We start from the raw sequence: 57,671 nt of genomic DNA on the forward strand, positions 1-57,671 counted from the left end.
CATATCAGCAACAGCTGATAAAGGAACTCTAGTGCCATCAGCCAGTAGTATTTTGGTGTCAGACAGTTGTGATGGACTTTGTTGGCTTTGAGTTAGATAACCAATACGAACTTCAACTTCATCATTATCTCTTTGGTAGGATTGAATTTCGGTGCTAGAAAAGTAACCTAGGACCTGATTGGATAATTCTTTCGTATTGAGTCCCATTGCACGGCCTTGTTCATTAAGCGTGAGGCTAATTTGTGGGTCTTTTGGGGTTTTATTTTCTTCCACACCACTAACCGCTGGTAATGTTTTTAATTCGCTTAACATCGCTTGAGTTGCCGCAGATAAGAGGGTTTGATCATTGCCTCTTAACTCGACTCTAAGTGCATCTACGGTTTCTCTGGAACTACGAATACGAAGGTTTTGTACTCCTTCTGGTTGGCCAATTTGTCTTTGCCAAGCTTGCGAGAACGCCTTGGCGGAATAAGGTGCATTTACCGCGAGTTCAACTCTCAGTGCTCCTGCTTGATCACTATTAGAAGACACTTGTAAGTTTGCAATACCACTCTCTTGTACGTCACTTTTTTGGGTGAGCTTTTTGTCTGTTGCGTAGGCTTGTTTTTCTAATTGCAGCAAAACCGCATTGGTTTGACCATAGCTAGCATCGTTAAACATAGTAACATTGGCACGAATGGTATCCCCAGGAATCTGCGGAAAAAAGCTCATTCTAATAGCGCCCGTAAATGGCATAGAAACGACTAAAATAAAGACGCTGATAAAAAGTATTAAAACGGCATAGCGATACTGCAGCGCGAGTACAATCGCGGGTTGATAAATCCGTTTTGAAAACCAATTGAGACCAAAGTCTGCTGTATTTTGCACCGTACGCCAAATAACGATAAGGGGGTTGTTGCTGTTTTTTCTCTGGGTATTTAAGTGAGCTAAATGTGCTGGTAAAATCAGCTTTGATTCAATGATAGATAAGACTAAGCAAATGGCGATAACCAGACCAAACTGTGCATAAATTTGCCCTAGTCGACCTTCAATATTGGACAAGGCCCAAAAAGCCGCAATCGTTGTAAAGACACCGAATAAAGTGGGTACAGCTACTTGCATCGTTCCTTTTATGGTATTCGAAAGTGTGTCTCCTTCTTTGGCACGAACAGAATAGATATTTTCTCCGACCACAACGGCATCATCGACAACGATACCAAGAGCCATAATAAAGCCAAACGTAGTGAACATATTAAGGGTCAAAGCGATAGAGTCTGTCCCCATAATAAATAAGGTGCCAAAGAATATAAAAGGCAACCCCATTGCGACCCAAAAAGCGACGGTAACGTTTAAAAAAATAGCCAATAAAATAAATACCAACAGTACGCCTGTAATTGCGTTGTCTACCATCAACTCAAGTCGTTGGTTGATGGTTTCACTGCGATCTTCCCAATAACTAAGTTGCATATTTTTAGGCAAGCGACCAGAGGATAGCCATTGATCGACGACTTCTTTGGCGGCAAGTGCCGATTCAGAAATATCATCCTCTCCGGTGGCTATGATTTGTAACGCTAAACTGTTTTGGCCATTGAAACGAGAAAGAATAAAGTCGTCTGTATTAAAGTTGTCACTTATATGAGCGATTTCTCCTAGGGTTATTTGTCCTCCTGTTGCTAAACTTTTAATTGGGATAGAGGAGAATTCACTGGCTATATAAGCTTGATCAGATGATTTTATTTTAAGGTAAATATCCTCATCTCGTAATGAAGCCACTTTAGCCGGGCTGGATTCTTGGTTAATTTTAGTAACAACATCGTTGAGTGATAGGTTATGGCTTTGTAATTTGAGTTTATCAATCTCGATTGAAATGATGGGATCAAGCATCCCTGAGGTTGTTACTTGACTAATATTATTATGATTTAAAAGATCGGTTTTTAATTCTAAGGCGAGTCTTTGTAGTGTACGCCGATCGGCTTCGCCATAAATCTGTAGCCAAATAGCATGAGATTGGCGTGTCGCTTTACTCACAACCGCAGGGTCTGCATCCTCAGGGAAAGAACGGATGGCATCCATTTTATCTTTGACATCTTTTTCCAGTAAATTGATATCATAATCTGTTGTTTTTTCTAAACTTACTCGAACCCCGCTAGAGTTGGAGGTCGTGGTAATATTTTTAATGCCAATAACACTTTCCAACTCTTGCTCTATGGTGATGGCGATGCCTTCTTCTGATTGCTTTGCTGAGCCAGCATCAAAGTTAACAGAAATATTGACTCTATTTGGTTCTAAACTCGGGAAGGTCTCTTTATTCAGATCCCCAACGGTGATTACCCCTAAAATAATAACTAGGAAAAGTAATAGATTTGCGGCCACTGGGTTAGAGGCAAACCAAGGAATGACACCTTTATGTGTTTCTGATGAGCTCATTTAGGGGCAACCTCCAGTGGGTTAACAAGTGTCCCTTTCACATAGCTGTTATACGGTTTTATAAGCACTTTTTGTACGCTTTGATTGAGCGTCTCAGGTACCTTGATATAGATGGCGTCACTGTCTGCAAAGGCTGGCAATGTGGAGAAGGCTTGTAGTCTACTTTCTTTGTCAATGTACCAAATTTCACTGTTTTGCCTGAGTGATGAATTCGGCAGGCGCCAGAGGTTGGAAAGCGGTTTACCAGTAACGGTAACTTCAACAAAAAGGCCTGGGAGTAACTTTGGAGACAAGTCTAAAGGGGTGTCTACGGCGATCACTAAATGGCGCATTCGGGTGACAGGATCAATGTGATTCGCGGCTCTTAGTACATAACCTTGCCATGCAGAGGATTGATCAACAGCTTGAACAAGGACGGGCCATTTAGTATCAATCATTATTTCTGGAGAGGGGAGTTTTTGCCAGTCGCTACTGGATAATGGCAAATTAATCTCGATACGGTCCGTACTGTATATGGTTGCAACAAGAGCACCAGCCGAAATTTGGGTATTGGGTGACACTTTTCTCTCGACAATCAGGCCATTAAAAGGCATTTTCACGGATAGATTCTCTATGTCATCTAGCGCCTCAGCCACCGCACTTTGAGCTTCCTGTAGAGTTCGTGTGGCGACAGCAAGTTGTGGCTTTCTTAATACCAATTCTGAGTCAGGATCACCTTTGAGCCCTGCCGCTTGCCACTCGGTTTCAGCTTGATCCGCTAAGCGCTCTTCTTCTTTTAATGTGAGGATGGCCTTGGCTTGCTGATTTTTCGCCTGGCTTAATTTTGAAGTCAATTCGATATTCGAAAGCTTTATTAATTCAGTGCCGTGATTGAGCCTATTGCCTATTTCAAAATTGGCATTCATTTGTTTAATGTCACCACTTACTTTAGAAGACAAATCCAACTGAAAGCGTGCTGCCGTAGTTCCGCTAGCGGTTAGTTTTGCCGTGTGTTCTTGGGCCGTGACCGAGAGAACAGAGACATCTAATACTTGCTCTTTTGCTGGAGGACGCGGCTTGGAAACTTTCTGATTCTTAGCTTCGATTGCACTGGTTACGTATAGATAAATACCTCCTAGTAGACAAAGCATTAAAATGAATAGAATCCATTGTAAGTAGCGTTTCATTTAAAGACGATCTCCTAAAACGGTTGCTCCACTTAGTCCAAGTGCTAAGCCTAGGTCAATTCGATTTGATAGCCGCTGAAAGAGCAGTCCTTCTAATTCGGCTTCTAAGTTAAATGTATTTTCTTGAGCATTTATTAGATTACTCAGGTCAACTAAACCTGAACGATATTTTTTTCTGTATTGCTGAAGACTTTTTCTCGAGTTATTTAAGGCATTTTCTATGTGTTTTTGTCGGCTTTCCAATGAACTTTCCAGACTGATGGCATTTTCAACTTCAAATAAGGCATTGGATAACACCTCTCGATAGTTTTGATAAGCTTGTGCTGTTTTTAATTCGGCAATTTTTATGTTTGTCTTCAGTTGTCCCTGTTGAAAAATGGGGGCGCTTAACTGCCCTAATAAAGACCAGACAGGGGAGGTAAACAATGCATTTTTGAGAGAGGAATCAGTATTACTTAGTGACGCTTGTAAATTAAATGAGGGCAGCAAGGCTTTATAGGAAATATCGGTATTCAATTCATTTATTTTTATATTGATGAACGCAGATCTAAGGTCTGGTCGTCCTTGAAGGTCTTGTAACCCAAACTTTGATAATGGGGAAATGATATCAGGATAATCTTTACTAATTAATCTTTCTGGAAGCATGTCGAGCGAATCGCTTAAACCAAGATATAAACTTAAGGTTCGTTTTGTTATCGCTAAATTTTCTTTGTCATTTGAGAGTGTAGATTTTGCTTTCTCACTGGCCGTTTGAGCGGTATTTTTATCCTCTAATGACCCTAAGCCACTTTTGAATTGCTTTAATACAAGTAACGAATTTTTTTCTAATAGATCAACTCTTTGAGTATTAATGTCAATAATTCGTTGTTGGTAAACTTGCTGTAACCAATTTTTAATGATTTTTGCTGATAAACTGTCTTGCGCCGCTTCTAAAGAAACGAGATTTTGCTGATATAAATGAACACTGACTTTCTCTTCTAATGCGAGTTTTTGCCACAAGTCCGCCTCCCAGCGGACTGTCACACTCGGATTAAACGTAAGGTTGCTACCTTCCGATTTATTGGCATTAACGTTGGCGTCGAGTGTTGGTTGGGTGTTATTTTGTGTACTTTTCACTCGTTGGGATTGTATTTCAGCTGTTAGCGCATCTTGTAATAAGTTTGGATTATTAGCATGAGCAAATTGAATTAGAGGTATTAATTCAGGAAGGTCAATTAAATCGGTTAATTTTTTATTATTGTTTTCATCATCGTATTCTGCCTCATCATCCCATAAGTAATGATTTTCTAAAATCTCGGTTGTGCTTGAATGGGCTTTTTCTGTGAGTGTATTTGAGCTATTGCTACTGCAAGCAGACAGAAAGAATGATGCAATAATGAATGAGTACCATTTTACAGGAGTTTTCATGCTCGATCTCTATTAAGCAATATTAATATGACTTTTATAAGACCACATTATTAGCGAAGATTTAGGATGATTAATAGAGACTTTATAATTTATTTACAAATAGTGTCTTAATATACAGAGTTAACTATATTGTTTACTGTACTTATTGATGACATAGGCGAGTTTTCTAACGCCATTTTCACGATCAGCGATACTCTGATCAGAAAAGTTAAGACGCATGCAGTTTCGGTATTTTCCTGTAGAAGAAAATAACATACCTGGTGCAATATTTATTTTGCACTCTCGCCCCATTATCGCAAGCTTAGCCACATCGATATTGTCGTTCAACTCAACCCATAAAACAAAACCGCCTTTAGGATAGCTAACTCGAGTTCCTTTTGGTAAATAGGTTTGAATGGCGTCTAGAAAGTGATCTCGACCTTGTTGGTATTGCAGCCGCATCCTGCGGACATGACGCTCGTACCCCCCTGTTTTTATAAAGTCAGCCATGGCTATTTGAGGCAAGGTAGGGCACATGGAGCTGCTTACATATTTAATATGAGTGACCTTGTCCCTATAGCGACCAGGAGCGATCCAACCGACTCGAAGGCCTGGTGCAACACTTTTTGAAAATGAAGAACATAATAATACTCGGCCATCTTCATCAAAAGATTTAATACTCTTTGGACGTGGGAAATCATAGGAGATATCCCCGTAAACATCGTCTTCTATAATTGAAATATCATAACTTTGAGCCAGTTTATAAAGACGTTCTTTTTTTGCTTCAGAGAGTGAATACCCCATTGGGTTATTACAAGTTGGAGTAATCAAGATGGCTTTTATCGGCCATTGATCTAATGCCAGCTCTAAAGCTTCTAAACTCAAACCATCTTCAGAGTGGGTGGGGATTTCCATTGTTTTAAGGTTCGCTGCTTTGATGGCCTGCATGGATCCATAAAAGCTTGGTGATTCAATCGCGACAATGTCTCCTGGTTGTGTGACTGCCCTTAAGCAAACAGATAAGGCCTCCTGGCAGCCCGAGGTAACAACGAGATCATCAGGGTGAAGTAAACAACCTGATGCAACCGCTAAACGGGCCAATTGCTCTCTTAGCTCTTCTGAACCCCTAATGTCCCCATAAGGTAACCCTAGGTCTGGCCTATGGCGGCTTAAATCCCCTAGTTTTTTTAGTAGAGGCTTTAAACTGCTCGATTCCATGTCCGGCATGGCGTGCTGTAGTTGTAAAAAACCACTTTCTGATTTGCATAAGAGCAAGTTTAATACTTCTTCCCACTGGGACACTTCCATGGGTCTTTGGGGGGGTCTTGTTGTGGTAGGTAATGGTGTACGAATTTCAATTTTTCTGACAAAGTAGCCAGACTTTGGTTTCGCTTCCACCATACCTTCTAATTCAAGCTGTCGATAGGCTTCTTGTACAGTAGATAGACTGACGCTGTGTTCGTGTGAAAGTTGCCTCACTGAAGGTAATTTAGAACCTACAGGAAAGAAGCCTTGTTGAATGTGTTCTTTTAAGTGGTTTGCTAAGGTTTCATAAAGCGTCATCTAAATGTCCATGAATAGTGTATCTGTATTAACTGTAAAAGAAAAAAGATCGATTTGATAGTTTTAAGCATACAGATTTCGGATATTATTACCATACAGAGTGGTTTTATCTACTTTGTATGGTTTGGTTTTATATTTTTTACATCTGTATTGATTTTTCGTTCTCTTTTAAACTGCTTACCTAAATGAAAGAATTTTCTTAAAGAGGTTAGTAATGTTAATAATAGCGGCATTAAGTCATATCAAAAGCGTTGCCAAAAGGTTTGTAACACGGCAACAATTGAAAAAACTGGATTCATCTCGATACGACGATATAGATATGACTCTAGACGAAATTAATCAGGAGCTAAAGAAAATGAGTATGATGAATTTGTTGTTGGATTTACTGCTGCTTAAAAGGAGGTTATGAATGGAATGGACATTCTTACTATCGGTTGCATTGTTTGCCTTTGTTACTTCGGTAACTCCTGGACCAAATAACATTATGCTGCTGGCTTCAGGGGCTCAGTTTGGTTTTATGCGGACTGTGCCCCATATCGTTGGCATATTATTGGGTGTTGCTATGCTATTAGTGTCTGTTCTGACCGGGTTGGGGGTAATGTTTAATACTTTTCCTATTCTATACGATATTTTGAAGTGGTTGGGAGCCGCTTATTTATTATGGTTGTCTTATAAAATCACCTTTGCTTCTGTAAAGGATGACACGGATAAAAAAGAATTGGCTCCAACCACCCCCTTTTCTTGGTGGCAAGCGGCTTTATTTCAGTTTGTTAATCCCAAAGCATGGATGATGACTATAGGCTGTGTGAGTACTTTCAGTATGGAGGGTGATGCTTATATTGCATCCGCCATTTGGATTGTCGTTTTGTTTGCGTCACTAGGGCTACCTGCAATTTGTTTGTGGGCAGGGTTAGGGGTTTCGATAGGCCGATTATTAACGAACCCTAAGAGAAAACGTTTATTCAATTATGTAATGGGTGGCGCTACAGCAAGTACTCTGCTTATGGTCATTGCTTAATAAAACTTATTAATGGAGCGCTGAGTAATGAGTATGTCGGAGAAAGACTGTGTTATACCTACTCCTGTCTGGAGTGTTTATATTATTCAAACTCGTTTAAATACCCTATACACAGGGGTTACCACGGACGTGGATCGCCGTTTTAAAGAGCATCAAGGCTCCGCAAGAGGGGCTAAGTATTTAAAAGGTAAAGGCCCGTTAGTTCTTATATGGCAGCAAGTAATTGGCACAAAAAGTGATGCGTTGAAAACGGAATATTATATAAAGAGGTTGAAGCGAAAAGAAAAAAGTGCCCTAATTTCTGGTCACTTTTACCTCGATGAAAGCCTTTTTAAATAAGAAATGGCTTATCAATTTTTTCATTGTGGTCATTAGAGTGAATTATTTGGTTAACTCACCCCATTGAGTCAGGCTCTCTTTTAATTGCCCTAGATGATTTAGCCAATAATCTTCAGTAGCAAACCATGGGAAGGCTTTGGGGAAAGCTGGGTCTGCCCAACGATCGAGTAGCCAAGCGCTATATTGTATTAACCGCATGGCTTTTAATGGGTCAATCAAAGGCAGTTGTCTTGTATCAAGCTCTTGATCGCTTTCATAACCTTCGATTAATTCACTTAACTGTTGTTTTTGTTGTGTTATATCCCCGGATAAATGTAACCAAATATCTTGAATTTGAGGCCCTGTAGTACAATCATCAAAATCCAAAAGGTATAATTGATCGTTACTCAACAGTAAATTGCTTCTGTGACAATCACCGTGAATGATTTGCGTGTTCTCAGGCCAATAGTTATGGATAACTTTTTCGGATTTACGAGTGATGTCATCAACTAATGTTTTGTATCTTACCTTCAAACTTGTTGGCATTAAGTGGCTAGTAAGAACTTTCTGAGAAGAGGTTTCGATAATCTCTAAGGGCATTAAGTATTTTCTGTGCTGCAAGCTTAGGCCTTTCATTACTTTGTGCATTTCGCCAATCAGCTCACCGGTTCTGAAGAGATGATCCATATTATCCGCATCCGGTGATTGCCCCGGAACTTTGTTATAGAGACAAAAATGAAAGCCTTTATGTTCAAATAATGTTTTATCATTAAATTCAATAGGTGCGACAACGGAAACACCGGAGGCGACTAAAGCGCGTAATATTGAATGTTCTTCGAGTAATTGTTGTTTGTTCCATCGATCCGGTCGATAAAATTTTGCGATTAATGGTTGAGATTCTTCAATGCCTACTTGATAAACGCGATTTTCGTAACTGTTTAGTGGGTAAATTCGGGCATCAGACCATACTCCAGTACTTTCTACCGCATCTAAAATAAAATCAGGAGTTAGGTTTTCAAAGGGATGTAATGACATAAGATAAATTTCTATAAAAGTTACAGCGTTTTATGGGAAGCCCTGTAACTTGAGCGTAAGTTTAGTTGGGATCATTTAAATACTATAATAACCCTAACATTTTTTTCAGCGTTTTTTCTTGCGCGGCTGAGATGGCGCTGGCTTTACCATTCACAATAAGGCGATGCCACATTAGCCACGCCTTTTTTGCTTCTTCAGGGTACTTTCTAGTTAGCAGTTGTTGGACTTCTAAACGATAGGAGTTTGAAATCGCTGTTGGGTTTTGCTTGCCAATGGTTCTAAGACGTATTAAGGAGCGTTTAAATCTATCCATAAGCTTGCCGTTATCAATTCCATGGGCAAGGCAATCCGTGATCGATTTTAAATGGTCATAATAAATTTCTGCTTTTTCATAGCTGGAATCTCTAGCCAGACGTACAACTCGGGCGAATGATAGTTCTGCCGTTTCCCAGTCTTTCACTTTTTGACTTAATTTCCCAAGACGAGTTGATCTTTCTAACGCTTTTGGTGAAACATCAATGGCTTTTTGGAGTGCCGCTTGAGCATTCTCTGGTTGTTTCAGTTTCTCATACGCATCGGCTAAGAGATCATAAGCAGAGAGGTAATGGCGACTAACGGTGATGGTTTGTTCAAGGTTTTTTGCTGCGGCAGCAACGGCACCCAATTTGAACTCACACTGTGCTATGCCGTAATAGGCCCAAGCAAGGTTTTTATTCTGTTGGAGAATAAGTAAATAATGGACTTTAGCTTCTTTGTATAACCCCCTTGAGTAGAGTGATTCACCGATGATTTTAGAACAAATATTTTTATAAGAAGGGTTTTTCTTCATGATTTTTTTGGCTTCTAACTCAACACCCTCAAAATCTTCTTCCATACGAAGCCTGTTGACGGCTTCAAATACTTTTTTCTGTTCTTGAACTCGCTTTAATCTTCTTACAAAGGCTTCCGGAGGAAAGGGCTTAACGAGATAGCTATCAGGTTGATACTCTAAAACACTGACGACACTTTCGTAGGCGGTATCTGCGGTGATCATGATAAAAATAGTTGAATGATCTAAAGCATATGTTTTGCGCGTTACTTCTAGAATCTGTTGCCCATCAATCGTACCGCCAAGATTGTAATCGGACAAAACGATGTCATAGTGCTTTTGCATTACGGCTTTTAATGCCGCTTGACCTGTTGCTTCGAGATCGATGTCATTAAATCCTAAGCTAGACATTAATGACTTAAGCATAAAGCGCATTTCGGCTAAATCTTCAATAATTAAGATTTTCTTTTTAGCATCGCTTTTAACTTGGCCTTTTTGGTTTGCATCAGTTAAGTCATTAAGATTGGTAAAATCAGGTGTTGTAATATCGTTCACTTAGTTTCCTATTTATCTGTTTACCTAACATAAAAAGCGTATTTTGTTTTTTAGTATAAAAAATATTCAATCCCTTGTTAGGGTATCGTTAGCTCAATGCTAATTTTGTACGTATCGCTTTATTCAAATCGATCAATTTCTAGGACAAAAGCACTACGATATAAGCATTCAATATAATCTTCTTTAAGTGTTATACCATTTGTATTGAATAGAGATCGAATTTTTCTAGTCCCTTTAGGAAAAATTATGTTAATTGGAGTATCTTCTCGATAAAAACCTACCCAGAGAGAAGATTTTGTTGTGGACCCTCTAGACATTAAAACGCTAAGGAAATCCCGCTCTGGCTCATTCCAATCCTCTATTGACATCAATCGACCGTCTTCATTAAACCATTCTATTACGTCTGCTTCTAGATGTTGATAGAGAGGATCATCTGGTAAGTGTGTTTCTGCTAGTATAGGGTGTTGTTTTCTTAATGCTAAGAGCGTGGAAATTGCAGAAGTGATGGCTAGTCTATCTGATGAATGACCCCAATTTAACCATGTGGTTTCATTATCTTGGCAATAGGCATTATTGTTACCGTTTTGAGTGTGAGAAAGTTCATCACCACCTAGAATATGAGGAGTTCCTTGACTAAGCAGTAAGGTCGCAAGCAGGCATAGTTGCTGATTTAAGCGCTGTTGGTTAATGCTATCGTCAGTTGATGGGCCTTCAGTACCAAAGTTTTGACTGATATTATCACCATGCCCATCGCGGTTGTTTTCCATATTGGCAAGGTTATGCCTGCGATGATAAGAGACCAAATCACGTAACGTATAGCCATCGTGGTAAGTTATATAATTTACTGAGGTTAAAGGGCTTTTAGAGCCTTTATGGAAATAATCTCTTGATCCCATTAATCGAGTCGCTAAGGCTTGAGTTTGACTTTCATCACCTCGCCAAAAACGTCTTAACGTATCTCTATATTGATCATTACATTCAAGAAAACCATTTGGAAATTGACCAACTTGATAACCGTTTGGGCCTATATCCCATGGCTCAGAGACTAAGCATACTTTTTGTAAAGTAGGGTCTTGCATAATGGCTTGTAATAGAGGGGCGTTAGGTGAAAATTCATGTTGTGTTCTACCCAGGTCAACGCCTAAATCAAAGCGAAATCCATCAATGCCCATTTCTTCAACCCAATAGCGCATGCTGTCCATAATTAACCTCAAGCTCATTTCTTGAAAGGTGTCAATGCAATTCCCACAGCCTGTGTAGTTCAAATAGCGACCATTTTCATTTCGATAATAAATGGCATTATCTAACCCTTTGTAGCACACACTGGATTGGTGTAATTCACTTTCTGCCGTGTGGTTATAAACAACATCAAGAATGACTTCAAAACCGGCTGAACGTAATCCATCTACCATGGCTTTAAATTCAATAATGGCATCATCAATCGCATAGCTTTTTTCTGGGGCAAAAAAACTAATCGGGTTGTAGCCCCAATAGTTAGTTAGTTGAAGTTCCATTAACCTACTTTCAGTTGCAAAGCTAAAGCATGGCATTAACTGAATGGTGGATACGCCAAGCGATTTTAAATGGCCTAGCCCTTCTTTTGTTACAACACCTAAATAGGTTCCTTTGAGGTGGTCTTCAATACCTAATTGTTGACTAAAGCCTTTAACATGCAGTTCATAGAGACAACGTTGCTGTGGAAGTATCTCTATTCTAGGAGGGCGGTTTTGAGCAGGGGGAGTAAATATTATGGACTTAGGAACACAATGAGCCGAATCTTCGTTATTAATGTCACCATTTAAGTTGATAGTGGACTGATCTGGGTGCCAAGATAACTTTTCAGTGAAATCCTTTGCGTAAGGGTCCATTAATAATTTATTGATATTAAATAAATGGTGATGTTTTGGGTCAAAAGGGCCTTCAGCACGAAACCCGTAGGTATGTATGTCAGATAACCCTTTAATCTCAATATGCCAAATAAATTGAGTTTTGTTTGTAAATGGAAACCTGGCTATTTCAGCATCATTTTCGAATATGCAAAGATACAGCTGAGTCGCGTGTTTAGAGAAAACGGCAAAATTAATCCCGTTCTTGGTTACGCTGGCCCCAAGGGGATTTGGATGACCACGTTCCAAAATAAAATCATTCATTATACAAAATCCAATGATACAGTATGCCTGCTTTTATATTGATTCTTTAGGTGCCCACTTCAAAATAATCGTCGCCAAAGGAGGTATCTGCAGGTTAATACTAAATGCTTTTCCATGGGACGCTTCTCGTTTAGTACGGTATGACGGAGATAGGGGATAATCACTTCCGCTATAAATACCAGCATCAGAATTGAAAATCACCTTAAAATCCCCCTCAATTGGCACGCCTAAGCGATAGTGTTCGTGTGGAACCGGTGTAAAATTGGTTACAACAAGGAGATTTTCTTTACTATTTTTATCTTTTCTAAGGAAGGATAAAATACTGTTTTCACCATCGTCATGGCATACCCATTCGAATCCGTCTCCAGAATGATCTAATCGAAGTGCGGCCTCATTTTTGTAGAGATTATTGAGGTCTCGAGTGACCGATTGTTGACCTTTGTGAGACTCTATATCGAGTAAGTGCCAGTCTAAGGAGCGTTCATGGCTCCATTCTTGACCTTGGGCTATCTCATTGCCCATAAAGTTTAATTTTTTACCTGGATGCATAAACATGAATGCAGTATAAGCTCTGAGATTAGCGAATTTTTGCCACCCATCACCGGGCATTTTTGTAATTAAAGAACCTTTTCCGTGAACGACTTCATCATGAGAGAGTGGTAATACAAACTGTTCATCAAATGAATACACCATACTAAAAGTGATTTCACCATGATGATATTTCCTATGTACAGGGTCTTTCGACATGTAATCAAGACTGTCATTCATCCAGCCCATATTCCATTTAAACCCAAACCCAAGGCCATTCATATATGTTGGCTTGGATACACCAGGGAAGGCGGTGGACTCTTCTGCTATAGTGAAACAGCGGGGGTGATTTAAGTAGACCGTTTCATTGAGCTTTCTTAGGAAAGCAATGGCTTCATAGTTATGGTTACCACCATCCACATTAGGAATCCATTCACCATCTTCTCTTGAGTAATCAAGATAAAGCATCGATGCAACAGCATCGACTCTTAGCCCGTCGATGTGGAACTCTTCAAGCCAATAGACCGCGTTACTAATTAAATAGTTTACAACGTGTTCTTTCCCAAAATCGTAAATATGTGAATTCCACTCAGGGTGCCAGCCTTTCTTGGGATCAGGGTATTCATATTGTGAGGTCCCGTCAAAATTCCCTAATCCGTGGCTATCGGCGGGGAAATGGGCGGGAACCCAATCCATGATGACGCCAATACCTTGCATATGAAAGGCATCTATTAGTGCTTTAAATTCTTCTGGTGTACCAAACCGAGACGTCACGGCATACAATCCCACTGGTTGGTAACCCCAAGAGCCATCAAATGGGTATTCTGTAATCGGTAATAATTCAACATGGGTATAACCCATATCTTTGATGTAGGGAACCAGTTGGTCTTTGAGCTCTAAATAAGTTAAAGGTCCATTTTCTTTTCTACGCCAAGAACCCAAGTGAACTTCGTAAATACTCATTGGTCGTTCGTAGTGGTCAATGTTTTCTTGTTTGACCCAATCATCGTCTTGCCATTGATAAGGTTTATCAAACCAAGTAACACTAGCGAACGAAGGATATTGCTCTATATAACGAGCATATGGATCTGTTCTGTGAGGTAATAGCTCACCATTATTGGCGCGTATTTCATATTTATAGGATTGATTAGGTCCGACATCTGGGATAAACAGTCGCCATAAGCCATCACCGTTGCTTGACATGGGATGGGTTCGTCCATCCCAAGCATTAAAATCACTCACGACGCTAATAGATCGGGCTGCAGGGGCATAAACCACAAAACGAGTACCATCAATGGTGAGCTTTGAATTTATTTTCACACTGACTTTATTTGCCCCCTGATTTTTATAGAGATTAGCCGTATGATGTTCGGAATCAGAAAATGTGGCTTCAACAAATTGGTAAGGATCAACCCTAATTAATTCATGATCTTTAAATACGGCTTTAATTCTATAATTAAAGGCTTTACTTCGACGAGGCCAAGAGAATGTGAAAAGGCCCTCATCAGCGATTTTTGTCATTTCACCTAGGACTTTATCGTCTGCAAGATTAAGTACGGTTACACTTTCTGCGCCTGGTTGCCATATCGTTAAATTAAGCCCTTTTCCTGATGGGTTGGGGTGTAATCCAAGGCACCCAAAAGGGTCGGAACATCTTGCATTCAATAAGTCTTGTAACAGATCCATTTACATCTCCAGCAAAATTTTATTAATGGTTGGAATCAGCATTTTCTTGTTGATTGTGCAGCTTGCTGACCGCCCAACGCAAATATTGGTTTACTTTGTTTGGTGTTAATTGGGCAAAATCATCAAGGTTTGCATTCATTGTATGATTCGAACTAGAGTGTTTTAAGTTATGCTGCTTAGCAAAATCTTCTGCCGCGTGGCTGACTAAAACAGGTAAATTTACCGCGTGCTCAAAAACAGAATGTGGGTGTTGATTACAGAATTGAATAAAAGCATGCAAAGCTTCAAAAATTAAACTTTTATACCAACTAGGATGTATTCCATAGGTCAACGATTCAATTAAGAGAGCAAATGTATCCTCTCCTTTTGTCATTGAATTTAATGTTCGTTGACAGTCGAGACAAGTGTTGCTTTGTAAATCACCAAAGACAATACTATTTGCATGACTTAATGTGTCCCAAAGTTGCCCTAAAAGGCTATCCGGTAGGCTTGTTATCATGCCTTGTTCAACACGCCAATCGAACCAATCAATGTCTTTAAGTTGTGTATCCACACCACTGAAATCAATTTTATTGAAGTCTAACCCTGACGTATCTTTAGGAAATTGTAAATGTTTTTGTTTTAAAATATCACGTAATGCAAAATAGATTTGACTTGGTTCAATATCAGAAAGCACTTCGTAAGCGTCTCTTTCTGCTTCGGGATCAAATTGCCTAGCGCAAAGTTGGACTAAATTAAACAGTCGAATGGTTCTGACACCGGTGAAATAGCTAGGGTGAACTCTTATTATTGTGCCGACTACGGAGATAAGTTCGTGGTTAATTGTCAGAGATAAAGGAGAGGTTGATATTTTCTTTAACAAGTCCAGAATCTCGACTTGATGAAGTGGCTGAGTTATATGGATTTCTGTTTGGTTATTTTCCCCGATGACGAGTTGTCTCTGACGTACGGTAATATCTGCGATGTATGTGGCTAAATCTGTTGTCGGTTCGATCATGAGAGAATAGAGCTGCCTTACCTGTCTCCAGTTCTCTGATAATAATGCTTCAGTGTATACCGAGTTTAATACGCTGTAGGAGGTGACGGCGGGTGTGGACATTGGCACAGTATTCATTAATGCTTTACGCGCACCTAATTCTAATAAGCAACATACTGCATCATTGAGAGTAGGCTGGTTATAAAGTCGTGAGAGCAAGGACTCAGTGGTATCTTCTGAGGCTGAAAATTTGCTAGTGATTTTGTGTTTAGCTAAAGGCCAAGGCGTTTGATTTATAGGGAGATTAGCACCTAAAGAGGAGCCATTTTTACGTGCAATTGTCATACAACGGCGGCTGCCTGATTTATACGCATTTTTAGCCGATTGAGGAATAACTTCATAATCATTTAGTTCATGATTTTGAAGTTTTCTTAAGAACTCAAATAGTTCATCGCTGTTTTTCATTTCAGTGATTGCATCATCAATGAGTACGGTAAAAACGGCATTTTCAGGATAATACCAATTGTTTTTAATCATCTTTAATTCATTGCAAATATGCTCGATAAAGAGCTTTGGATCAACTTTACTGTAGTCTTTATCCTCATTTTGAATCCAAGATAAACAAAGATATTTTTCATCATTAATGTAAAACAGTTGTGAGGTAGATAAACTGTTGAGTGCTCTATTAGGACGACCGCTAAGGCCAAGGTTTTCTGATTCCCCTAAATGACGATATGTTCCAACAAGTTGAGCTGAGCTAATGACTTTGAGCGGCCTGATTTCATCTATGGTTTGGCATAGTACCCCTGCATTCACTATTTTCTGTTTAACATCAGCATTTTGGGCTAATACAACCATGGAGGTACTTACAGGCCCGCGTCGGTATTGAATTTTATGTAGACCAAGTGGGTCTATATCATCTGGAGTGATCAGCTCTTCATCGAGCATTTTCCCAACCAGGTAGAGGCTTTGGGCCCAGACGAGAGGTAAATTATCATTTGGAATACGTTTCTGAGAACCTGGGTTTTCTTTTTCCGCAAGAATGTTTTCTTGTGGTACATAATAAAGTTCTGGCAATAGACGCTGGCCATCTTTTTCTACCATCAAACCTTCTAGTTTTCTACGGTAGTGATTCGCACTTTCCCAGTCCCGTGCAAACAAGCGATCTATATAAAGGTAGGTGAAGAATAATGGCCATTCGGATTCAATATGTTCAAAATTGATAAGTTCATCGTATTCATAATAGATACGGCTTTGATCTTCTAATACAGATTGATGTCCATCCAAAAGAAAGCGTTTACAACCGTATTCACCGCCCAATTTACTGATAATTTCATGGCGAGTACGTCGAGCTAATTTCTCATCGTTTACCGCAAAGGCCGGAAAGCTAATAATACTTAATAATGCACTGTCGACTTCTTTAGAGCGTGATTCTTTCGGTAACAAGGATTGTAAAACAGAGCCCGCACGAGTCACTGCATCAGCGAAAGAGTGAATTACGGCCCATTCGGGGCCCTCTTCTCCAAATAAATTGAGGCCATCTAATGCCTCCATTGCGGCTTTTGCCATACCAACGGAGCTAGCATTAATTTCTTCTTTACCATTATTCACCTTATTACCACGTTCCCAAATCCCAAAATCAGGTGTTCGGTAAGTACGTGATACGTAATACACTAGGTTTTGAATGAAATTTGTTTCATCTCGGGTAAATATGAGCTTACTGCCTGCTTTTGTCATTTGCGCCAGCATTAATAAGTAAAAGCTGGTGGCGTCAATTTGTAGGTGTCCCCAAGCATCGTCAGCAACGGCTTCTAGTCCGGTTTTGGTATCGTATTTTGCATGTAAAGCGTCTTTAGGGTGAAGACTGTATTTGAAGGCTTCTACTTTATGAGATTGTCGCATCATGGCAAATAGCAAACCGCGCATCATTTTTATACAAGAGAACTCTAACTCGTGAGCTCTTTGTTGTGGATTGCCATTTCTTTTATAGGCTAAGTAAAGGGCCCATATTGCTTGGATACTATAGACATTATCTCGTACCCAAGCGTCAGTATAATTACCATGGGCGTTAATGCTGGTGCTCGCCGGAAAGAGTCCTGTTACAGGATGTTGACGAGAGAGAATAACCTGTTGAATATGTTGGTAGAGAGAATCAAGCGTATTCTGATGTCCCGATGTCATTTTTGTTTCCTAATTAAAAGAAAAAGCCATAGCCTTAAGTAAGACAAATTACTGTATGAATGCTAACACTATACTGAAGATTTTAGTTGAAGGTAAGGTGGAGAATAGGATGATTTACAGGTGCTTTGTTTTGGGGCGTTAATAGATATAGCTGCACAAAAAAGGTTACGATCACTTTGTTTTTCTCAATGAAGCTCATCTGAGAATTGATTTAATCTGGATGCTAGCGATCTTCCAATGAAAGCGGCTTAAAGAATAAGTAATATTGGTGCCAAAATAGAGAAAGAAGATTAAAATGCTTTTATTAAACAGCAAATAAAAAACACATATTTAGAAGGTAGGCAGTGCTTGTTGAATGAGTATTTAAATTTGGCCGTTGTTGCTTTTGTTTCAGCGACTATTTTGCCTTTGGGTTCTGAAGTTCTGTTTTTATATTATCTTAATGATGCTAATTTGTCGGCTTCCTTTTTGTGGCTGGTGGCCTGCATTTTTAATACTCTAGGTTCTGTTGTTAATTTTTGGCTAGGCAAATACTGTCGGAAGTTTGAGAACAGCCGTTGGTTCTATGTTAAATTAGATAAATTATACTATGCTGAAAGGTGTTTTTTACGGTATGGGTATTGGAGCTTATTATTTTGTTGGCTACCGATTATTGGTGATGGAATCAGTTTAATCGCAGGTATTTTTAAAACGCCTCTACGACTTTTTATTCCTTTGGTTTTTATAGGTAAAAGCGCTCGATATGGCGTTTTATTATGGGGTGGAGGTGTTGTTTTTACATGATGAACTTTGTTAGGACTAATGACGTATGAAATATAATGGCTTATCTAAAGGTGTTTATAAGAATGTGTTGGTAGCATCGGCAGTTGTTTTAGTTGCTTGTTCATCCACTCCGTCAACAGATGATAGTAAAACATTATTGGCGACCCAAGAGTTAAAAAAACAACTGGAACAACAGAAAACGGAATGGGAAGCGGTAAAACCGGACATCGAGCGTTTACTTGCTTTAGAAGAAGATTTTAAATTGCTCATCCAAAGCTTGAATACCAGTCAGTTGTCCAGTTCTCCGCCGAATTTAGGTGGCGAAATCGAGGCGACACCATTGGTTGAGGCTACTCCTCCGATATCTCCTGTAGAAAACATACTCACTTCGCATAAGAGTAATGAAGAAGAGAAGGCGGTGCCAGAATATGTTCAAGCGAAATTTAATACGCCATCTAAACCGTTGACTAAAAAAGCGCTTGTGTCGGATACAAGAAACGCAATAAAAACTCAGCAGTTTGCTGTTCAAGTGGCGGCCTATGATAATGAAATTCAACTAGCAAAAGGTTGGTTAAGGCTTCAAGGTAGTTTCCCTGAACTGATGTCGACAGTGAACCCTATTAAAGAAAAAATAGTGGTGAAAAACAAATCGCTTTGGGCGTTAAAAGTGGGTCCATTTAAAAGCCGATCAGCTGGTAATCAGTACTGTTCTGATTTGAAAAAGCGTAATCAAGATTGTTTTATTGGTATGTATCAAGGCGAAGAGCTTTAAATTAATTTAAGTTTTTAGGATTAACGATACATGGAATATCATTGTTTCTAAGGCGTACACACTCATTCATTGCTTGTCCTTCATCACTAAAAAAGGCACTGTATAGAAACAGCTTGTTGTCGGTTTTATCGTAATAAGCTGTTTTACGGTGATTAAATGAGGGGTATTTTTTATTGAGTAACAGCCAATAGGCATTGAGTGTTGTTGTAGAGCTAAATACACCAATTTGTGCAACGTAACCATTTAATTTTCTTGGTTCTCTAAGTGCAAAATCAATATTACTTAGCACTTTTGAGGTGTTGGTTACTTTAATATCAATGGTTTCAGAGCGTAATAAGCTTCTTTTCTCTGTGTATTCTTGGCTTATATTGATTTTGTATGAGCCTGGAGGGACATCTGAAAAAAGGTAGTAACCGTCGTACTCTGTATCTGTGCTGTCCACCACTTCATTCTTTGTATTCAGTAAGTTAACTGTCGCGTAGGAGGCGTATTTGTTGCTGTCCAATTGGCCAATAAATACGGACCCTTCTATCTCACTTGTTTGAATAATAGCCAAGTCATAACTGTCTACTGAGCCTCGTCTAGGAGAAATGGAGACGCCAGGCGTTTGTGGCTTCAAATAAGCATCCGGTAAGGTCGCTGTGTCTACTACAATATCGCTGGCCTTATTGTTTTGCATAGACGTAAGTATGGCTATACCGCTGCTGTCAGTGATTGCGCTGTTATAGTTTTGCAGGCTTTTTACTTTAACTCCTTTAAGTAGGGGTTCACCAACATCAAAAGTGCCATTATTATTTTTATCTTCAAAAACTCGAATCAGAATAGACCCTCGATTTACTAAGCTTTTTTGGGTCACAAAGAACACATTGCTGTTGCCTGTTTCCTTTTGCCCAAGACTGACTCGGCCAATAAGGTTAACATTCCAACCTGAAGTGTCATTATATAAAAAGTTGCTAGAAAGAATAATTTCGTCAGGCTTCCATGTGACCCCGGCGCCGTAAATATTCACGTTAGGATCGAATTGTCTGCTATAGGAGAGTTTTAAGTCAACATCCTCTGATAGATAGAGGTTTGCTTCCGTTTTTAGCTGATCAATTTCTGTATGTGGCTTTATTGTGTAATCCAGTTGGTTGCGAAGAAAAACAGGGCCGAATACTTGTCTGGTTCTAATGTTTCCGGCCAATTGATCATCTATATCACTCTCTGAATCCGTTGTTTGCCATTTTAATCCGTGGTTGACGGACACATCCCCAATATTAAAGCCTATGTCATTGGTAATAGAGTTTGTTTTTGTATCGTTATTGTCTATAAATTGCTCTATGCTTTGTTGATAACTGATGGGGTTGTTTGAAAAAAGCCTTCCTGAGATAGACGCTTTGTAGGATTTATTGTTCTCAAGTTCTAACGTTGTTGCGTTGATTTCTTGGTTATCTCGAGCTGACAGGTTTACCGATTGATTACCTAAAACGGTTCTGACGGTGTATTCATTAGAACGTTCATTATTAGAACTTTCAATAAAGTCCATTCCTAGTAAAACTCGATTAAATAAAGAGATATCGGCCCCTGCTGAGTAACGACTTTCAGGGTTATCTATGGTTTCACTCTTGTCTAATAAAGTACTGGCTCCAACATAAGTGGATAACCAGCTGGTTAACCCTTTGGTGTAGACACCGGCTAGCTCAATACCTGGATTCTGATTTTGTTGCGCTTTATTTTCAATATCGAAAAGGGACTCGCCACGGTCTACTAACGAAATATCGTAGTTCCCTTCACTGTCAAAATCGTTGCTGTTTATATAATATTGACGGGTTTCTTTTAAAGTCTGTCCTTGCGGACCATAGAATATAATATCAAATTGGTTGTTGCCGTATAATAAATCAACATCTTTAAACTCATATCGATTGTCTTGCAGACTAAACAAATTACCAATTAATAGACCATTTCGATAGAGTTCAATATCCCAATTAGGTTGGATGTCGCCACTTATGTCGATTCGTGATTGATTGCTGCGATTGGTTAGTGGTTTATTACTAATGCTAATACCTCGCGATAAGCCAGTAGAGCTGTCTATTCCTATGGTTGTGGCTTGTACGTCGCCGATTTCAATCGATGTTGCGTTTAAGGGGCCTAATAAATTAGCATCAGAAGACTCTTTCGATAGGTTTAACCTAAAGTCGGTTAGACTGTCTTGATTGTTGCCACTTAAGCTGTATTGAGCATTAAAATAAGCCAGATCGTTGGAACCTAATATTGAATAGGTAGACGTCGTGTTATTGTTTTCTTTTTTATTTACGCTGATTTGTAAGTCAGCAACGGGTGTGGTAAAAAATTTATAAGGGTTTTCCTTTAGCGGTAATGAGGCTTCTCGGCTAGGTAAGGATTCAGCCGCTTTTTTATTCCTTCTTGCAAGTTGGAGTTGAATAGGAAGTGCCCGCTCAGAAGAGATTTTTACTTGCAGCCGTCTAAAGTCAAAATCAAAGGTGACTCCAAACCACTCTTCAATCAGTTTACTTTCGATGTATATGTCATCATCCCTGATTACGTAGTTTTCAGAAGACAGTAGATTCGCTTGGCCAGAAATCTCAACGCTCACCGTGTTTTCAACGCTATTTAGGGAGAAGCGATTGGCTTCTTCAAAAAACCAGCCTTGGGCTGACACTAAATCATTGGAGAAATAAATAGGAAAATCCAGCAAGGTCACAAAAGCATTGATGCCTAACATGGCTGAATCTGTTGATTTTTCGGCAAAAATATCCCCAAGGTAGATGGCATCGACATACATTGATAGGGCTAACTCCTCACCTACAGGAATACCTATGTTTTGTGTGTTTAGCGGGATGCCTATCTTTTCAGTCGATTTACTGAGTGATGCCTCGCTGGGGAGAGACTTTCCTTGTTCTAATGCTTGATATTTTTGTTTTAGTTTTTCAAGTTGTAAGAGAAAACTCTTCTCGTCAGCAAGCGTAAGAGAGCTGTATAAGCCAACTAGAAGAATTAAAATTACAGGATAGAAAGTCATACTAATTTAGGGCCGATTTTACCATGGCTGGCGTAATGGTTAAGCTGTAGTCAGACAACTTGGTACCACTGAACTCTTGTGTTCCTTGATAAACCACTCGCAGCGTACCTGCAGCCAATGTAAAGTTTTCCCAAGCAACCTTTGCCACAATATTATCGAGCTCATGATGAAAATTAAATCCATTCAGGATACCGACACGGGTTTCTTTTGATGAGTTTAACGGTTTCCAGTATGCGAATAAATTACCGGATAAACTGTATTTTCCTTGCTTTTGCAACTCAATATTAATGGTTGCTTTGTTATTCTTTTTATCATGTTTAAGTGAAATATTATTGATTTTATTGCCATATTGGAACTGGCCAAGCCGAAATATCACGGGGATGGAATAGCTAAGTAACACATTGAGTTTTATGCTGGTTGTAGATGGTGATGAGGCATTAACCTCAACTTTAGGTAAGGCGGTAAATTGAAGGTGCGAGCGATACTCTCCATCATTTAGGTTTCTTGGTTTACGAGCTGAAACCTTTACTGTTTGAGATTCACCTGGTTTTAAGGTGACTTGTTTTGGTGATAATCTAGCTATTCTACTCAATATAGGGAAGGATAATAGCTCCTGTTGGGAGAGTTCTCGGTAACCGCCTTCTGGAAGCGCTTTGAGTTCTTTCCAATCTAATCGGTAGCTTTGGATTTCATTACTAGTGTTCATTAATATGACGTTGGCAGAACGCGATCTTTCATCCAGTACCAAGCGAGTAGGTGAAATAAGTAAACTGGCAAATGTGGAAAGAGAAAAGCTGCATAAAAAAATACTGATGAAAATGTTAAGCATATTTTTTTTCATGTAAGTGCCTGTATTAATAAAAAGTCAAAAGTCAAAAGTCAAAAGTCAAAAGTCAAAAGTCAAAAGTCAAAAGTCAAAAGTCAAAAGAGATTTGGAGATTGATAGTATAGTCCGCATCGCTGTAATTCATGCTGCCTGAGCCAGAGGTCCTTAATGTGCCTCCGACCCCAACTTCAGCGGTGCCATCTGTTCGGATAAAAATAGAGCCAGGAGAGGTTAAATTTACTAAGGTGAATTGCCCTGTCGAAAAAGGCGTGCTACTTGTCGATGCTTGTATCACCGAAGGGGTAATGAAAACTTGCGCGTTGGCTGGGTAATTAAATAGTAAGAATTCGGCAGGAGATCCCGCTTCTATAATTCTAAAATGATTTGTCGCTGTAATGTTACCCAAATAGTCTATAGTGTACTCGCCAATGGTGGAGTTGTCGCTAATTACAATACGCCCAAATGATAATGGTCTTATGTTTACCACTTCTGCCAGTAATGAAACTGAATGTAAAATTAGAAAGCAAAAAATTAGTATTAATCTCATACTTTTATTACTCTCCATAATAAGTTGAATCGAAGCATTATATTAGCCTAATGCTTCGATTCTGCAAGGTAACCTATTAATAAATAACGATTACAGGGAAAGTGCCTGTGTAGTCACCATCAATATAAGGTGATGTAGAAGCGGCTGCATCGGTTGTTAATGTTGCACCAACAGAAAAAGAAACCGCCCCCGTCGCATCCGTTTGCAAGTTTGCCGCAGCATAAGCTGTACCGTTATTTGGACCGCTAGTAATATAACCAGTAAATGTACCTAGGGTGAACTTTGGTGTGCCTGGAGGTGCAGCCGCCGCAGTGAGGTTTATTGGAGCCGCAGGAAGCGTTAGCGTTAAGCTAGTGAAACCTGCAGCACTGTCTACAGTATAGGTCGCTGGAGTGCCAGCGGTTAATACTGATACAGCCGCCGGAGCACCAGACGTTGCCGCTGTTGGAGCGGATCCATCTGCAGGAATAACTACTGTCGCCGTTTCGGTGCCAGCTGGGTCAGCTGTTGCCCTGATTGTACCAACAGTAAATGGTGTCGCTTCAACTAAGTTGAAAGCGTTTTGTACCGTCACTGTAGCTGTTGTGTTCACTGTCTCAGCCATAGAAAATGAGGCAGCACCAAGAAAAATGGAACCAATTACAATATGCTTTTGTGTCTTTTTGATAACCATAAAGAGTACCTTTTGTGTGATAGAAAGTTGCGACGGATGAATCTTAGAAACTAAGATTATCTGGTCTATATAAATACATGCCTTTCAAGATCTTTATAGAATATTGTCAATTATAGTTCTTTATGAAGAATACGCTAATTAAATTCCTATTATGAAACATGCACCTACGCTTATCGGCAGGAAAAAGTGTTTCTTTAACCATTTGATTATATTTATGGTCTGTTTGTTATTAATAACAGACCAAACTGCCTTCTAAAATAAGTTCTGAACAAATGCTTTTAGGTTTAAACTAAAAAGCGATCAGTCAAAATCCATTGTGCTTCTTAGTCTTGCGGTTCTTTTCTCTTGAAAATCTTTAATCTCACCCCCTTTTAAGCGGTTCATGTAGTCTTTTAAATCCCATCTAATTCTTGGGGCTAATAAGAAGAGTCCAATAATATTGGCGAAACTCATTGCAAATATCATGGCATCTGAAATATCAATAATAGGGTCTAGGCTCATAGAGCAGCCAATGACAATGAAAAAGCAAAAAAATAACTTATAAGATACATCTGACTTTATACTGTATCCAAATAAATACGACCATGCTTTAGCGCCATAATAAGACCAAGAAATCATGGTTGAAAAAGCAAACAGAAGAACGGAAATGGCTAATACATAAGGGAACCATGAAAACGCACTTTCAAATGCACTTGAAGTTAATTGAACGCCACTTAGTCCGAGTTCATTTTTATAAGTACCGGTAATGACAATCACTAACGCGGTCATGGTACAGATCACGATAGTGTCGATAAAGGGTTCTAATAAAGCGACAAAGCCTTCGCTAATGGGTTCTTTTGTTGTGGCGGCTGAGTGAGCAATGGATGAAGAACCAATGCCCGCTTCATTGGAGAAGGCCGCTCGCCTAAATCCTTGAATGAGAACACCTAAGAAACCACCGGCAATGCCTTCAGGGTAAAAGGCCCCTTGAAAAATCGCGATAAAGGCACTCGGTATCTGTGAGTAATTCATTGTGATCACCACAAGACACGATAGACAGTAGACAATGCCCATAAATGGTACGATTTTAGAGGTTACTTTTGCGATAGAATTTAGTCCGCCAATAATTACGCAAGCAACAAGAAAAGATAAAATAAGACCAAAAAGCCAGCCTTTATCGGCAAAATAGCTAATGTCTCCTCCTGTTACGGATACAACTTGCTGATAGGCTTGGTTGGCTTGAAACATGTTACCACCACCAAAAGAACCGCCAATGCAGCAGATAGCAAAAAAAACGGCAAGGACTCGTCCTAGTTTTTCATAGCCTAGCTCTTTGAGTCCGCAACTTAAATAATACATAGGGCCACCAGAAACGGTGCCATCGTGATTAATAACCCTATATTTCACTCCTAATGCACATTCTAAGAATTTCGATGACATGCCGACAACGCCTGCCAATATCATCCAAAAGGTGGCTCCAGGCCCTCCAATTGATATGGCTATCGCTACCCCTGCGATATTCCCTAACCCAACGGTTGCTGATAGGGCGGTGGAAAGGGTTTGGAAGTGCGTAATCTCACCGACGTCATCAGGGTCTTCGTAATGGCCTTTCACTAATCGAATAGAATGGGAGAAACCTCTTATATTTATAAAGCCAAGATAGAATGTAAAAATACTTCCTGCTGAAACTAGCCAAATTACGATTAACGGAATGTCTACACTCGAGATTGAAATAGAATAGAAAACAATTCCTGCAATAAAATGGGATACGGGAGTTAGTAGCTCATTGATGGCGCTATCGATTGATGAAGCTACTAAAGTAGAAGAGACAAGCATTATTATTAGGGTGAAAAGCGGTTTTAAAATCATTTTTATTGTTTTGCCACTGTTTAGATGAGTTATTTTAATAAATAGCCATATTGGTGTTGTTATCGAGTGGTTTTTTTATTCGACCAAAGCGTTTTAATTTTTTAAAAGGTACGGGGTTATAATGTAGCTTGCAAATGAAGCAAAGACTCTCCTTGAGTTCTGTGTTGGCATTCATTTTTTCATAGTGAGACGATAGTTTGCAATGACTACTGAATTAATGCATTCAACTTTACTCCAGCCTACTTGTAATATCAATATTATAGAGACGGTCCTAAACGTTGGTTTTATGGGCGGTTTTTCTATGATGAAATTCTCATGTTAGCATCCAGAGTACTTAAAAAGCATACATGCTTATTTACTTCCTTTACTATTTAAATTTGCGAGGTAATGTTTTTTATATATAAACACGTATCCTATTCGAATATGTCAGGAACTTTTTTGGACTTTTGTACTCAATTACCCCTTATCTGCTTTATAAAGGTAAGGTGGACGGTTTTTTATCAAAATTTGGACTGTGTGTGATGAGTGATAATAAAGCAACAAATGTAATTCTTGGGACCTCGTTGGCATTGATTGCTTTTGCTGGTAATTCCATTCTCTGTCGCTTGGCTCTAGGTCATGGTGCTATTGATGCATATGGTTTTACGTTAATTCGCTTATTTTCAGGTGCAATTACTCTAGTTATTTTATGGTGGTTAGTTAATAAGGTGAAGCAAGGTCAAGTAAAGGATACGAATCTGATTGAGTTGACTCAATTTGGTAGTTGGAAGGGGGATTTTATTTGTTTTTATACGCTCTTTCTTTTTCTTATGCTTACCTGACTCTAGGTACTGGGCTAGGTGCCTTAATTCTCTTTGCTGCAGTACAGATAACAATGATATTGATTAATATTTTGACTGGTAGCCGATTGTCTAAAGGTGAATGGACTGGGGTGATATTCGCCTTTTCTGGGTTTGTTTATTTAGTCTACCCAACATTAACGACTCCCTCACTATCCGGCTTTTTATTGATGTCTCTCTCAGGAATAGCATGGGGGTTATACAGTGCTAATGGCAAACTGTCGAAAAGGCCTTTAGAAGACACCCTTGGTAATTTTATGCGTACAATTCCGGCTCTATTGGTACTTTTACTTATCACGTTTGATTTTCTGCAGTTAACATCAATTGGCGTTGTTCTTGCTATTGCGTCAGGAGTACTTGCTTCTGGCTTAGGCTATGCTATTTGGTACTCTGTACTGCCTTCCCTAAAAGGGACTGCGCCAGCGGTTTTGCAGTTGTTAGTGCCTGTACTGGCTGCGTTAGGCGGTATTATTTTCGTCGGAGAATCTTTAAGTTTGCATTTAGTAGTATCGGCAGCGTTTATTATTGGTGGCGTGCTGACGGTTCTTTATGCAAAAAAGCACGTTGCTCATGCTAGTTAATGAATTCTTAAGTTATTAATCTCTTTCTGCTACGTCATTATCGAGTTCTGGTGCATCAGTAGGGATGTTAATGGTAAAACAAGTCCCCTCATTGACTTTACTGACTGTGTTAATGGTTCCTCCTAACGTTTGGGTAACGATATTGAACACTATGTGGAGCCCCAACCCTGTCCCTTCTTGGTTATGTTTTGTGGTAAAGAAAGGATCAAATATTTTCTGTATTAAATTTTCTGGAATACCCTTACCGTTATCTTCAACTTTAATGATGATTTTATCCGAAAAATTTCTGTCTACTAAAATCGCTATGTCTCCAAGCGCTTTGTCTTCAAAGGCATGTATAGTGGCATTTAGGACAAGGTTTGTAATGACTTGAGATAGTGCTCCTGGGTAGGAGTTCATAACGATGCTTTTATCGCATTCAATGTGGACATTTACCGTACCTAATTTAAGTTTCGGGCGTAAGCTATGAATAACTTCGTGTAAATATTCGTGGAGGGCAAATTCTCTTTTTGTTTGGTTGGTTTGATCGACAGCCACTTGCTTAAAGCTCTGTATTAAGTCGGCGGCTCTTCTTGAGTTATTTAAAATCAATTGTGTCGATTCAAGTGCTGTTTCTATGTAGTTGTCTAACGTGCTTTTTTTTAGCTGATTATTCGACATTGCATTATGGAGGCTTCTTGTAGAGCCTTCTAAATGAGATGCTGAGGTCAATGTGATGCCTATTGGTGTATTGATTTCATGTGCCATGCCGGCGACTAGTCGACCTAGGGCTGCCATTTTTTCTACCTGAACAAGAGTGTCTTGAGTTTCGATAAGCTGTTGATAGGCTTGTTCCGCGTACTCTTTTTCTATTAAGGCATTTTGTTCGGCTTGTTGTCTGGAGCTTAGTTCTAGACTGATTTTTTGGATAATTTCGTTAATACCGTTTACCAGAACGGTCCACTCTAAAAATGTTTGATGAGGTAGTTCATATTTCTCTTTTACACGCAAATTTTTTGCAATCGAAAGCGCTTGCTCTAAATTGTTAATGGGGGTGAAAATATACCTTTTTAATATAAAAAAGAGTAATGCGCCAATGAACATAATCCCAATGATTTGTACGGCTAGTCCCCCCCACAGAGATTTTTCAATTCTATTTCGTAATGGTTTCGTGGTGAGAAAAACTTCCACTACACCAAGGTGTGTGTTGTTATGGACTATATCCACCTTTAATATATCTTCATGGGGAGGAATGGCATTTTTACTCAATTGTGCTGGTTTGTTATCAGGACCGATTTGACGACTGATAGAAATGCTTTCTTGATCATTGGCTTTGATAGCAACAACCGCTTCATTTAATAGCTCAGCATCCAAAATATCCTCAATGTACTCCATATCCAGCTGCCAAAAACCGTTAGAAAGCGAGAGTGACAGACGCTTACTTAATTGGAGTTGCATTAATTGATAGCCTTCGTTGATCATTGTTCTATTAGCGCTATACGAATACCAGCTAGTCGCAGATAAAATAAAAAGCAAAGTTCCAATTATCCAAACAAATAACCTAAATTGAATGCTTTGTGGCATAGATGCTTTCCTATTTTATGTAGAGGCTATTCTATTATGCAGCCAAATTTCTAATTGCTTTAATGAAATAGGGTGTGAATGGAGAAACCCTTGGCTTTCAACACACCCCATATCAAGTAAAAGCGATTGTTGTCGTTCTGTTTCAACGCCTTCAGCAAGAACATTCATTTTTAAATTTTTACCTAGGTTGATTATCATTTCAATGATGCTTCGGCCAGATTGTGTCTCAAGTTTACTAACAAATATTTTATCGATTTTTAATCGGTCGATGTGCAAGTTTTCTAGATAAGATAAATTTGAAAAACCTGTACCGAAGTCATCAATTGAAATGCTTATTCCAAGCTCTTTAAGCTGTTTTAATCTTACCGTCAAGTCGTCAAACTCTAGCACTCCAATAGATTCCGTTATTTCTAAATTGACATTGTGTCCTTGGATATTCTGCTCTTTAAGTGCTTTAGTGACGGTATTGACAAAATCGGACTGCAGAAATTGTAAAGCCGACACATTAACACCTATTCTAAAGTCTGGGTACTTATCTAATAAAGGTTTACAGTCAGAGAATGTTTTTCTTAAAATCCATTCTCCAAGATTAATGATAAAACCGGACTGTTCCGCCAATTCAATAAAGACATCAGGAGAAACCATATGGCCTGATGCATCTTGCCATCTTACTAATGCTTCAGCACCTATAACGGTATTAGTGGAAAGATTGAGTTGGGGTTGGTATACCATAAAAAGTCTGTTTTTTTGAAAATCTTGCTGCAAGGAAGACAGCATTTGAGATCGTTCTCGTAAGACCTTAATCATATAATCAGTAAATACTACATCTTGATTGATACCAGTTTGTTTTGCTTTTTTAAGAGCAATAGTGGCATGGGCGATCAATTCGGTTGACGTTACTTTACTATTCCACAACGCGATGCCTGATCCAAACTGAACCTCATGCTTCATGGTATTCACCATCAACGGCTGACGTATCTTATCTAAAATAGGAGGGATGTTTTTTTCATGAGATTGAACTAAAAAAGCAAATTGATCTGAATTTAATCGGGCTAGGACCGTGATTTCATGAATTGCGGAAAGCTTATCAGTGAGTATTTTTAAGTAGTTATCTCCATGAAGTGGACCGAAATTATCATTTAATGCTGAAAATTGATCGATATTGATAATAACAAGGGAATAATCAAAACCGTCTTTAGGGGCAAAAAAGTCGAGTAAACGAATCAGTCCATTTCGATTATACACTTGAGTGAGAGCATCTTTGAATGCAAGGTTATCTAAGCGTTCCAATTGATCATAACTGCGTAGCGCGGTCATTATACACGCATACAACTGTTCTCTTGAAAGTTCTGTTTTCGAGCGATAGTCATTAATATTATACTTTTCAATCGTTTCTACCTCGGGAGCATTCCCAGGCTGACCTGTTCGTAAAATAATGCGTAATTTTTCTAGATGCAGCTCTTCACGAATTTTTTGCACGAGATCCAATCCAGCAAAATCAGATTCCATAACCACATCTAACAAAATAACGGCAATGTCGGCTTGTTCTTGGAGAACTTGATACGCTTCATGGCCAGAATATGCATGAATCAATGAAATATCGAAAATATCAAATGATAGACCTTTTAACGACAATCGGGTTACCGAATGCATGTCCTCTTCATCATCTACGACAAGTACTTTTAATAATCTCTTATTAACTGTTGTTTCTGTCTCTTGAATTGAATCTTCTTCATCCATAAAGTCTATAAGATCATCTGACATAAATCGTATCTCTCTCGATAAGCTCGTTGCCAAGTATTAGAGGTAAAATTAACAGAATATTCTTCAACGAACATTAAGCTTATGTAATTGGTGAGTAACCTAGATTAATAATAGTGAAACTAATGATAAGTGTAGAAATGAATTTTGCTTTTAACAAACTCATTCCATTAAAGTTTATTAAAACAAAGATGTGGAGTTGGAGTTGAATGGGAAGAGAGGGTGGATTAAATAGGAATAACCCACCTGATTGAGCTTAAACTGAACTGCTTACGGCATAGGCAACGGAGAATGCGCCTTCTTGAAATGCTTTTAGGCCAGTATCTGAAAATGGAATAGGGAATGGGTTTTCTTTAATCGATTCTTTGAGTTCATTACCGCTAATTAGCTTTACTTCAACAGAGTCGATCAGTTGGATAGCGGTTTCTATTTTGAATCCTGCTGACGATCCAGCAAACTTACCTTTTGTTGGACGTTCTTTGATAGCAACTTGATTAACATTGTAATCCTCAAAGAGTTTTCTTAACGTGAATTGGTATTTTCTCATCGCTTCCGTATTTTCGGATTGAACAAGAGGAATACGAATTTGGCGGCAATCGATAATTTGAAATAAACCTCTGTCTTTAGATAATAAGCAAAGAATGGCTTCGTTGCTTTTTATTTCTATACCGCATGTAATCATGATGATGACCTTTACTGTTTAAATTAAGCTTGATTATCCCATAGAGAAAAGTAAAAAACACTGCGTATAACAATGATAAAGAGAAGGATGTAATGGGATTTTGATTGATTGGGGTGTTTGTGACTTTTTTATAAAAAGACTCTCCGTTTTAAAATAATATAAGCGTATACTTTTAGGATAATATTTTGCAGAACGTAAAATATCGATATTTTATGCTGTTTACCTTAAATTTTTTTGATTAATGGATTGTTTGTATTCATGAGTGAATCTGTCGTTTCTTCTGTTCCTTGCCCCTCTTTGCGGTCTTTACATGAAATCTTGCCACAAGAGCCGTTATTGATGATGGGTGCAGGCCCTGTTCCTATTCCTGACCGAGTAGCAAAGGCAAACTCGGTGGTAATTAATCATTTGGGTGAGACTATGTCTCAAGTTATTGATCAAGTTAAATCAATGACTCGGTATGTGTTTCAAACAAATTCTAAATGGGTCTTAGGTGTTGCGGGACCAGGGTCTGCGGCAATGGAAATGGCGGCGGCAAACTTGGTTGAGCCAAATGATCGTGTGCTTAGTATTTCAAATGGTTTCTTTAGTAACCGAATGGCTCAAATGGCGGCTCGTGTTGGTGGTATTGTTACTGAAATTGTCACTCCTGTAAAAGAGGCGGCTAATCCTGACTGGGTAAGAGAGCATATTGAAAAAGTTCGGCCTCAGATCATTACTATGGTTCAAGGTGAAACATCCAATACGGTTTATAACATCCATTTAAAAGAAATAGGCAAGCTTGCGAAAGAGTATAATTGCTTGTTGGTTGTTGATGCGGTTTGTACATTAAGTACCATGCCGCTAAAAATGGATGAATGGCAGGTGGATGCGGTAATCACAGGAGGGCAGAAAGGCCTTTCCTCCATACCTGGCGTTTCCTTGTTGGCTTTTTCCGAATTAGCTTGGAGTAAAATTAAGCTTCGTAAAGAGCCCGTTGTTCAATGGTGTTTGGATGCTAAGTTAGCCGAGAACTTTTGGCATAATAATGGCTATCATTATACGGCTCCTGTATCGGGCATTATGGCCATACATGAGGCCTTGAAACTGGTCTGTGAAGAAACCTTGGAAAAACGCTTTAAGCGCCATTTACGTTGTTCTTTGGCTTTACAGCATGGTATCGAAGGCATGGGGCTTGAATTATTTGTTCCCCCTGAGTCCCGTTTAAACTCGGTTGTCGGTATTGTTATTCCTGACGGCTTAACGGCGGAAGGAATATGCCATCATATTTCTCATAAACATAAAGTTGAGATTGCGGGTTCCTTTGGTCAGCCGATTGTTCGAATTGGTCAAATGGGGGAGCAATGTCGAGAGCATAATTTATTTAGAGCATTGCACGCACTGGGATGTACGATGCGAGATCTTGGTGTAAAAGTGGATTTACCCACAGGGATGGCAGAGTTGGAAACCTACCTTCAATCTTTAGGGAGGTAAGTTTATTGTTAATTAGAGAGTAAAAGACTCTTAATAAGATCTGTCATGCGTCACAAAATACGATGGGTTTTATAAAGGGTCTTTTTTTGAACTAAAAGAAATCACAAATGACAGGTAAGCGACAGTTTGATGATATATCTTGTTTGGCATTGGTACATTCTATAAGTACTAGTATATTTATAAAAAAAATAACAAGCAGGAGATAACCTATGCTGAATCGTAAGTCCGTTCTGTCTACTTCTATTAAACTTGCCGTCGCAAGTACCTTTTCAACCGTTATTCTAGTAAGCCAAGCTCAAGCTTTCGAGCCTGCTCGCTCTGCTGAATGTATTGCTCCAGCAAATCCAGGCGGTGGTTGGGACTTTACTTGTCGTAGTGTTGGTAAAACTTTAGTAGATCTACAGTACATTAAAGGCAACGTTCAGACTGTTAACATGAGCGGTGCTGGTGGCGGTGTTGCATTTGCCCATACAGTGAGTAAACGCTCTAAAGACGATGCCCTTATTGTGGCGGCAAGTACAGCGACAACAACGCGTCTTGCACAAGGACAATTTCCAGGTATGAATGCCGACCAAGTTAAATGGGTTGGTACACTGGGAGCTGACTATGGTGTTATCGCTGTAAGCAAAGATTCTAAATTTCAAAACCTAACGGAATTAATGGATTCTCTAAAAAGTGATCCAAATTCAGTTAAATTCGCTGGCGGTAGTGCTACAGGTGGCTGGGACCATTTAAAAGTATTGATCACAGCAAAAGAAGCCAAGGTTGATAATCTTCCAAAAATCAAGTATCTCGCCTTTAATGGTGGGAGTGAAGCCATTGTTCAAGTAGTTGGTGGCCATATTGATGCTTACACAGGTGATGTGTCAGAAATAAAAGGCTTTATGGATTCTGGTGATCTACGTGTATTAGCCGTGCTGTCAGAAGAACGTTTGCCTGAGCCATTTAATCATATACCAACGGCAATGGAGCAAGGCATCGGTACGATTGCACCAAACTGGCGTGGTTTTTACGTCCCAGGTAACGCGAGTAGTGATTCATACGATTGGTGGGTAAAAACAGTTGATGAATTGTATACGACTCCAGAGTGGAAAGATGTTATGGCGAAAAATGGTTTAATGCCATTCCATAAAACCGGCGCAGAATTCACTCAATTTGTAAAAAATCAAACTCTAGACATTCGTCTATTGTCTCAAGACATTGGTCTAATTAAATAATTAGCCCGTGTAGTCAATATTAAGAGACGAGAGCATCCTCTCGTCTCTTTATTTAACTGTAAACTCTTAAATATGGAGCTGTGTCATGCGTTTAAATGATCGCGTGTTTGGCATGCTTATGCTGATTTTAGCCTTTGGCTACGGTTGGGAAGCAACTCAATTTCCTGAACCTTTTGGTGGCGGTGAATCTGTAGGCCCAGAAACATTCCCTATTATTTTATCTTTCTTATTGGGTATTAGTGCGGTTTATTTACTCCTTAAACCTGATCCTGATGAAGCTTGGCCAGCGTCCAAAATGCTGTTAGAACTCTCTGCAGTAGCATTAGCTATTTTGGTATTTGCATGGGCCATTGAGCCTTTAGGCTTTATACCTGCAGCCATTATGATTGTGTCTTATTTATGTTGGAGAATGGGTGCGAAGCCTAAAAATAGCCTATTAACAGGAACAATCAGTTCAGTGGTTATGTTCTTAATCTTTAATAATGTGCTGGAATTAGCACTGCCATTAGGTTTACTGGAGTTTTAAAGATGGAAACAATCAATTTATTAATGCAAGGTTTTGCCGTAGCACTAACACCTGAAAGTATTATGTTTGCCATTATCGGTTCTATTTTAGGAACTTTAATTGGTGCATTACCAGGCTTAGGCCCTGCAAACGGAGTGGCTATTTTAATACCGCTCGCTTTTAGTTTAGGCTTATCCCCAACTTCTTCTTTGATCTTATTAACCTCTGTTTATGCTGGTGCTATGTATGGTGGACGTATTTCTTCCATCTTGCTAAATATTCCAGGTGATGAACCGGCTATGATGACCTGTTTAGACGGTTATCCAATGGCCTTAAAAGGTAAAGCCGCTGAAGCATTGGCTATCTCGGCGATTGCGTCTTTTATTGGTAGTTTAATCGCGACTATTGGCTTGGTTATTTTGGCTCCTATTCTTGCTAAGTTTGCCCTCAAGTTTGGACCAGCAGAGTATTTTGCTCTATTCGCATTGGCGTTTGCGACGCTAGGTGGTATTACGGGTAAAAACCAATTTAAAACCTTAATGGCGGCGGCGTTAGGTTTGATGATTGCTTCCGTAGGTATTGATATCTCTTCTGGAGTGCAGCGTTATACATTCAATACGCTAGAATTGTTTGAAGGCGTCGATTTCATTATTGCAATCGTAGGTTTATTTGCAATCAGTGAGTTGCTTTTCTTTATTGAAAAACATGCTGGTGATGGCATGAAAAAGGTGGCAGTAAATCGTCTTAAATTAACCATGAAAGATGTGATAAAAGTACTTCCTTCCTCTATTCGTGGTGCATTACTTGGCTTTGTTGCCGGTGTCTTACCTGGTGCGGGAGCTTCTCTAGGAAGCTTTGTCAGCTATACGTTAGAGAAGAAAATTGTCGGCGCTAATGGCGAGTTCGGTAAAGGAGACCCGCGGGGTGTTGCTGCGCCAGAGGCAGGGAATAATGGTGCGGCGTCCGGTGCTCTCGTTCCTATGCTTACCTTAGGTGTGCCAGGAAGTGGTACAACGGCGGTGCTTCTCGCTATGTTAATATCGCTTAATGTGACTCCTGGTCCAATGTTATTTCAACAAAATGCGGATCTAGTTTGGGGTGTTATTGCCGCTTTATTTGTGGGTAACCTAGTATTGTTATTACTTAACATTCCTATGGTTGGCATCTTTGTTAAGTTGTTGAGCATTCCACCGAAATACTTGATGCCTATCGTGACTCTGGTGGCGTCAGTAGGGATCTATTCCGTTAGCCATAGTGCTTTGGATCTGTATTTTATGGTGGCTTTTGGTGTTGTTGGGTATATTTTAAGAAAAGTCGATATACCTTTAGTGCCGGTTATTCTTGGCATGTTGCTTGGTCCTGAAATGGAAAAAAGCTTACGTCATGCATTGGTATTATCTGATGGCGATTGGGGTGCTCTTTTCAATAGTGGTTTGAGTATTGGTTTGTGGGTGGTGGCTATCCTAGGGCTAGTCTTACCAATGATCATTGGACCTATTGTGAGATCGAAAATGAAACAGGCTAAAACAGGTGATTAAACACTCGATTTAGTTTATGTTTAAAAATACATGAAGTTTAGTGCAATGGCGGACTATACTTTATACAGCGTATAAAATTCGGAGTGAATGGTATTTTGCTCCGAATTTTGTGCTTTTAAAGACCAAACTTTTTTGTCGATAGTAGTTTATTCGTAGAGAGTGTACTCATGAGAGTGTTAGTAGTAGAAGATACGAAAGTGCTTGGAGAAGCGATATGTGAGCGCTTAAACAGTCTTGGTCATGCGGCTGATTTAGTTATGAATGGACAGCAAGCATCGGACATATTGAAATATCAAACGGTTGATTTGATTCTTCTTGACCTAAACTTACCTGGTTTGTCAGGCTTACAAGTACTCAAAAATCTACGATCCCGCGATAATCCAACCCCAGTTTTAATTTTAACGGCACAAGATCAAATAGATGATCGTATTCGTCTGTTAGATGCTGGAGCAGATGACTATTTAACTAAACCTTTTAATTTTGGTGAACTTGAAGCCCGCTGTCGCGCGTTACTTCGACGTCATCATGGGTATGCGAAAAACATAACCGATCATGGCAATTTACAGGTAAACCGTGATGCTAGACAAGTTTTACTTAATGGTGAAGTACAGCCGATTACCAGTAGAGAATTTCAATTACTGGAAATTTTTTTAGGGCATTTAGGCCGTGTGCTCAGTAAAGATGAAATAACAGAGCACTTGTTTAACTTTGATGAAAGTCCGGGACCAAATGCAATTGAATTATACGTGGGTCGATTACGGAAAAAACTGTCGGGTAGCTCATTGGTCATTAGTACCTTAAGGGGGTTAGGCTATGTGGCAGAAATTACCAAGCTACCAAAGTCTGACTGAGGAAGAGCAACAGGCGTTAAAGCAGGCACCTTCTTTACGTGTACGCTTTATTGTCGCAGGTATTGGTATTATCAGCATTATCGCTATTATTGTTATCAATCTGGTTTTTAATTATAGCCAACGCTTGGCTGATTTATCCTATGATCGTTTGCTTAGAAGCGCACTTCTTCAAATGGATGAAAATGTTGTCTTAGTGCGAGGAAAAATCTCTATTGATATTCCTTGGTCTGTATTTTCCACCTTGGCACAGGCAAATGATGATCGTATTTTCTATCGAGTAGACAGTTCAGAAAACGGTTTTATTACTGGTTACAAAGAATTAGAAGGAGAGCCACCTAAGCCATCAAAACTGGGAGAAATGCAGTTTTATAATCAAGCGTTTTCTGGTGAAGAAATCCGTGTGGCTTGGCTTGAACGTGGCTTAACTGAGCCGAATACTCAAGGAACTATTCGGATTTTATTGGCTCAAACTCGATTGTCTCGGGAGGAAATGTCTTCTTCAATCACTTCCAGAGCGTTACAAGTCGTCGTCTTGATTGTTTTTGTAACCATTGCTTTAATTACTTTTGGTAGCCATTTTGTATTACGTCCATTACATCGTTTAGAAGATGTATTGGAGTCAAGACAACCTGGTGACTTGACTCCGATCATGATTAATACTCCAAAAGAGACACATCAATTAAAAGTGTCTATTAATCATTTTATGGCTCGATTACAGCGAAATTTAGAACAGTTAGAAAATTATACAGCCGAGTCTGCTCATCAATTACGAACCCCTCTTTCTAGTTTAAAAGCGCTTGCTGAGAATGCTCGAGACCAAACTACACCCGAAAGACAACAGGAAGCGTTAGAGCAAATTGTTCAGCAAAGCGATAAATTAAGTCAGACCGTTACCATGTTACTTAACCAGGCGGTAGTTTCCCATCGATTGCAAACCCAAGGTCTTGTTGAAATTGAAATGAATGGGTTGGTAAAGCAAATATGTATGGATCTAGCCGTTTCGGCCTTGCAACAAAAAATCTATTTATCTTTCGATTCATCTGCTCCAGCCGCTTCAATTTTAGGAGATGTGTTTTCGCTGCAGCAAATGTTTTCCAACCTTATAGACAATGCCATTCGTTATAGTCGCGTACACGATGACGAATCGTCTAAGTCGGTTGATATTCATGTATTCCAAACAAATGGTTTTGTTGGTGTTAAGGTAATCGATTACGGTGTTGGCATAAGTGATGACGATAAAACTAAAGTCTTTGACCGATTTTATCGAGGCCAATATGAAATTTCAGGAAGCGGTGTCGGTCTAGCGATGGTAAAAGACATTGCGGATAGACACAATGCGATGCTTTCGATTACAGATACCGAGCCTCAAGGGACCACTATTGAAGTTTTATTACCGGAATACCATGAGGAGGAAGTATGAAGTACGGCCTATTTATTCTGTTTATTTGTTTCAATGGATTGTCTGCTACATTTTCTATTGCGGCTGATGGTGTGTCGATTTTTGGTAATGAAAATGCACCTAGGAGCTTAACGCTATATTCTACTGTGGATGTATCAACCTTGGCTCCATTGATTGAAAACTTTATTGCGGCCCATCCTGACATAAGTATTAAATACGATCAAATGGGAACGTTGGATTTATACAATAGAGTGATCAATGAAAAGTCGGAACCAAACGCTGGGCTTGTCATTAGCAGTGCCATGGATTTACAACTGAAATTAGTAAATGATGGTTTCGCTCAAAGTTATCAATCGATCATGACCGATGCCTTGCCAAAAATAGCATCATGGCGCAATCAGATTTTTGCTTTTTCAATGGAACCTATTGTAATGGTCGCAAATCGAGGTTTGTTTCCAAACTCTGAGTTCCCTAATAATAGACAAGAATTACTACAAACCATTCGAAAATACAGTAATGATATTAAAGGACGCATAGGCACGTATGATATTCGACGCAGCGGAGTCGGTTATTTACTCGCGAGTCAGGATTCAAGGCAAGCGGACATTACTTGGGGGCGTTTATTAGAAGCATTTGGGAGCCATCATGTAAAAACCTATTGCTGCTCAAGTGACATAATTGATGATATTGAAAGTGGCCGGATTGTATTAGGCTATAACTTATTGGGTTCTTATGCACATAAAAGAGTATTGGAGAATCCCTGGTTAATTATGATAATGCCGACGGATTACACCTTGATGTTAATGAGAGTTGCTTTGATTCCTAAAAATTCAACTCAAGCAAGGGTAGGGGGCTCTTTTTAGATTTTCTGCTTTCCGATATAGGGCAGAATATTATGAGATCAGAAAACTTATTGTATCCGATAAATTGGAACCTTAATCAAGATGATCAAGGGTTAAGTCCATCTCACCCTACGAGAATGATAGAGCTGAACCAACAGTTATTATTGGGTCGGGATTATGCAAAACAAACACGTTTCGTTGAAGAGTGGGAATATGCTTTAGAGCTTAATAATAAATAGGTTGATGCTGGACTCTCTTGGTGTTTTTTTACACATTTACAACATACGATTCCCTCAAAAAGTGTATATTTTTATTAATAATGACTTTAAGGAAAGCAAGATGACTTTATTAATATCAAGATTTTTTATTATGTTTACAGCCGTTTTTTTCTCTACGTTAACTCTAGCTGAATCGATGGTTAAGCCAACAGAGGCTATTGTCTTAACCGTGACAGGTAATATAGCGCTTACTAATAATGGTGGAGAGAAAGCTGAATTTGATCTTCCTATGCTTGAATCCATTGGATTGAGCGAAAGAGCGACTAAAACCCCTTGGACAGATGGTTTATCTGTTTTTAGCGGTGTTTTGATTAAAGATTTATTAAATTATGTCGGTGCGCAAGGATCCATCCTGAAAATAACGGCTTTAAACGATTACACGGCTAATATACCAATAGAAGATGTAGAAAAATATAATGTGATTTTGGCTTTTAGACAAAATGGTAAAGTATTACGAATTAGAGATAAAGGGCCTTTATTTGTTGTTTATCCTTTCGATGAGTTTCCTGAGTTAAATAGTGAAGTTATTCATAATCGTTCTGTGTGGCAAGTGAAATCGATTGAGATTGAGTAACTCATTATGCTTAGCATTAAAGAAAAATTAAGTCATTTTTTTTATAATAAAGTGCTAAAAAAGCTGCATGCAGGATACTTAACCACTATTAGTGTGATTTTTTTGGTTTTAAGTGCTGGTTTATTATTTCTAGTCTATGAAAAACAACATGATTTAGTGACATCTGCTGCGGAAAATGAAATTTGGGCCGCTCATAAGTTAGAATCTGAAGTACTGAAGTTATCGAATGAATTGTTATTATTTATATCTGGATCTAAAAAAGTTAGTTTAGACTCGGTTAGGCTTAGGTTTGAAATTCTTTATAGTAGAGCCAATATCTTAAATCAGGGGGCGCTCAGAAAAATTGTTGAAAAAACACCGGAATCCATTTTTTTACTAAATGATATACTTAGAATTCTTAATGAAATAGATATTATACTGTTTTCTAATGACGATGTTTCAAATGAAAATATGATGCTTATTAGTGAAAAAGTGAATGATATTCGTAAGCAATCTGAAAAAATGATTTCTGGAATTTCTGAAAATAGAGCCATTAAAAAAGTAGAAAGTAGACAGTCTTTAGTCTCAATATTTACATCATTAATCGTATTGCTCTCGTGTCTAATCGTTTCTGTAACTTTAATTATCCACTCTCTTTTTAGACAAAAGAAAGAAAGTAATAAGGCCTATTTAGTTTCAAAAAAATTATCTGCTAATTTAAAGGAAGCATTAGAGAAAGCAGAAACGGCGACTCAAGCCAAAAGCGACTTCCTTGCAACAATGAGCCATGAAATTAGAACGCCAATGAATGGTATTATTGGCTTAAGCTATCTGTTAAACAATACTGAACTTGATGATAAACAGCGGGATTATCTAGAAAAAATACAAGAATCCTCGAATAATTTATTGCTGATTATTAATGATATTTTAGATTTGTCTAAGGTTGAGGCTGGTAAGTTAGAGTTAGAAGAACGTCTTTTTTCAATTGATGACCTCTTAGAAAGTCTTTATGACTTGAATCATGTTAAGGCTGAAGAAAAATCACTTTTATTTTTTGTGGAAAGAGATTTTTCTATTTCTGATAGCTACTTAGGGGACCCACTGAGAATTAATCAAATACTACTGAATTTAGTGAGTAATGCGATTAAGTTTACCCATTCAGGTGCCGTGTCTATTTTTGTGGGAAAAGCAAGTCATAATGCTCAAACGCTTACAATTAGTGTATCAGATACTGGTATCGGTATGTCTGAAAGTTATAGAGAAGCACTCTATGATTCATTTAGTCAAGCCGATGCCACAACAACACGAGAGTTTGGTGGCACCGGCCTTGGCTTGTCTATCTGTAAGCAGTTTATCGACTTAATGGAGGGCGATATTTCTGTAGAAAGCCAAGTTGGTGTAGGGACGATTTTCTCTATATGCTTGCCTTTAAAAGTCGCGGGTACGGATCTTCTTGATCGTGATGCTATAAGCAAGGCAAACCCTAGAAAAGAACCTGAAAATAGAAAGACAATTGGTGTGGCGGGTTTGACAAAGGAAATAGAAGCTTTACTAGCTGCCCAAGGGATCAAGTCAATCTCATTAGGTAATGAGATGAATCTAGAATCCATGTCTCGTTTGGATGCGATCATTGCTTTTGACAATAGCGCTTCTAATCTGCCACTCTCTTCTTTACTTAAGTCAGACTTTAAGTCAACCCCTCTTTTATATTTTGGGAAAAAGCATCAAAATCATTCAGATAAAGTCATTAAAGTTGAGCCAGACTGTTTTTTACATATTAATCTAATTACTCCTGCAAGTGTCATTTCTAATTTAAATAGAGTGTTGGTGTCAAGAAAAATTTCTAGTGAAAATGATATTGAAAGTTGTTTTGATTTTTCTGGTAAAAAAATATTATTAGTTGAAGATAATGAAATTAACACTACCATTGTTTTAGCGCTATTAAAAGAAAAAGGCATGGACGTTGTCTGTGCGGAAAATGGTAAGTTTGCTGTTGAAAAAATAAAAAAATCTCTTTTGACCTTATTTTAATGGATATTCAAATGCCTATGATGGACGGGTATGAAGCTAGCCAAAAAATAATACAGATTCTGGGCGATGATTCACCTTCTATAATAGCGATGACAGCCAATGTTTTAGAAAAAGATAAACTTTATATGAAAGAATGTGGAATGAGAGGGGTTATTAGTAAACCTATTAATCCCGTTAATTTATTCGATATTATTCAATCTCAGTTAACTATGGATAAAAAGAGTTCTTTTATTGAAAGCTCATCACCTGCTGTCGATTATCCTGTTTTAATTGACTATGGTAAGTATTCAAATGTATTAAATTCACTCAAGGAGGTGGGGGTAGATACCGATTTTGCGCTTCCCAATGTCAGTGGTGATGTGCATAGATATTATTCTCTTTTATTTAAGTATATAAATGATTTGAAGGAAAAAGTTTCCCAACTGGAAAAAACCATTTTTTTAGATGATTCGGCTAATAGAAAGAAAATTTGTCATAACATGAAAGGTGTATCATTAAACTTAGGTATTGTGGAAGTGGGGAAGTTATTAGGGATGATGGAGGAAGAATATGATAGAAGTATATTGTCTTTTCAATTGCAACGATTAATATCTCTTACGAAAAAAATAGAACGAAAGCTATATGATATTAGACAATATGAAACCTTGTTAGTCCAGGATGAGAAGTCTGAATTAAAAAGGGATTATCGAGCGATATTAATGGATGTGCTTCCTTTACTAAAACTAGGTGATTTAAGTTGTTTAGATTATATCTTAGAACTTAGACACTATTCTGAAAATCAACAAGTTATAGTATTAATTGATCAAATAGAAAGTATGGATTTTCGTTTAGCTTCTGAAACAGTAGCCAATATCCTTAATAATCAATCATAGACGTATCTAAATAAAGTAATTAATGCATTTTTATTTTAACAATTAGTCACTATCTGAAAAACGATTTGCAATTTGATCGAACTCATTTTGAATTCTTAAAAATACTTTTACTATTTCAGGGTCAAAATGTTTGCCTGAACCTTCTTCGATAATGCTAATTGCTTTGTCATGTGTAAACGCAGGTTTGTATACGCGCTTACTAATTAAAGCATCATAGACGTCAGCAACCGCCATTAATCTAGCTGAAAAGGGAATATCTTCCCCTGCTAATCCGTTGGGGTAGCCAGATCCATCCCATTTTTCATGGTGCCCTGATGCTATTTCACGAGCAAATCTTAAAAATGAAATATTACCATTTCCTAAGAGTTCCTCGGCTTTTGAAAGGGCTTCATCACCTAGTGATGCATGGTTCTTCATAACTTGGAATTCATTTTCAGATAACTTAGCGGGTTTAAGGAGAATGTTATCTGGAATACCTACTTTTCCAATATCATGCAGAGGAGCGGATTTGAATAATAGATCAATGTTCTCTTTAGTTAAAAAGTGGCTGTATTGAGGTTCTTTGGATAACTCTATCGCAAGCGCTTTAACGTAATTCTGCGTTCTTCGAATATGGTTACCCGTCTCATTATCTCGTGTTTCAGCAAGAGTCGCTAAGGCCAGAATCGTAATATCCTGTGTTTGAATCAATTCATCGGTTCTTTCTTGAATGGTTTTTTCTAATTGTTGGTTTTGTGTAACAAGTAACTGCCTTACCCTAGCTAAATTAAGGTGAGTTTTGACTCTTGCTAAGACAACGGGGGGATATTGGTTTAGTAATATAGTCTGCAGCCCCCATTTCAAAACCATTTGTTTCATCAAGGTGATTGTTCATTGAAGAAATAAAAATAACAGGAATATGTTGCGTAACAGGGTTACTTTTTATTTTTTTACATACCTGATAGCCATCCATATCCGGCATAACTACATCGAGTAAGATGATATCCGGGAGGATTTCGTCTGTTAGCCTATCAAAGGCTTGCTCTCCGCTTTTCGCCGCAATAATTCGATAATCACTTTTTAAAAATGACATTAAAATACTAATATTGATGGATTCATCATCTACTATGAGTATGGTTGGCTTGCCTGTAGACATCTTTACACCATTCGTTGGTTATATTTGCTCGCAATGAGATAGTACGCTTCTAATAGATAACATTCTGGCACTGAAATAGTGATTATGAAATATGCATTTGGTAAAGGATTGTTAAGATATTCTAAAATTGAGAATGCAGTAGGAGCTTTGTTTATCATCAGGTAAGAGTTGAGTGATTAAATTAAGAAAAAATCGGTTTAGTTATTTCAAGGCTACTATAGCGGTATTAGGCAATTATGGAGAACGAGTAAAATAGGCTGTTGTCAGTTTTTAAGCCATCGATAGGAAACGCCTGGCTCTGTTTTATTTGCTGTGTTAATACAGGTGGCTATTGTCTCTCTAGTCAAGTTGTTGCCATTCGTATTTTTGATCAGGTAGGCCTTAGTTATGAAAAGCAAGTATTTCATTTATCTGTCGACAGGAAGGAGAATAGAGCGAGCCCATTACAACATAGAATACTGGCTCGCTTAATACCTGCGCTATAGGTAAAACGTAATTATAGGCAAACGCCCCAAGTAATAGGGGCATTTGCCGTCTGCTCTGTTTAGTGATTATGTTTTAATTGCATACGCCGTAAAAATTCGGCCATGATTTGCATATAAAGCTCTTCTCCTAGGTATTTATCTTCGACACCACGATCAATGCTTGGATTATCATTTACTTCTATAACGTAACCACGGCCATTTATTTCTTTTACGTCGACACCATATAATCCATCGCCAATCGGTTTTGTGGCTGCAATGGCGGCTTGCAAGACACGCCTTGGCACTTCGAATGTCGGTAAAGTATCGAAGCCACCGCTTTCACTTTTTGTGGCACTATGATGGTAAATCTGCCAATGATTTTTCACCATATAATACCGGCAGGCAAATAATGGCTTATTATTTAAAATACCGATACGCCAATCAAATTCAGTGTATAAATATTCTTGTACTAAAAGCAAAGAAGATTTTTTAAACAAGTCATTTAAGCTATTGGTTAGTTCTGTTCTATCTTTGGCTTTAATTACGCCTTTTGAGAAGGCGCCGTCAGGAATTTTTACGACCATCGGATAGCCAATATTCTCTTCTAAAGTCTGCTCAATGTTTTCTTCACTTCTATGAACAATTCTCGTTTTTGGACATGGCACTTTATGAGTACGGAATAAGTCGGCTAAATACACCTTGTTCGTACACCGCATAATGGACTGAGGATCATCCATCACTACCAAACCGGCCGCTTCTGCTTTTTTGGCAAAGCGATAAGTGTGGTGATCAATATTGGTGGTTTCACGAATGAATAATCCATCGTATTCAGGTAAGCGCATAATGTCTTTTGGACCAATAAGATCTACTTGGATATCGAGTTGCTTGCCTGCCTGAACGAATTTTTTTAAAGCCATTGCATCACTCGGAGGAAGGTGTTCCTCTGGGTTTACTAAAATAGCCAAATCGTAGCGAGCTGAGCGACGTGATTTATTGGTATTCCATACTTTATTACTAAAGGCTTCTAGGGCCTCGGCAAAGAGGGTTTCATCTTCATCACTTAATGATTGATGAGAGATTGCTTGCAAAGAAGTTATTTGCCATGTTTTTCGAAACTTTAGCGTGATTTCTAATGCTGGACAGGGGACTTTTTCAAATAGCTTACGCGCCAATTCTTTGTACGTGGCATCGACCGTTTTACCGAAAACACTGCGTACTTTTAGTGTTTTTTCTTCTTCAGGCGAAGTCAATTTTTTCGATAAATCAGCTAATAAATCAGCAAAATACAGTTCATATAAGTCCTTCTTGCTTAAATCATTAAGTACTCTTACCGAAGGCATAACATGATGTCCACGGCTTTCCGCTAATAGGGAGCAATAGTAACCATCAGACAGGTACTTGTTGCTTTTACATAAATTGATGATACGAGTACGGCCTTGATGTTTATCCGTCATATTTAAGTACTGACTAAAGGTCACAACACGGTCGCTTTCTAAAAAAGCAGACCAGTCTTTAGTGTGATCAACAACAATGTACGTTTGCGACATTAGGGGTGGCTTCCTTACTGTAAAAGGCCATGAAATTTCGCGGATATTGCGCTTATTTTTACAGAATAACAATAGCCTTAAAATATATATTTCTGACGGATTATTAATCTATCTTTTCCCTATTTTCAAGCATAGAATCCGGCTTTATTTTTATTGAAATGAAGTGGGTCGAAACGCAGTGAAGATCGTTGTTCGTAACGCAGTTAGCCAAGATATAGCCGAACTTGTTCAGCTTGAAAATACGGTATTTAAAACGGATAGAATAAGTCGTCGAAGTTTTCGGCATGCGCTTAACTCTGATAACAGTGCGCTGTTAATGGCTTGCGAAATAGAAGAGCGTGATGGCACTGTTATAGAAAGTATAGTGGGGTATTCTTTACTGCATTTACACCAAGGAACACGCTTAGCCAGATTATACTCTTTAGCCGTAAGTCATCTGGCAAGAGGGAAGGGGGTGGCTCAAGCTTTGCTTCAGGCAAGTGAGCAGGAAGCGCTGTCTAAAAATAAAATTGTATTACGACTTGAGGTCAATGAACATAATATTCCAGCAATTAAGTTGTATGAAAAGTTTGGGTATCGAAAGTTTGGTCATTATGATGCCTATTATGAAGATTTAAGTAATGCATTGAGGATGCAAAAACGCATTCGCCATCTTTCTCAAGAACGCGTTTCTGTTGCATTGCCTTGGATTCAGCAAGGGACACCTTTTACGTGTGGTCCAGCATCATTGCAGATGGGGTTAGCCGCATTGGTTAAATCCTATATGGCCGATCCTGATGATGAGCTGCAAATTTGGCGAGAAGCAACAACTATTTTTATGACATCTGGACACGGAGGATGTCATCCTATGGGATTGGCCCTTGCTGCTAAAAAAAGAGGCGCGGTTGCTCAAGTATGGTTAAGCGATAAATCTCCTTTGTTTGTGGATGGTGTTCGTGATGCGTTGAAGAAAGACATTGTTACTCGAGTACACTCTATGTTTGCGAAAGAGTGTGATGATAAGCAGGTCCCCATCCGTTACTTTGCAATGACACTATCTGATCTTTTAATGGCATTTGATGGCGGTGCTATCCCTATTATTTTGATCAGTACCTACCGTATGGATGGTAAAAAAGCACCTCATTGGGTGGTATTATCTGGCTACGATGATCAATGTATTTATGTACATGATCCTGATCCAAGTAGTAATGAACATTCTAGTGTAGACTGTCAATATGTGCCAATCGCCAGAGAAGACTTTGAAAAAATGTCTCGTTTTGGGCAGACTCGTCTACAAACAGCGGTTCTTTTATCAACGACATAACATCTATTAAAGCAGGAAAAAGAGTGAAGAAGTACCTAGCGATATTCGCCATTGTTTGTTTAGTGGGATTGGTTTCGGCCGCCGGTGTATTTATCGGGGCATTATTTTCTGATCCCTCAATGGATGAGCATGAAGGAATACAAAGCCCGGATTCAAACACGAATGATTTACCCAATTTGAATTATTAAGATTCATCGATAAATCATGAAGTTTATGGTTCCATAAAGTGCTGTGATATGATGGCAAAAATTTTATTAGATAGGTAAGTACATGTCGTTTGATGATCAACAAGTAGAAACTTTTTTCCGTTTACAAAGTAATACTCGCTATGATGAAGTCGTGAATCATTGTAAAAAGAAACAGGATGTTTGGGTGCTACAAGATGATCAAGGTTGTCTTATCATCGAGTTGGGAAGTGAGAAGGTTTTACCTATTTGGAATGACTCATCATTAGCTGAGCAGTGGAAAGGGAAAGAATATGAAGGTTTTTCCGCAAGCGTAATAGCCTTTGCTGATTTTTCAAGTAAATGGTTACCTGGCATGGTAAGAGATGGTTTTAAACTAGGGATAGCCCCCAATCTAGCCGGCGAAGGCATCGTTGTTGCTACGGCTGAATTTGCCCGAGATATTGGTGTTGATTTAACTACCGAATCACACTAGAAATCGATTTAATTTAGAGGATATTTGAATGAAGATGCGCTTTTTACGCCACCTAACTATTGGAGCGATGTCTATTGCCCTGATTGCTTGTACTTCTTCTCCAACGGGTCGTTCTCAATTTGTATTGCTACCTGATAGCCAGCTTGATGAAATGGGTGTGCAATCCTTTACAACCATGAAAGAAGAGGTAAAAACGTCTACCAGTACCGCTCTAACAAAGAATGTACAATGTGTAGCCGATCGCATTATTAACGTTTTACCGGATGAATATCGAGACCAAGAATGGGAGGTTGTGTTATTTGACGACCCTCAAGTGAATGCATTTGCTTTACCTGGTTATAAAATCGGTGTTTATACTGGATTGCTTGAGGTAGCAACCAATCAGTCTCAGTTGGCGTCAGTTATGGGGCATGAAGTTGGTCATGTATTGGCTCGTCACGGTAATGAGCGTGTTTCTACACAACTTGCGACCAGTCAGGTCTTGGCTCTTGGCCAAAAACTAAGTGGCGCGAGTACGCCAGTAAAACAAGCTATATTTCAAGGGTTGGGACTCGGCGCCCAATACGGTATTATTTTACCCTTTAGTCGAGCTCATGAATCAGAAGCCGATTTAATGGGGCTTGATTTGATGTCTCAAGCGGGGTTTGATCCAAGAGAAAGTACTGAACTATGGCGTAACATGAGTGCAAATTCTGGTGAACAGCCTTCAGAATTGATGTCTACTCACCCATCGCACTCTACACGAATAGATGATTTGAATCATAACATGGCCGCACCTCTAGCCAAGTATCAAGCGTTAGTGGCTCAGAATAAACAGGCTAATTGCTATTAGTCTTTACTGATAGACTAGGGTGATGGTAAAACCAGATAGAGACTTTTAAAGAGTCATTATCTGGTTTTTTTGTATCTAATTAACGTCGTGACTATCAATTTACTCTTTTCTCGAAGGTACGTATAAGGACATCGATCATAGCAATCGCCGCTGTGGATAATTGGGTGCGGCTACGGGTGATAATACCAATGTCTCTTGCTATTGTAGGCTCAATAACAGGCAAACAATACGCGCCTTGTTCTTGCATCTGTTGTTCACAAAGGGCCGGCACAACGGCGACGCCTAACCCCGTTGCAACCATTCTTCCTACAGTGGCTAATTGATGGGCATCATAGGCAACTGAAAGTGTTAAATTATGTTGTTCCAATGTCTCTTCAATGAGCTGTCTAACACTGGAAGGCCGCTGTAGTGTAATAAAATCATGTTCAAGTAATATTTTCCAGGAGATATTCTTTGCTGTTCTTAAAGGGTGGTCTTTCGGTAAAACGGCAATAAAACGATCTTTCATTAAGGGCTTAAAATTTAAGTCATCATTGTTACCTGGATCAAAAGAAATACCTATTTCTAATCGCCCTTGACGCACCATATCCACTACCGTATCGGCAAGTACATCATGTATTTCGACTTTAATCTTAGGGTATTTTTGGTGGTAGTTTAGTAAGCCTTCAGGTAATAAGGAGGCGGCAAAAGAAGGCATGGCCGCGATGGCTATTTTCCCCTTTTTTAATGAAAAACGTTGATGAATTTCTTCTTCTGCATTATCCCATTGTGCCAACAGCTGCTTAGCAATCGGAAGCAGCGCATCGCCTTCAGGTGTTAATGCAATCGTCCGAGTTGTCCGACTCAATAGTCGACCGCCTAATAAGTCTTCTAGATTTTTAATGGTCAGGCTCAATGTTGGTTGAGATAGGTGGAGAATATTGGCTGCTTCCGCAAAACTAAGAGTACGGGCAACGGTTACAAAAGCACGAAGCTGTTTCACATTCATTGAAAAACCTGATTAATAAATAGAAAAAATAAACTTAACTAATATATAAAACTAATACACACTCAGGACAAGTCAAAACGACATTTAATTTATTTATATGAACATCTAATGCTCAAAGGAGTATCAAAATGGCAGGTTTCGATAAAGTGGTGTCAAGCTATGAAGAAGCAATGGCTGGTTTAGAAGATGGTATGACCGTGATTGCTGGCGGTTTTGGGTTGTGTGGTATACCTGAAAATTTAATATCAGAAATAAAAAAGCGCCAAACAAAAAACCTTACCATTGTATCGAATAATTGTGGTGTCGATGGTTTTGGGTTGGGCATTCTCCTTGAAGACAGACAAGTGAGTAAAATGGTGTCTTCTTATGTTGGGGAAAATGCGTTATTTGAAAAGCAATTATTAAATGGTGAGTTAGAAGTAGAGTTAACACCTCAAGGTACTTTAGCTGAAAAAATGCGTGCTGGTGGAGCAGGCATTCCTGCATTTTATACGGCTACCGGTGTTGGTACGCCTGTAGCGGAAGGCAAAGAAGTAAGAGAATTTGATGGTCGAGAATATCTATTGGAAGAATCCATTCGCGGTGACTTTGCTATTGTAAAAGGTTGGAAGGCCGACCGCTATGGCAATGTGATCTATCGTCATACGGCACAAAATTTTAATCCACTGGCGGCAACGGCTGGGAAAATTACTGTTGTAGAAGTGGAAGAGTTGGTTGAAGTGGGTGAGCTGGACCCTGCACATATTCATACTCCTGGGATTTATGTAGATCGTTTAATTGTGGGGCAGTTTGAAAAACGCATTGAAAAACGCACTTTAACTGAGTCGTAACCAGGTCATCTTGAGTTAATTCAATTAACGATACGTTCTTTTAACCCTTTTTTATTTCAACAGTATTATGGTGATGTTATGACACTTTCTAGAGATCAAATGGCAATGCGTGTTGCGCGTGAACTGCAAGATGGCTTTTATGTGAATCTGGGTATAGGTATTCCTACCTTAGTAGCAAATTTTGTGCCTGAAGGGATGGAAGTCATGCTGCAATCTGAAAATGGCTTGTTAGGCATGGGGTCCTTCCCAACAGAAGAAACAATCGATGCTGATATGATTAATGCCGGAAAACAGACGGTTACAGCCGTGGCGGGAGCGTCTATTTTTTCCTCGGCTGAATCCTTTGCCATGATTCGTGGTGGTCATGTTGATCTAACCGTTCTCGGTGCTTTCGAGGTAGACGTACAAGGGAATATTGCGTCTTGGATGATTCCAAATAAGCTCATTAAAGGCATGGGTGGGGCGATGGACCTTGTTGCCGGTGCTGACAATATTATTGTCACTATGACTCATGCTTCAAAAAATGGTGATTCAAAGCTGTTAGAGTCTTGTTCATTACCGCTAACGGGGAAAGGTTGTATAAAAAAAGTACTGACTGATTTGGCGTGGTTGGAAATTGAAGATGGTGCTTTTATTTTAAAAGAGCGCGCTCCTGGTGTCAGTGTCGAAGAGATTATAGAAAAAACTCAAGGTAAATTAATTGTGCCTGACCATGTGCCGGAAATGCAGTTCTCTTAATTTTTGTCTTTTAAGGAAGTGAAATAATATGAAAATAGTTATTGTAGCCGCTAATCGAACTCCTATAGGTGCGTTTTCTGGCGGACTGGCTTCACTGAGCGCAGTTGAACTAGGTCGCCAATTGTTAGCAAGTATGTTGAATAATCAGCCTCAGCTAGTGGAACATATTGATGAAGTGATTTTAGGGCAAGTACTGACGGCTGGTTGTGGTCAGAACCCCGCTCGGCAAACGGCCATTAATGCTGGTTTGCCAAATCATGTTTCAGCTATGACTATTAATAAAGTTTGTGGATCAGGTTTAAAAGCCGTGCAATTAGCCGCCCAAGCGATTATTGCTGGTGATGCGCAAATGGTGGTGGCGGGTGGACAAGAATCTATGAGTCAAGCGGCTCATGTTCTACCTAACAGTCGTAATGGACAAAAGATGGGGAACTGGTCGCTCGTTGACTCCATGGTAACCGATGGGCTGTGGGATGCGTTTAATGACTATCATATGGGGATGACGGCCGAGAATATTGCTCAACGTTGGGATATTTCTCGTGCTGAACAAGATGAATTTGCTGCTGCATCACAAAAGAAAGCCAGTGAAGCCATGTCTTCGGGGCGTTTTGAGAACGAGATTATTGCGATTAAAGTCCCGCAACGAAGAGGTGATGATGTCATTGTCCTCACCGATGAGCAGCCCAGACCACAAACAACTTCAGAAACGCTGGGAAAACTGAGACCTGCATTTAAAAAAGAGGGCTCCGTAACAGCAGGAAACTCATCAACTCTCAATGATGGTGCGGCTATGGTGGTTGTGACCACTGAGGAAAAAGCCCATGCTTTAGGTCTTCCTGTATTAGCCTACATAGAAAGTTATGCTAGCGCCGGTGTAGATCCTGAAATCATGGGAACAGGACCAATACAGGCAACCCAAAAATGCTTGAAAAAAGTGAATTGGTCGGTAAATGACTTAGAGCTAATTGAAGCAAATGAAGCTTTTTCTGTACAAGCATTAAGTGTTAATAAAGAGCTAGGTTGGGATGTGAGTAAAGTGAATGTGAATGGTGGTGCGGTTGCTTTAGGGCATCCTATTGGTGCATCAGGTTGCCGCATTCTTGTCTCTTTAATTCATGAAATGCAAAAGCGAGATGCCAAAAAAGGGCTAGCGACGCTTTGTATAGGCGGTGGTATGGGGACGGCTTTAGCGGTGTCTAAACAATAATCCGCTCTTGGTTCGTGCTAATAAAAAAGAAGGTGCTTTAGTGCGCCTTCTTTTTTGATCAACGCGATAACGTTTTTTTAATAATATATTTTTGGGCTATAACAGATGATTAAGTACTAACGAACCTTGATGTTGTAATAAAGCTATTTGAGATGCATCTTTAATGTCTTTTGTTTGCCAGTTTTCAATGTTGATGTTTTGAAAATCAAGAGAGTGCTGGCTTAATATTTGATTGATCTCCCTCTGGCTAATGTTACCTCTGTCTTGATAATGCAGACGCTGTGCTTCATCTAGGTAAGAGACTTGACCATTTGGTAGGTAAATAGCACCAGTAATAAAATCGACTGCGAAGCCAACCACGCCAGGAACGAAAAATAAAATAGTACCTATGGCATTTAAAGCCACAATGCTTAAATCAAGCTTACTGGAATTATGTGTATTTCTTTCGGGGTAAATTAATGTACCACACGCCGTGAGGCTCACTATCATCATGCCGCTAAGTGCAATAGGCAGTAAAGGTTTCATAGCAGTTTCTCCAAGGAATATAGAAGTCTAGTTTAACTCTCTATAAAACATTAATGTCTACACTACACAAGAATTCTGTTTGCTAAATGTGTAAAACCTTAGTAACTGACGTTAGAACGCATTTCTATCAAGCGAAATCAGTGCGACAATGTTTTTTTATATTCTAAGGAAGCAAACTTGCTATGAAAAAAGAATTCAACACTCTTACGGCAGAAGAGCAGCGTGTTATTTTGAATAAAGGCACTGAGCGAGCATTTACTGGAGAATATACCGATTTCTTTGAAGGGGGTATTACGCTTGTAAGCAATGTGAAACACCTCTTTATCGCTCTGAACATAAGTTTCCTTCCCACTGTGGTTGGCCAAGTTTTGATGATGAAATACCTGGTGCAGTGAAACGCGTCCCGGATGCTGATGGGCGTCGTATTGAAATTGTTTGTGCGCATTGCGAAGGCCATTTAGGTCATGTTTTTGAGGGTGAGTACCTGACAGAAAAAAATATTCGTCACTGTGTAAACTCTATTTCTATGACTTTTATTGCTAACGATGAATAGATGGCCTAGAAGAGTTTTATGACGGTATAGTATTACGGCGGTAGTGAATAAAAGGGTGCTTTTATTTTTAGAAACACCCTTTTATCGTGCGAATTAAAGAACTAGGCTAGTTTCCTTTGGCGTAGCTGTAAGAATATCATTGGAGCAAGTAAAACAAGCCCAATGGCCATGGTAACGAGTCCTGGCGCAATAAATAGGAAGGAGACAAGGGCAAACCACCAACGCTGAGCCATGCTCATATGAGTGAATAGATAGCCTGCAAATGCGGTTCCTAAAGTGGCAATACCTAACATCGCACCCACCAAGGTGACAAAGAAAGAGTACCAGGTGAAACCATCGACAACGATTAATAGCGCCGGAGAATACACAAAGACAAAAGGAACAAGTGCTTTTGCAATGCCTAGACGGAAAGCGGTATTACCTGTTTTAAATGGATTGGCTCCTGCAATACCCGCTGCCGCATAGGCGGCTAATGCCACGGGAGGCGTTATATCAGCAAGTACTCCGTAATAGAAAACGAAGAAATGAGATACCAAAGGCTGGACATTAAGTTGCGCTAATGCGGGAGCCGCAACTGCAACGAGAATGATGTAGGTTGCCGTAGTTGGAATACCAGCGCCCATAATAATACACGCTAATGCGATGAGTATTAATGAAACGAAGAGAGCCCATTGTTCTACAGAGAAGAAGTTTAGTGGCCAGATATCACCAATGACTGCGCCCATATCTGTTGCGGTTTGGACAACAACATAACCTAATCTAAAGCCAACACCAGTAAGTGTTACTACCCCTACAACAATACCTACGGTTGCGGCTGCGGCGCCAACGGCCAGTGTGTTTTTCGCTCCAACAGCTAGAGAATCCCATAAATCTTTGATCGATAAACGGTTTACAGGGTTAAGAAAGCCAACAACAACACAGGCAATGATCCCATATACAGCGGCAAAATCCGGTGTTCTGCCATCTAAGATGAAATAGACCAAGATGCCCAAGGGAATAATGGATAGCCAATGTTGTTTGATTACCAACGCTGCTTTCGGTAATTCTTCAGCTCGTAATCCTCGTAAACCTAATTTCTTAGCTTCAAGGTGAACCATGATAAAGATGCCGAAATAATGCAGTAGCGCAGGGAAAAGTGCTGCGGTTAATACATCTTTTAGAGGGATTTCAAGGTATTCCACCATGATAAACGCCGCGGCACCCAGAATAGGAGGTGTGATTTGGCCTCCTGTAGAGGAGGTTGCTTCAACCGCACCGGCAAAATGAGGTGGGTAACCTACCTTCTTCATGGCGGGAATGGTTAATGCGCCAGTGGTCACCGTGTTGGCAATAGAAGATCCTGAAATAGTGCCCATAAAAGCGGAGGAAAAAATGGCTACTTTAGCTGGACCACCTGAATATCTACCAGCAATGACCATAGCCAGATCGATAAATAATTGACCTAGACCAATACGGGTAGCTAAGACACCAAACAAAATAAATAAGAAGACGTATTGGGCCATGACACCAATCGCAACGCCATAAATTCCTTGATTGGTTAAGTATAAGTGGTTTATTAGTCCTAACCAGCTGGTACCACCATGCTTCAAGGCTCCGGGAGCATAGGGGCCAAAAAGTGCAAAGGCAATGAATATTAAGCCAATAATAGGTAACGTTGGGCCGACAGAGCGGCGCGTTGCTTCCAGGGTTAAGACCAGTAAGATGGTCCCCATTAAAATATCAATTTCAGAGGGGTTACCCACTCGGTCAGCTAAGATTTCTGGTGGTAATAATGGTAGGTACAGTGCAGCAGCCACTGACGCGATACTGAAAATAACATCAAGAATCGATACGCCGCTGATGCGATACCAGGTTGCTTTGGGTAGGTCTAAGGAGGTGGATTTTTTATAAGAGAAAAGTAAAAAAACCAATCCAAGAACAAACGAAATGTGTAGGCCTCGATGGAGAACTTCTCGAACTAATCCAAAGCCTGAAGCGTAGAAATGGTAGGCTGACATGGATACTAGAATAGTGGCGATGACCGCCGCCATCATTTTTCCAGTAGGTCTAAAGGCCAGCTCTGGGTCGTACTTTCGTTCAATAGCGGCTAATTCTTCTGGGGTTAGCTCTTTCTTGAGATCTGATGACATAATAGCTCCAGTAAGATCAAATAAAAAAACACGGGTGCTTAAATAAGCACCCGTGTCATTGTTCGTTCAAAACTTGAAATTATTTAATTATGCCAACTTCTTTATAAAAGCGTTCTGCACCAGGGTGTAATGGAACACCAACACCATTTAGAGCAGACTCAACAGTAATACTTTTGCCTTTAGAGTGGCCTACATCTAATAGTGTACGGGATTTATCATTCCATAATGCTTTAGTGATATTGTAGATTAATTCTTCATCTTGTTTTGCACTTGTATACCATTGTGCGCCAACGGCAACAGTTGCTGTTGCATCAACACCTTCATAGGCACCATCTGGAATGTTGCTTTGTGCAAAGAAACCGTATTTGTCAGTCAAGGCTTTAGCGGCTGGACCGTCAATTGGCACTAATTTGATTTTTTCTGCAGAAGCAAGTTCAACGATGCTTCCTGTTGGATAGCCTGCAACAGTAAAGAATGCATCAATTTTTCCGTTACGTAATGCTTCTGATGCGGCATTACCTTTAAGGGCTTCTACATTTACATCCTTAGTTGATAGGCCGTTAGCGTCTAGAATGAGCTTAGCGTCAACATAAGTACCAGAACCTGGCTCGTCCAAAGAAACTCGTTTGCCCTTTAGATCAGCAACAGAGTTGATGCCACTGCTTGCAAGCGCTACTAGGTGGATATGTTCTTCAAACAGTGCGGCAATGGTACGCAAGTCTTTGGCAGGCTTCTTACCTTCCATTGTACCTGTGCCTGTGTAGGCCCAATAAGCCACATCCGATTGCGCAAAGCCAGAGTCACGTAACCCTGACAACACCGCGTTGACGTTATCTACGGAGCCACGGGATGACACGGCTGAAGCGATTAAGCCTTCTACACCACAGCTTCCGCCTTCAGCACAGGGGCGAGATCCCGGTGGATTTGAGATAGCGTTAGCAATGACACCACCAACAGGGTAGTAAGTATAAGCAGTACCGCCTGTACCTATCGTAAAGAACTTTAAATCAACAGCATGAGACGCTGAATTTAATCCGACAAATAAAGCAGCACCAATTGTGGCGGCTTTAAATACTTTCTTAAATAGACTCATTTAACTCTCCTAGTTCGCTTCAGTTAGTGTCTTCTTATATTTTATGTAATCTCATTACGCTCAAATTAAGGCGCGAATAATTATATTAGAACAGAATCATATATTTAAACAGACTTAACCCTTTAATTCTTTATTTATAGTTGTTATATAAATAAAAGTGATAAACACCTAATCCAATGACAAGCCCCCAAAAAGCACTGCCAATACCAGCAATAGACATACCTGATGCCGTAATCAAAAAAGTAATTAAGGCTGCGTCTCGTTCTGATGTTTGAGACAATGCTTGATAAAGACTATTTCCAATTGTGCCAAGTAAGGCCAGTGCCGCAATAGCAAAAATCAGTTCTTGAGGAAAGGCGGTAAACAGGGCAACAACCGTCGTACTAAATAATCCCATGGCAATATAAAAAACACCGGCCCACATGGAAGCAAAGTAACGCGTATGCTTATTTTTATCGG

51 protein-coding genes and 1 pseudogene (2 of these 52 running past the window's edge) are annotated in these 57,671 nt (G+C 39.3%); 27 read left to right on the top strand and 25 right to left on the bottom strand.

What is annotated here, in order from left to right; translation table 11 throughout:
* The 4 genes from O1D97_RS03200 to O1D97_RS03215 form a co-directional block, all read right to left on the bottom strand.
* Nucleotides 1-2,406: the 5' portion of an efflux RND transporter permease subunit gene (locus O1D97_RS03200; protein WP_269122757.1), read on the bottom strand. The gene continues 747 nt to the left of window position 1, outside the view; the window shows 2,406 of its 3,153 coding nt (coding positions 1-2,406); it begins with the start codon at nt 2,404-2,406; its stop codon lies beyond the left edge, outside the window.
* On the bottom strand, nt 2,403-3,572 hold the full coding sequence (locus O1D97_RS03205; RefSeq protein ID WP_269122758.1) for an efflux RND transporter periplasmic adaptor subunit: 1,170 nt from the start codon (nt 3,570-3,572) through the stop codon (nt 2,403-2,405). Before O1D97_RS03205 ends, O1D97_RS03200 begins: the two co-directional genes overlap by 4 nt.
* A complete protein-coding gene (locus O1D97_RS03210; protein ID WP_269122760.1) occupies nt 3,573-4,979 on the bottom strand; it encodes a TolC family protein in 1,407 nt (468 codons plus the stop codon).
* A 120-nt stretch (nt 4,980-5,099) separates the two neighbouring features.
* Complete coding sequence (locus O1D97_RS03215; RefSeq protein ID WP_269122762.1) at nt 5,100-6,521, bottom strand: aminotransferase-like domain-containing protein; 1,422 nt, start codon at nt 6,519-6,521, stop codon at nt 5,100-5,102.
* 214 nt (nt 6,522-6,735) lie between these two features.
* Here O1D97_RS03215 and O1D97_RS03220 point away from each other — a divergent pair, with 214 nt between their 5' ends.
* From O1D97_RS03220 to O1D97_RS03230, 3 genes are read left to right on the top strand one after another with little or no spacing between them, the layout of a single operon-like run.
* Nucleotides 6,736-6,930 carry a hypothetical protein gene (locus tag O1D97_RS03220; protein WP_269122764.1) on the top strand — a complete coding sequence of 65 codons (195 nt, stop codon included), beginning with the start codon at nt 6,736-6,738 and terminating at the stop codon, nt 6,928-6,930.
* Entirely contained in the window at nt 6,931-7,539 is a 609-nt protein-coding gene (locus O1D97_RS03225; protein ID WP_269122766.1) for a LysE family translocator, read from the top strand.
* Between the two features lie 27 nt (nt 7,540-7,566).
* Nucleotides 7,567-7,878 (top strand): GIY-YIG nuclease family protein, encoded by a 312-nt coding sequence (locus O1D97_RS03230; protein WP_269122768.1) that lies wholly within the window; start codon nt 7,567-7,569, stop codon nt 7,876-7,878.
* A 42-nt stretch (nt 7,879-7,920) separates the two neighbouring features.
* On the opposite strand, the gene O1D97_RS03235 is transcribed toward O1D97_RS03230, so the two are convergent.
* The 5 genes from O1D97_RS03235 to O1D97_RS03255 form a co-directional block, all read right to left on the bottom strand.
* Nucleotides 7,921-8,892 (bottom strand): serine/threonine protein kinase, encoded by a 972-nt coding sequence (locus O1D97_RS03235; protein WP_269122769.1) that lies wholly within the window; start codon nt 8,890-8,892, stop codon nt 7,921-7,923.
* An 82-nt stretch (nt 8,893-8,974) separates the two neighbouring features.
* A complete protein-coding gene (locus O1D97_RS03240) occupies nt 8,975-10,255 on the bottom strand; it encodes a response regulator (RefSeq protein ID WP_269122772.1) in 1,281 nt (426 codons plus the stop codon).
* Nucleotides 10,256-10,374: 119 nt separating this feature from the next.
* Nucleotides 10,375-12,405 carry a glycogen debranching protein GlgX gene (gene glgX, locus O1D97_RS03245; protein WP_269122773.1) on the bottom strand — a complete coding sequence of 677 codons (2,031 nt, stop codon included), beginning with the start codon at nt 12,403-12,405 and terminating at the stop codon, nt 10,375-10,377.
* Between the two features lie 33 nt (nt 12,406-12,438).
* Complete coding sequence (glgB, locus tag O1D97_RS03250) at nt 12,439-14,619, bottom strand: 1,4-alpha-glucan branching protein GlgB (RefSeq protein ID WP_269122774.1); 2,181 nt, start codon at nt 14,617-14,619, stop codon at nt 12,439-12,441.
* Nucleotides 14,620-14,641: 22 nt separating this feature from the next.
* Nucleotides 14,642-17,776 carry a phosphorylase b kinase regulatory subunit alpha/beta gene (locus O1D97_RS03255; protein ID WP_269122776.1) on the bottom strand — a complete coding sequence of 1,045 codons (3,135 nt, stop codon included), beginning with the start codon at nt 17,774-17,776 and terminating at the stop codon, nt 14,642-14,644.
* A 351-nt stretch (nt 17,777-18,127) separates the two neighbouring features.
* Between O1D97_RS03255 and O1D97_RS03260 the strand changes: the two genes are divergently transcribed.
* Entirely contained in the window at nt 18,128-18,559 is a 432-nt protein-coding gene (locus tag O1D97_RS03260; protein WP_269122778.1) for a YqaA family protein, read from the top strand.
* Between the two features lie 25 nt (nt 18,560-18,584).
* On the top strand, nt 18,585-19,310 hold the full coding sequence (locus O1D97_RS03265; protein ID WP_269122779.1) for an SPOR domain-containing protein: 726 nt from the start codon (nt 18,585-18,587) through the stop codon (nt 19,308-19,310).
* 1 nt (nt 19,311) lies between these two features.
* Here O1D97_RS03265 and O1D97_RS03270 read toward each other — a convergent pair whose 3' ends face one another.
* From O1D97_RS03270 to O1D97_RS03290, 5 genes are all read right to left on the bottom strand, one after another.
* A complete protein-coding gene (locus tag O1D97_RS03270; RefSeq protein WP_269122780.1) occupies nt 19,312-22,329 on the bottom strand; it encodes a hypothetical protein in 3,018 nt (1,005 codons plus the stop codon).
* Nucleotide 22,330: 1 nt separating this feature from the next.
* On the bottom strand, nt 22,331-23,170 hold the full coding sequence (locus O1D97_RS03275) for a fimbrial biogenesis chaperone (RefSeq protein ID WP_269122781.1): 840 nt from the start codon (nt 23,168-23,170) through the stop codon (nt 22,331-22,333).
* A gap of 73 nt (nt 23,171-23,243) precedes the next feature.
* A complete protein-coding gene (locus O1D97_RS03280; protein ID WP_269122783.1) occupies nt 23,244-23,702 on the bottom strand; it encodes a DUF4402 domain-containing protein in 459 nt (152 codons plus the stop codon).
* 76 nt (nt 23,703-23,778) lie between these two features.
* On the bottom strand, nt 23,779-24,375 hold the full coding sequence (locus O1D97_RS03285; protein ID WP_269122785.1) for a DUF4402 domain-containing protein: 597 nt from the start codon (nt 24,373-24,375) through the stop codon (nt 23,779-23,781).
* A 300-nt stretch (nt 24,376-24,675) separates the two neighbouring features.
* Complete coding sequence (locus tag O1D97_RS03290) at nt 24,676-26,223, bottom strand: alanine/glycine:cation symporter family protein (RefSeq protein WP_269122787.1); 1,548 nt, start codon at nt 26,221-26,223, stop codon at nt 24,676-24,678.
* Between the two features lie 521 nt (nt 26,224-26,744).
* On the opposite strand from O1D97_RS03290, the gene O1D97_RS03295 reads away from it, so the two are divergent.
* Entirely contained in the window at nt 26,745-27,044 is a 300-nt protein-coding gene (locus O1D97_RS03295; protein ID WP_269122788.1) for a hypothetical protein, read from the top strand.
* The gene (locus O1D97_RS03300) at nt 27,005-27,643 is read left to right on the top strand and encodes a DMT family transporter (RefSeq protein ID WP_269122789.1); all 639 of its coding nucleotides are present in this window, start codon (nt 27,005-27,007) and stop codon (nt 27,641-27,643) included. The genes O1D97_RS03295 and O1D97_RS03300 overlap by 40 nt, the downstream gene beginning before the upstream one ends.
* Before the next feature lie 15 nt (nt 27,644-27,658).
* Here the strand turns inward: O1D97_RS03300 and O1D97_RS03305 are convergent, their stop codons facing one another.
* The 3 genes from O1D97_RS03305 to O1D97_RS03315 all read right to left on the bottom strand — a co-directional run bounded on the left by O1D97_RS03305 (nt 27,659) and on the right by O1D97_RS03315 (nt 31,649).
* Nucleotides 27,659-29,206, bottom strand: coding sequence for a sensor histidine kinase (locus O1D97_RS03305; RefSeq protein WP_269122791.1), 1,548 nt, complete (start codon nt 29,204-29,206; stop codon nt 27,659-27,661).
* Nucleotides 29,207-29,221: 15 nt separating this feature from the next.
* Nucleotides 29,222-30,970 (bottom strand): putative bifunctional diguanylate cyclase/phosphodiesterase, encoded by a 1,749-nt coding sequence (locus O1D97_RS03310; RefSeq protein WP_269122792.1) that lies wholly within the window; start codon nt 30,968-30,970, stop codon nt 29,222-29,224.
* 253 nt (nt 30,971-31,223) lie between these two features.
* Nucleotides 31,224-31,649 carry a DUF3010 family protein gene (locus tag O1D97_RS03315; RefSeq protein WP_269122794.1) on the bottom strand — a complete coding sequence of 142 codons (426 nt, stop codon included), beginning with the start codon at nt 31,647-31,649 and terminating at the stop codon, nt 31,224-31,226.
* A gap of 258 nt (nt 31,650-31,907) precedes the next feature.
* Between O1D97_RS03315 and O1D97_RS03320 the strand changes: the two genes are divergently transcribed.
* From O1D97_RS03320 to O1D97_RS03370, 11 genes are all read left to right on the top strand, one after another.
* Complete coding sequence (locus O1D97_RS03320; protein ID WP_269122796.1) at nt 31,908-33,122, top strand: pyridoxal-phosphate-dependent aminotransferase family protein; 1,215 nt, start codon at nt 31,908-31,910, stop codon at nt 33,120-33,122.
* A gap of 209 nt (nt 33,123-33,331) precedes the next feature.
* Nucleotides 33,332-34,339: a Bug family tripartite tricarboxylate transporter substrate binding protein gene (locus tag O1D97_RS03325; RefSeq protein ID WP_269122797.1), complete on the top strand. Its 1,008-nt coding sequence runs from the start codon at nt 33,332-33,334 to the stop codon at nt 34,337-34,339.
* Between the two features lie 85 nt (nt 34,340-34,424).
* Nucleotides 34,425-34,865 carry a tripartite tricarboxylate transporter TctB family protein gene (locus O1D97_RS03330; RefSeq protein ID WP_269122799.1) on the top strand — a complete coding sequence of 147 codons (441 nt, stop codon included), beginning with the start codon at nt 34,425-34,427 and terminating at the stop codon, nt 34,863-34,865.
* Between the two features lie 2 nt (nt 34,866-34,867).
* The gene (locus O1D97_RS03335; RefSeq protein ID WP_269122801.1) at nt 34,868-36,382 is read left to right on the top strand and encodes a tripartite tricarboxylate transporter permease; all 1,515 of its coding nucleotides are present in this window, start codon (nt 34,868-34,870) and stop codon (nt 36,380-36,382) included.
* A gap of 167 nt (nt 36,383-36,549) precedes the next feature.
* On the top strand, nt 36,550-37,233 hold the full coding sequence (locus O1D97_RS03340; protein WP_269122803.1) for a response regulator transcription factor: 684 nt from the start codon (nt 36,550-36,552) through the stop codon (nt 37,231-37,233).
* On the top strand, nt 37,196-38,653 hold the full coding sequence (locus tag O1D97_RS03345; protein ID WP_269122805.1) for a sensor histidine kinase: 1,458 nt from the start codon (nt 37,196-37,198) through the stop codon (nt 38,651-38,653). The genes O1D97_RS03340 and O1D97_RS03345 overlap by 38 nt, the downstream gene beginning before the upstream one ends.
* A complete protein-coding gene (locus O1D97_RS03350; protein ID WP_269122806.1) occupies nt 38,650-39,495 on the top strand; it encodes an ABC transporter substrate-binding protein in 846 nt (281 codons plus the stop codon). Before O1D97_RS03345 ends, O1D97_RS03350 begins: the two co-directional genes overlap by 4 nt.
* A gap of 32 nt (nt 39,496-39,527) precedes the next feature.
* Nucleotides 39,528-39,713 (top strand): hypothetical protein, encoded by a 186-nt coding sequence (locus O1D97_RS03355; protein WP_269122807.1) that lies wholly within the window; start codon nt 39,528-39,530, stop codon nt 39,711-39,713.
* 100 nt (nt 39,714-39,813) lie between these two features.
* Nucleotides 39,814-40,326 (top strand): putative pterin-binding protein, encoded by a 513-nt coding sequence (locus tag O1D97_RS03360; protein ID WP_269122808.1) that lies wholly within the window; start codon nt 39,814-39,816, stop codon nt 40,324-40,326.
* A 6-nt stretch (nt 40,327-40,332) separates the two neighbouring features.
* The gene (locus O1D97_RS03365) at nt 40,333-42,336 is read left to right on the top strand and encodes a hybrid sensor histidine kinase/response regulator (RefSeq protein ID WP_269122810.1); all 2,004 of its coding nucleotides are present in this window, start codon (nt 40,333-40,335) and stop codon (nt 42,334-42,336) included.
* Between the two features lie 11 nt (nt 42,337-42,347).
* Entirely contained in the window at nt 42,348-43,208 is an 861-nt protein-coding gene (locus O1D97_RS03370) for a response regulator (RefSeq protein WP_269122812.1), read from the top strand.
* A gap of 42 nt (nt 43,209-43,250) precedes the next feature.
* Here O1D97_RS03370 and O1D97_RS03375 read toward each other — a convergent pair whose 3' ends face one another.
* From O1D97_RS03375 to O1D97_RS03385, 3 genes are all read right to left on the bottom strand, one after another.
* A complete protein-coding gene (locus O1D97_RS03375) occupies nt 43,251-44,057 on the bottom strand; it encodes an HD-GYP domain-containing protein (RefSeq protein ID WP_269122814.1) in 807 nt (268 codons plus the stop codon).
* Nucleotides 43,975-44,343 (bottom strand): response regulator, encoded by a 369-nt coding sequence (locus O1D97_RS03380; RefSeq protein WP_269122815.1) that lies wholly within the window; start codon nt 44,341-44,343, stop codon nt 43,975-43,977. The genes O1D97_RS03375 and O1D97_RS03380 overlap by 83 nt, the downstream gene beginning before the upstream one ends.
* Before the next feature lie 544 nt (nt 44,344-44,887).
* Entirely contained in the window at nt 44,888-46,354 is a 1,467-nt protein-coding gene (locus O1D97_RS03385; protein WP_269122817.1) for a RimK family ATP-grasp domain-containing protein, read from the bottom strand.
* Between the two features lie 178 nt (nt 46,355-46,532).
* Here O1D97_RS03385 and O1D97_RS03390 point away from each other — a divergent pair, with 178 nt between their 5' ends.
* The 4 genes from O1D97_RS03390 (at nt 46,533) to O1D97_RS03405 (ending at nt 49,149) form a co-directional block, all read left to right on the top strand.
* Entirely contained in the window at nt 46,533-47,657 is a 1,125-nt protein-coding gene (locus tag O1D97_RS03390; protein ID WP_269122819.1) for a GNAT family N-acetyltransferase/peptidase C39 family protein, read from the top strand.
* Nucleotides 47,658-47,680: 23 nt separating this feature from the next.
* Nucleotides 47,681-47,845, top strand: a complete 165-nt coding sequence (locus tag O1D97_RS03395; protein WP_269122821.1) for a hypothetical protein — start codon at nt 47,681-47,683, stop codon at nt 47,843-47,845.
* A gap of 82 nt (nt 47,846-47,927) precedes the next feature.
* A complete protein-coding gene (locus tag O1D97_RS03400; protein ID WP_269122822.1) occupies nt 47,928-48,317 on the top strand; it encodes a DUF2750 domain-containing protein in 390 nt (129 codons plus the stop codon).
* Between the two features lie 28 nt (nt 48,318-48,345).
* Complete coding sequence (locus O1D97_RS03405; RefSeq protein WP_269122823.1) at nt 48,346-49,149, top strand: M48 family metallopeptidase; 804 nt, start codon at nt 48,346-48,348, stop codon at nt 49,147-49,149.
* A gap of 94 nt (nt 49,150-49,243) precedes the next feature.
* On the opposite strand, the gene O1D97_RS03410 is transcribed toward O1D97_RS03405, so the two are convergent.
* Entirely contained in the window at nt 49,244-50,137 is an 894-nt protein-coding gene (locus tag O1D97_RS03410) for a LysR family transcriptional regulator (RefSeq protein WP_269122824.1), read from the bottom strand.
* A 128-nt stretch (nt 50,138-50,265) separates the two neighbouring features.
* On the opposite strand from O1D97_RS03410, the gene O1D97_RS03415 reads away from it, so the two are divergent.
* The 3 genes from O1D97_RS03415 (at nt 50,266) to O1D97_RS03425 (ending at nt 52,912) form a co-directional block, all read left to right on the top strand.
* The gene (locus tag O1D97_RS03415; protein WP_269122825.1) at nt 50,266-50,967 is read left to right on the top strand and encodes a CoA transferase subunit A; all 702 of its coding nucleotides are present in this window, start codon (nt 50,266-50,268) and stop codon (nt 50,965-50,967) included.
* A 78-nt stretch (nt 50,968-51,045) separates the two neighbouring features.
* On the top strand, nt 51,046-51,705 hold the full coding sequence (locus O1D97_RS03420; protein WP_269122826.1) for a CoA transferase subunit B: 660 nt from the start codon (nt 51,046-51,048) through the stop codon (nt 51,703-51,705).
* A 28-nt stretch (nt 51,706-51,733) separates the two neighbouring features.
* Nucleotides 51,734-52,912: an acetyl-CoA C-acetyltransferase gene (locus O1D97_RS03425; RefSeq protein WP_269122827.1), complete on the top strand. Its 1,179-nt coding sequence runs from the start codon at nt 51,734-51,736 to the stop codon at nt 52,910-52,912.
* Between the two features lie 96 nt (nt 52,913-53,008).
* Here the strand turns inward: O1D97_RS03425 and O1D97_RS03430 are convergent, their stop codons facing one another.
* The gene (locus O1D97_RS03430) at nt 53,009-53,437 is read right to left on the bottom strand and encodes a hypothetical protein (protein ID WP_269122828.1); all 429 of its coding nucleotides are present in this window, start codon (nt 53,435-53,437) and stop codon (nt 53,009-53,011) included.
* 182 nt (nt 53,438-53,619) lie between these two features.
* Between O1D97_RS03430 and O1D97_RS03435 the strand changes: the two genes are divergently transcribed.
* Nucleotides 53,620-53,832 (top strand): peptide-methionine (R)-S-oxide reductase, encoded by a 213-nt coding sequence (locus tag O1D97_RS03435; protein WP_269122829.1) that lies wholly within the window; start codon nt 53,620-53,622, stop codon nt 53,830-53,832.
* Nucleotides 53,784-53,990 (top strand): annotated as a pseudogene (locus O1D97_RS03440) (peptide-methionine (R)-S-oxide reductase); the annotation flags it as partial. The gene O1D97_RS03435 and the pseudogene O1D97_RS03440, both read left to right, overlap by 49 nt.
* Nucleotides 53,991-54,091: 101 nt before the next feature.
* On the opposite strand, the gene O1D97_RS03445 reads toward O1D97_RS03440, so the two are convergent.
* The 3 genes from O1D97_RS03445 to O1D97_RS03455 all read right to left on the bottom strand — a co-directional run.
* The gene (locus tag O1D97_RS03445; protein ID WP_269122830.1) at nt 54,092-56,119 is read right to left on the bottom strand and encodes a TRAP transporter permease; all 2,028 of its coding nucleotides are present in this window, start codon (nt 56,117-56,119) and stop codon (nt 54,092-54,094) included.
* A 79-nt stretch (nt 56,120-56,198) separates the two neighbouring features.
* Nucleotides 56,199-57,212: a TAXI family TRAP transporter solute-binding subunit gene (locus O1D97_RS03450; RefSeq protein ID WP_269122831.1), complete on the bottom strand. Its 1,014-nt coding sequence runs from the start codon at nt 57,210-57,212 to the stop codon at nt 56,199-56,201.
* Between the two features lie 130 nt (nt 57,213-57,342).
* A protein-coding gene (locus O1D97_RS03455; protein ID WP_269122832.1) for a benzoate/H(+) symporter BenE family transporter crosses the window boundary here: on the bottom strand, nt 57,343-57,671 show its 3' portion. The gene runs 832 nt beyond the window's last position; only the last 329 of its 1,161 coding nucleotides appear in the window; its start codon lies beyond the right edge, outside the window; its stop codon occupies nt 57,343-57,345.

The organism is Marinomonas phaeophyticola, from assembly GCF_026966905.1.
Classification (GTDB): domain Bacteria; phylum Pseudomonadota; class Gammaproteobacteria; order Pseudomonadales; family Marinomonadaceae; genus Marinomonas; species Marinomonas phaeophyticola.

Excerpts from the sequence above, each read along its gene's own strand:
- O1D97_RS03205 (WP_269122758.1), bottom strand. The coding sequence starts at position 3,572 with ATGAAACGCTACTTACAATGGATTCTATTCATTTTAATGCTTTGTCTA.
- O1D97_RS03210 (WP_269122760.1), bottom strand. The coding sequence starts at position 4,979 with ATGAAAACTCCTGTAAAATGGTACTCATTCATTATTGCATCATTCTTT.
- O1D97_RS03215 (WP_269122762.1), bottom strand. The coding sequence starts at position 6,521 with ATGACGCTTTATGAAACCTTAGCAAACCACTTAAAAGAACACATTCAA.
- O1D97_RS03220 (WP_269122764.1), top strand. The coding sequence starts at position 6,736 with ATGTTAATAATAGCGGCATTAAGTCATATCAAAAGCGTTGCCAAAAGG.
- O1D97_RS03225 (WP_269122766.1), top strand. The coding sequence starts at position 6,931 with ATGGAATGGACATTCTTACTATCGGTTGCATTGTTTGCCTTTGTTACT.
- O1D97_RS03230 (WP_269122768.1), top strand. The coding sequence starts at position 7,567 with ATGAGTATGTCGGAGAAAGACTGTGTTATACCTACTCCTGTCTGGAGT.
- O1D97_RS03235 (WP_269122769.1), bottom strand. The coding sequence starts at position 8,892 with ATGTCATTACATCCCTTTGAAAACCTAACTCCTGATTTTATTTTAGAT.
- glgX (WP_269122773.1), bottom strand. The coding sequence starts at position 12,405 with ATGAATGATTTTATTTTGGAACGTGGTCATCCAAATCCCCTTGGGGCC.
- glgB (WP_269122774.1), bottom strand. The coding sequence starts at position 14,619 with ATGGATCTGTTACAAGACTTATTGAATGCAAGATGTTCCGACCCTTTT.
- O1D97_RS03255 (WP_269122776.1), bottom strand. The coding sequence starts at position 17,776 with ATGACATCGGGACATCAGAATACGCTTGATTCTCTCTACCAACATATT.
- O1D97_RS03265 (WP_269122779.1), top strand. The coding sequence starts at position 18,585 with ATGAAATATAATGGCTTATCTAAAGGTGTTTATAAGAATGTGTTGGTA.
- O1D97_RS03270 (WP_269122780.1), bottom strand. The coding sequence starts at position 22,329 with ATGACTTTCTATCCTGTAATTTTAATTCTTCTAGTTGGCTTATACAGC.
- O1D97_RS03275 (WP_269122781.1), bottom strand. The coding sequence starts at position 23,170 with ATGAAAAAAAATATGCTTAACATTTTCATCAGTATTTTTTTATGCAGC.
- O1D97_RS03280 (WP_269122783.1), bottom strand. The coding sequence starts at position 23,702 with ATGAGATTAATACTAATTTTTTGCTTTCTAATTTTACATTCAGTTTCA.
- O1D97_RS03285 (WP_269122785.1), bottom strand. The coding sequence starts at position 24,375 with ATGGTTATCAAAAAGACACAAAAGCATATTGTAATTGGTTCCATTTTT.
- O1D97_RS03290 (WP_269122787.1), bottom strand. The coding sequence starts at position 26,223 with ATGATTTTAAAACCGCTTTTCACCCTAATAATAATGCTTGTCTCTTCT.
- O1D97_RS03295 (WP_269122788.1), top strand. The coding sequence starts at position 26,745 with ATGAGTGATAATAAAGCAACAAATGTAATTCTTGGGACCTCGTTGGCA.
- O1D97_RS03305 (WP_269122791.1), bottom strand. The coding sequence starts at position 29,206 with ATGCCACAAAGCATTCAATTTAGGTTATTTGTTTGGATAATTGGAACT.
- O1D97_RS03310 (WP_269122792.1), bottom strand. The coding sequence starts at position 30,970 with ATGTCAGATGATCTTATAGACTTTATGGATGAAGAAGATTCAATTCAA.
- O1D97_RS03315 (WP_269122794.1), bottom strand. The coding sequence starts at position 31,649 with ATGATTACATGCGGTATAGAAATAAAAAGCAACGAAGCCATTCTTTGC.
- O1D97_RS03320 (WP_269122796.1), top strand. The coding sequence starts at position 31,908 with ATGAGTGAATCTGTCGTTTCTTCTGTTCCTTGCCCCTCTTTGCGGTCT.
- O1D97_RS03325 (WP_269122797.1), top strand. The coding sequence starts at position 33,332 with ATGCTGAATCGTAAGTCCGTTCTGTCTACTTCTATTAAACTTGCCGTC.
- O1D97_RS03330 (WP_269122799.1), top strand. The coding sequence starts at position 34,425 with ATGCGTTTAAATGATCGCGTGTTTGGCATGCTTATGCTGATTTTAGCC.
- O1D97_RS03335 (WP_269122801.1), top strand. The coding sequence starts at position 34,868 with ATGGAAACAATCAATTTATTAATGCAAGGTTTTGCCGTAGCACTAACA.
- O1D97_RS03340 (WP_269122803.1), top strand. The coding sequence starts at position 36,550 with ATGAGAGTGTTAGTAGTAGAAGATACGAAAGTGCTTGGAGAAGCGATA.
- O1D97_RS03345 (WP_269122805.1), top strand. The coding sequence starts at position 37,196 with ATGTGGCAGAAATTACCAAGCTACCAAAGTCTGACTGAGGAAGAGCAA.
- O1D97_RS03350 (WP_269122806.1), top strand. The coding sequence starts at position 38,650 with ATGAAGTACGGCCTATTTATTCTGTTTATTTGTTTCAATGGATTGTCT.
- O1D97_RS03355 (WP_269122807.1), top strand. The coding sequence starts at position 39,528 with ATGAGATCAGAAAACTTATTGTATCCGATAAATTGGAACCTTAATCAA.
- O1D97_RS03360 (WP_269122808.1), top strand. The coding sequence starts at position 39,814 with ATGACTTTATTAATATCAAGATTTTTTATTATGTTTACAGCCGTTTTT.
- O1D97_RS03365 (WP_269122810.1), top strand. The coding sequence starts at position 40,333 with ATGCTTAGCATTAAAGAAAAATTAAGTCATTTTTTTTATAATAAAGTG.
- O1D97_RS03370 (WP_269122812.1), top strand. The coding sequence starts at position 42,348 with ATGCCTATGATGGACGGGTATGAAGCTAGCCAAAAAATAATACAGATT.
- O1D97_RS03375 (WP_269122814.1), bottom strand. The coding sequence starts at position 44,057 with ATGGTTTTGAAATGGGGGCTGCAGACTATATTACTAAACCAATATCCC.
- O1D97_RS03380 (WP_269122815.1), bottom strand. The coding sequence starts at position 44,343 with ATGTCTACAGGCAAGCCAACCATACTCATAGTAGATGATGAATCCATC.
- O1D97_RS03385 (WP_269122817.1), bottom strand. The coding sequence starts at position 46,354 with ATGTCGCAAACGTACATTGTTGTTGATCACACTAAAGACTGGTCTGCT.
- O1D97_RS03400 (WP_269122822.1), top strand. The coding sequence starts at position 47,928 with ATGTCGTTTGATGATCAACAAGTAGAAACTTTTTTCCGTTTACAAAGT.
- O1D97_RS03405 (WP_269122823.1), top strand. The coding sequence starts at position 48,346 with ATGAAGATGCGCTTTTTACGCCACCTAACTATTGGAGCGATGTCTATT.
- O1D97_RS03410 (WP_269122824.1), bottom strand. The coding sequence starts at position 50,137 with ATGAATGTGAAACAGCTTCGTGCTTTTGTAACCGTTGCCCGTACTCTT.
- O1D97_RS03415 (WP_269122825.1), top strand. The coding sequence starts at position 50,266 with ATGGCAGGTTTCGATAAAGTGGTGTCAAGCTATGAAGAAGCAATGGCT.
- O1D97_RS03420 (WP_269122826.1), top strand. The coding sequence starts at position 51,046 with ATGACACTTTCTAGAGATCAAATGGCAATGCGTGTTGCGCGTGAACTG.
- O1D97_RS03425 (WP_269122827.1), top strand. The coding sequence starts at position 51,734 with ATGAAAATAGTTATTGTAGCCGCTAATCGAACTCCTATAGGTGCGTTT.
- O1D97_RS03430 (WP_269122828.1), bottom strand. The coding sequence starts at position 53,437 with ATGAAACCTTTACTGCCTATTGCACTTAGCGGCATGATGATAGTGAGC.
- O1D97_RS03435 (WP_269122829.1), top strand. The coding sequence starts at position 53,620 with ATGAAAAAAGAATTCAACACTCTTACGGCAGAAGAGCAGCGTGTTATT.
- O1D97_RS03445 (WP_269122830.1), bottom strand. The coding sequence starts at position 56,119 with ATGTCATCAGATCTCAAGAAAGAGCTAACCCCAGAAGAATTAGCCGCT.
- O1D97_RS03450 (WP_269122831.1), bottom strand. The coding sequence starts at position 57,212 with ATGAGTCTATTTAAGAAAGTATTTAAAGCCGCCACAATTGGTGCTGCT.